This window comes from Rhizorhapis sp., from assembly GCF_035276005.1.
Taxonomy (GTDB): Bacteria; Pseudomonadota; Alphaproteobacteria; order Sphingomonadales; family Sphingomonadaceae; genus Rhizorhapis.
On the sequence record NZ_DATEMB010000007.1, the window covers coordinates 54461 to 111308 of the forward strand.

At 61.3% G+C, this 56848-nt stretch carries 54 protein-coding genes and 1 tRNA gene (2 of these 55 cut by a window edge); 27 read left to right on the forward strand and 28 right to left on the reverse strand.

The window, feature by feature from the left end; all coding sequences use genetic code 11:
• The 4 genes from lepB to pyrE form a co-directional block, all read right to left on the reverse strand.
• A protein-coding gene (gene lepB, locus VJS46_RS02085; RefSeq protein ID WP_324057687.1) for a signal peptidase I crosses the window boundary here: on the reverse strand, positions 1 to 376 show its 5' portion. 524 nt of this gene lie to the left of the window's left edge; only the first 376 of its 900 coding nucleotides appear in the window; it begins with the start codon at positions 374 to 376; the stop codon falls past the left edge of the window.
• Between the two features lie 18 nt (positions 377 to 394).
• On the reverse strand, positions 395 to 799 hold the full coding sequence (acpS, locus tag VJS46_RS02090; protein WP_324057688.1) for a holo-ACP synthase: 405 nt from the start codon (positions 797 to 799) through the stop codon (positions 395 to 397).
• Positions 800 to 896: 97 nt separating this feature from the next.
• Complete coding sequence (locus VJS46_RS02095) at positions 897 to 1631, reverse strand: pyridoxine 5'-phosphate synthase (RefSeq protein WP_324057689.1); 735 nt, start codon at positions 1629 to 1631, stop codon at positions 897 to 899.
• A gap of 2 nt (positions 1632 to 1633) precedes the next feature.
• Positions 1634 to 2218 (reverse strand): orotate phosphoribosyltransferase, encoded by a 585-nt coding sequence (gene pyrE, locus VJS46_RS02100; protein WP_324057690.1) that lies wholly within the window; start codon positions 2216 to 2218, stop codon positions 1634 to 1636.
• A gap of 194 nt (positions 2219 to 2412) precedes the next feature.
• Between pyrE and coxB the strand changes: the two genes are divergently transcribed.
• From coxB to VJS46_RS02150, 10 genes are all read left to right on the forward strand, one after another.
• Entirely contained in the window at positions 2413 to 3417 is a 1005-nt protein-coding gene (coxB, locus tag VJS46_RS02105) for a cytochrome c oxidase subunit II (RefSeq protein ID WP_324057757.1), read from the forward strand.
• A 12-nt stretch (positions 3418 to 3429) separates the two neighbouring features.
• Entirely contained in the window at positions 3430 to 5103 is a 1674-nt protein-coding gene (gene ctaD, locus VJS46_RS02110) for a cytochrome c oxidase subunit I (RefSeq protein ID WP_324057691.1), read from the forward strand.
• A 68-nt stretch (positions 5104 to 5171) separates the two neighbouring features.
• Positions 5172 to 6074 (forward strand): heme o synthase, encoded by a 903-nt coding sequence (locus VJS46_RS02115; RefSeq protein ID WP_324057692.1) that lies wholly within the window; start codon positions 5172 to 5174, stop codon positions 6072 to 6074.
• Positions 6071 to 6199: a hypothetical protein gene (locus VJS46_RS02120; RefSeq protein ID WP_324057693.1), complete on the forward strand. Its 129-nt coding sequence runs from the start codon at positions 6071 to 6073 to the stop codon at positions 6197 to 6199. Before VJS46_RS02115 ends, VJS46_RS02120 begins: the two co-directional genes overlap by 4 nt.
• Positions 6199 to 6756, forward strand: coding sequence for a cytochrome c oxidase assembly protein (locus VJS46_RS02125; RefSeq protein WP_324057694.1), 558 nt, complete (start codon positions 6199 to 6201; stop codon positions 6754 to 6756). The genes VJS46_RS02120 and VJS46_RS02125 overlap by 1 nt, the downstream gene beginning before the upstream one ends.
• A 34-nt stretch (positions 6757 to 6790) precedes the next feature.
• Complete coding sequence (locus VJS46_RS02130) at positions 6791 to 7612, forward strand: cytochrome c oxidase subunit 3 (protein ID WP_324057695.1); 822 nt, start codon at positions 6791 to 6793, stop codon at positions 7610 to 7612.
• A 2-nt stretch (positions 7613 to 7614) separates the two neighbouring features.
• Positions 7615 to 8016, forward strand: coding sequence for a DUF983 domain-containing protein (locus VJS46_RS02135; RefSeq protein WP_324057696.1), 402 nt, complete (start codon positions 7615 to 7617; stop codon positions 8014 to 8016).
• Complete coding sequence (locus VJS46_RS02140) at positions 8016 to 8582, forward strand: SURF1 family protein (protein WP_324057697.1); 567 nt, start codon at positions 8016 to 8018, stop codon at positions 8580 to 8582. Before VJS46_RS02135 ends, VJS46_RS02140 begins: the two co-directional genes overlap by 1 nt.
• Positions 8583 to 8636: 54 nt before the next feature.
• Positions 8637 to 10037 (forward strand): threonine synthase, encoded by a 1401-nt coding sequence (thrC, locus tag VJS46_RS02145; protein WP_324057698.1) that lies wholly within the window; start codon positions 8637 to 8639, stop codon positions 10035 to 10037.
• A gap of 33 nt (positions 10038 to 10070) precedes the next feature.
• Positions 10071 to 10940 (forward strand): class I SAM-dependent methyltransferase, encoded by an 870-nt coding sequence (locus VJS46_RS02150; protein WP_324057758.1) that lies wholly within the window; start codon positions 10071 to 10073, stop codon positions 10938 to 10940.
• 102 nt (positions 10941 to 11042) lie between these two features.
• On the opposite strand, the gene ahpF is transcribed toward VJS46_RS02150, so the two are convergent.
• Together ahpF and ahpC are read right to left on the reverse strand one after the other, a co-directional pair.
• Complete coding sequence (ahpF, locus tag VJS46_RS02155; protein WP_324057699.1) at positions 11043 to 12626, reverse strand: alkyl hydroperoxide reductase subunit F; 1584 nt, start codon at positions 12624 to 12626, stop codon at positions 11043 to 11045.
• Positions 12627 to 12773: 147 nt separating this feature from the next.
• Positions 12774 to 13337, reverse strand: a complete 564-nt coding sequence (gene ahpC / locus VJS46_RS02160) for an alkyl hydroperoxide reductase subunit C (RefSeq protein WP_324057700.1) — start codon at positions 13335 to 13337, stop codon at positions 12774 to 12776.
• A gap of 202 nt (positions 13338 to 13539) precedes the next feature.
• Here ahpC and VJS46_RS02165 point away from each other — a divergent pair, with 202 nt between their 5' ends.
• Together VJS46_RS02165 and VJS46_RS02170 are read left to right on the forward strand one after the other, a co-directional pair.
• On the forward strand, positions 13540 to 15141 hold the full coding sequence (locus VJS46_RS02165) for a carboxyl transferase domain-containing protein (RefSeq protein WP_324057701.1): 1602 nt from the start codon (positions 13540 to 13542) through the stop codon (positions 15139 to 15141).
• A gap of 13 nt (positions 15142 to 15154) precedes the next feature.
• Positions 15155 to 17032 carry an acetyl/propionyl/methylcrotonyl-CoA carboxylase subunit alpha gene (locus VJS46_RS02170; protein WP_324057702.1) on the forward strand — a complete coding sequence of 626 codons (1878 nt, stop codon included), beginning with the start codon at positions 15155 to 15157 and terminating at the stop codon, positions 17030 to 17032.
• 47 nt (positions 17033 to 17079) lie between these two features.
• Here the strand turns inward: VJS46_RS02170 and VJS46_RS02175 are convergent, their stop codons facing one another.
• From VJS46_RS02175 to VJS46_RS02185, 3 genes are read right to left on the reverse strand one after another with little or no spacing between them, the layout of a single operon-like run.
• Positions 17080 to 19458, reverse strand: a complete 2379-nt coding sequence (locus tag VJS46_RS02175) for a TonB-dependent receptor (protein WP_324057703.1) — start codon at positions 19456 to 19458, stop codon at positions 17080 to 17082.
• Between the two features lie 55 nt (positions 19459 to 19513).
• Positions 19514 to 21190: a GMC family oxidoreductase gene (locus VJS46_RS02180; protein WP_324057704.1), complete on the reverse strand. Its 1677-nt coding sequence runs from the start codon at positions 21188 to 21190 to the stop codon at positions 19514 to 19516.
• Positions 21187 to 21777 carry a gluconate 2-dehydrogenase subunit 3 family protein gene (locus tag VJS46_RS02185; protein ID WP_324057759.1) on the reverse strand — a complete coding sequence of 197 codons (591 nt, stop codon included), beginning with the start codon at positions 21775 to 21777 and terminating at the stop codon, positions 21187 to 21189. The genes VJS46_RS02180 and VJS46_RS02185 overlap by 4 nt, the downstream gene beginning before the upstream one ends.
• Before the next feature lie 332 nt (positions 21778 to 22109).
• On the opposite strand from VJS46_RS02185, the gene VJS46_RS02190 reads away from it, so the two are divergent.
• The 6 genes from VJS46_RS02190 to VJS46_RS02215 all read left to right on the forward strand — a co-directional run bounded on the left by VJS46_RS02190 (position 22110) and on the right by VJS46_RS02215 (position 30016).
• Positions 22110 to 23042 carry a sugar phosphate isomerase/epimerase gene (locus VJS46_RS02190; RefSeq protein ID WP_324057705.1) on the forward strand — a complete coding sequence of 311 codons (933 nt, stop codon included), beginning with the start codon at positions 22110 to 22112 and terminating at the stop codon, positions 23040 to 23042.
• A 147-nt stretch (positions 23043 to 23189) separates the two neighbouring features.
• A complete protein-coding gene (locus VJS46_RS02195; protein ID WP_324057706.1) occupies positions 23190 to 24230 on the forward strand; it encodes a LacI family DNA-binding transcriptional regulator in 1041 nt (346 codons plus the stop codon).
• 191 nt (positions 24231 to 24421) lie between these two features.
• A complete protein-coding gene (locus VJS46_RS02200; RefSeq protein ID WP_324057707.1) occupies positions 24422 to 25579 on the forward strand; it encodes a Gfo/Idh/MocA family oxidoreductase in 1158 nt (385 codons plus the stop codon).
• 15 nt (positions 25580 to 25594) lie between these two features.
• Positions 25595 to 26650, forward strand: coding sequence for a sugar phosphate isomerase/epimerase (locus tag VJS46_RS02205; RefSeq protein ID WP_324057708.1), 1056 nt, complete (start codon positions 25595 to 25597; stop codon positions 26648 to 26650).
• On the forward strand, positions 26613 to 27995 hold the full coding sequence (locus tag VJS46_RS02210) for an MFS transporter (protein WP_324057709.1): 1383 nt from the start codon (positions 26613 to 26615) through the stop codon (positions 27993 to 27995). Before VJS46_RS02205 ends, VJS46_RS02210 begins: the two co-directional genes overlap by 38 nt.
• 11 nt (positions 27996 to 28006) lie before the next feature.
• Positions 28007 to 30016: an alpha/beta hydrolase domain-containing protein gene (locus VJS46_RS02215; RefSeq protein WP_324057710.1), complete on the forward strand. Its 2010-nt coding sequence runs from the start codon at positions 28007 to 28009 to the stop codon at positions 30014 to 30016.
• Positions 30017 to 30160: 144 nt separating this feature from the next.
• Here VJS46_RS02215 and VJS46_RS02220 read toward each other — a convergent pair whose 3' ends face one another.
• The 5 genes from VJS46_RS02220 to dapB form a co-directional block, all read right to left on the reverse strand.
• Complete coding sequence (locus VJS46_RS02220) at positions 30161 to 31708, reverse strand: AAA family ATPase (protein WP_324057711.1); 1548 nt, start codon at positions 31706 to 31708, stop codon at positions 30161 to 30163.
• A gap of 196 nt (positions 31709 to 31904) precedes the next feature.
• Positions 31905 to 31981 (reverse strand) — tRNA-Arg (locus tag VJS46_RS02225).
• A gap of 96 nt (positions 31982 to 32077) precedes the next feature.
• Complete coding sequence (locus VJS46_RS02230; protein WP_324057712.1) at positions 32078 to 32464, reverse strand: hypothetical protein; 387 nt, start codon at positions 32462 to 32464, stop codon at positions 32078 to 32080.
• An 85-nt stretch (positions 32465 to 32549) separates the two neighbouring features.
• Positions 32550 to 33197 carry an endonuclease III gene (nth, locus tag VJS46_RS02235; RefSeq protein ID WP_324057713.1) on the reverse strand — a complete coding sequence of 216 codons (648 nt, stop codon included), beginning with the start codon at positions 33195 to 33197 and terminating at the stop codon, positions 32550 to 32552.
• Between the two features lie 93 nt (positions 33198 to 33290).
• Entirely contained in the window at positions 33291 to 34055 is a 765-nt protein-coding gene (dapB, locus tag VJS46_RS02240; protein WP_324057714.1) for a 4-hydroxy-tetrahydrodipicolinate reductase, read from the reverse strand.
• A gap of 39 nt (positions 34056 to 34094) precedes the next feature.
• Between dapB and VJS46_RS02245 the strand changes: the two genes are divergently transcribed.
• Complete coding sequence (locus tag VJS46_RS02245) at positions 34095 to 34793, forward strand: NAD-dependent deacylase (RefSeq protein ID WP_324057760.1); 699 nt, start codon at positions 34095 to 34097, stop codon at positions 34791 to 34793.
• Between the two features lie 28 nt (positions 34794 to 34821).
• On the opposite strand, the gene VJS46_RS02250 is transcribed toward VJS46_RS02245, so the two are convergent.
• From VJS46_RS02250 to VJS46_RS02275, 6 genes are all read right to left on the reverse strand, one after another.
• The gene (locus VJS46_RS02250) at positions 34822 to 35187 is read right to left on the reverse strand and encodes a DsrE/DsrF/DrsH-like family protein (RefSeq protein WP_324057715.1); all 366 of its coding nucleotides are present in this window, start codon (positions 35185 to 35187) and stop codon (positions 34822 to 34824) included.
• The gene (locus VJS46_RS02255) at positions 35175 to 35927 is read right to left on the reverse strand and encodes a HesA/MoeB/ThiF family protein (RefSeq protein WP_324057716.1); all 753 of its coding nucleotides are present in this window, start codon (positions 35925 to 35927) and stop codon (positions 35175 to 35177) included. The genes VJS46_RS02250 and VJS46_RS02255 overlap by 13 nt, the downstream gene beginning before the upstream one ends.
• 82 nt (positions 35928 to 36009) lie before the next feature.
• Positions 36010 to 36468: a dUTP diphosphatase gene (gene dut / locus VJS46_RS02260; RefSeq protein WP_324057717.1), complete on the reverse strand. Its 459-nt coding sequence runs from the start codon at positions 36466 to 36468 to the stop codon at positions 36010 to 36012.
• Positions 36446 to 37660: a bifunctional phosphopantothenoylcysteine decarboxylase/phosphopantothenate--cysteine ligase CoaBC gene (coaBC, locus tag VJS46_RS02265; RefSeq protein ID WP_324057718.1), complete on the reverse strand. Its 1215-nt coding sequence runs from the start codon at positions 37658 to 37660 to the stop codon at positions 36446 to 36448. The genes dut and coaBC overlap by 23 nt, the downstream gene beginning before the upstream one ends.
• A 150-nt stretch (positions 37661 to 37810) precedes the next feature.
• Positions 37811 to 39346 (reverse strand): 2-polyprenylphenol 6-hydroxylase, encoded by a 1536-nt coding sequence (ubiB, locus tag VJS46_RS02270; protein ID WP_324057719.1) that lies wholly within the window; start codon positions 39344 to 39346, stop codon positions 37811 to 37813.
• A 4-nt stretch (positions 39347 to 39350) separates the two neighbouring features.
• Positions 39351 to 40082, reverse strand: a complete 732-nt coding sequence (locus VJS46_RS02275; RefSeq protein WP_324057720.1) for a class I SAM-dependent methyltransferase — start codon at positions 40080 to 40082, stop codon at positions 39351 to 39353.
• 56 nt (positions 40083 to 40138) lie between these two features.
• Between VJS46_RS02275 and mutM the strand changes: the two genes are divergently transcribed.
• The 3 genes from mutM to dnaA all read left to right on the forward strand — a co-directional run bounded on the left by mutM (position 40139) and on the right by dnaA (position 43162).
• Positions 40139 to 40951, forward strand: coding sequence for a bifunctional DNA-formamidopyrimidine glycosylase/DNA-(apurinic or apyrimidinic site) lyase (gene mutM, locus VJS46_RS02280; protein ID WP_324057721.1), 813 nt, complete (start codon positions 40139 to 40141; stop codon positions 40949 to 40951).
• Positions 40952 to 41053: 102 nt separating this feature from the next.
• Positions 41054 to 41317, forward strand: a complete 264-nt coding sequence (gene rpsT / locus VJS46_RS02285; protein WP_324057722.1) for a 30S ribosomal protein S20 — start codon at positions 41054 to 41056, stop codon at positions 41315 to 41317.
• Positions 41318 to 41740: 423 nt separating this feature from the next.
• On the forward strand, positions 41741 to 43162 hold the full coding sequence (gene dnaA, locus VJS46_RS02290; protein WP_414707953.1) for a chromosomal replication initiator protein DnaA: 1422 nt from the start codon (positions 41741 to 41743) through the stop codon (positions 43160 to 43162).
• Positions 43163 to 43451: 289 nt separating this feature from the next.
• On the opposite strand, the gene VJS46_RS02295 is transcribed toward dnaA, so the two are convergent.
• From VJS46_RS02295 to secB, 4 genes are all read right to left on the reverse strand, one after another.
• Entirely contained in the window at positions 43452 to 44096 is a 645-nt protein-coding gene (locus tag VJS46_RS02295) for a DUF4136 domain-containing protein (RefSeq protein WP_324057724.1), read from the reverse strand.
• Between the two features lie 170 nt (positions 44097 to 44266).
• Positions 44267 to 45271 (reverse strand): tryptophan--tRNA ligase, encoded by a 1005-nt coding sequence (gene trpS / locus VJS46_RS02300; protein WP_324057725.1) that lies wholly within the window; start codon positions 45269 to 45271, stop codon positions 44267 to 44269.
• 2 nt (positions 45272 to 45273) lie between these two features.
• Positions 45274 to 46863, reverse strand: a complete 1590-nt coding sequence (gene murJ, locus VJS46_RS02305; RefSeq protein WP_324057726.1) for a murein biosynthesis integral membrane protein MurJ — start codon at positions 46861 to 46863, stop codon at positions 45274 to 45276.
• A gap of 132 nt (positions 46864 to 46995) precedes the next feature.
• Positions 46996 to 47505, reverse strand: a complete 510-nt coding sequence (secB, locus tag VJS46_RS02310; protein ID WP_324057727.1) for a protein-export chaperone SecB — start codon at positions 47503 to 47505, stop codon at positions 46996 to 46998.
• A 178-nt stretch (positions 47506 to 47683) separates the two neighbouring features.
• On the opposite strand from secB, the gene VJS46_RS02315 reads away from it, so the two are divergent.
• The 4 genes from VJS46_RS02315 to VJS46_RS02330 all read left to right on the forward strand — a co-directional run bounded on the left by VJS46_RS02315 (position 47684) and on the right by VJS46_RS02330 (position 51925).
• Positions 47684 to 48337, forward strand: coding sequence for a Tim44/TimA family putative adaptor protein (locus VJS46_RS02315; RefSeq protein ID WP_324057728.1), 654 nt, complete (start codon positions 47684 to 47686; stop codon positions 48335 to 48337).
• Positions 48338 to 48358: 21 nt separating this feature from the next.
• Positions 48359 to 49612, forward strand: coding sequence for a murein transglycosylase A (locus VJS46_RS02320; protein ID WP_324057729.1), 1254 nt, complete (start codon positions 48359 to 48361; stop codon positions 49610 to 49612).
• Positions 49587 to 50144 (forward strand): Smr/MutS family protein, encoded by a 558-nt coding sequence (locus VJS46_RS02325; RefSeq protein WP_324057730.1) that lies wholly within the window; start codon positions 49587 to 49589, stop codon positions 50142 to 50144. Before VJS46_RS02320 ends, VJS46_RS02325 begins: the two co-directional genes overlap by 26 nt.
• A 98-nt stretch (positions 50145 to 50242) precedes the next feature.
• Positions 50243 to 51925 carry a putative bifunctional diguanylate cyclase/phosphodiesterase gene (locus VJS46_RS02330; protein WP_324057731.1) on the forward strand — a complete coding sequence of 561 codons (1683 nt, stop codon included), beginning with the start codon at positions 50243 to 50245 and terminating at the stop codon, positions 51923 to 51925.
• Between the two features lie 86 nt (positions 51926 to 52011).
• Here the strand turns inward: VJS46_RS02330 and dapE are convergent, their stop codons facing one another.
• Positions 52012 to 53154 carry a succinyl-diaminopimelate desuccinylase gene (gene dapE / locus VJS46_RS02335; protein WP_324057732.1) on the reverse strand — a complete coding sequence of 381 codons (1143 nt, stop codon included), beginning with the start codon at positions 53152 to 53154 and terminating at the stop codon, positions 52012 to 52014.
• Between the two features lie 51 nt (positions 53155 to 53205).
• Here dapE and VJS46_RS02340 point away from each other — a divergent pair, with 51 nt between their 5' ends.
• Positions 53206 to 53652: a cupin domain-containing protein gene (locus tag VJS46_RS02340; RefSeq protein ID WP_324057733.1), complete on the forward strand. Its 447-nt coding sequence runs from the start codon at positions 53206 to 53208 to the stop codon at positions 53650 to 53652.
• A 156-nt stretch (positions 53653 to 53808) separates the two neighbouring features.
• On the opposite strand, the gene VJS46_RS02345 is transcribed toward VJS46_RS02340, so the two are convergent.
• The 3 genes from VJS46_RS02345 to yidC all read right to left on the reverse strand — a co-directional run.
• Positions 53809 to 54471 (reverse strand): glutathione S-transferase family protein, encoded by a 663-nt coding sequence (locus VJS46_RS02345; RefSeq protein WP_324057734.1) that lies wholly within the window; start codon positions 54469 to 54471, stop codon positions 53809 to 53811.
• Positions 54472 to 54655: 184 nt separating this feature from the next.
• On the reverse strand, positions 54656 to 55297 hold the full coding sequence (gene yihA / locus VJS46_RS02350; RefSeq protein WP_324057735.1) for a ribosome biogenesis GTP-binding protein YihA/YsxC: 642 nt from the start codon (positions 55295 to 55297) through the stop codon (positions 54656 to 54658).
• 127 nt (positions 55298 to 55424) lie between these two features.
• Positions 55425 to 56848, reverse strand: partial view of a membrane protein insertase YidC gene (gene yidC / locus VJS46_RS02355; RefSeq protein WP_324057736.1) — the 3' portion only. It continues 268 nt past the right edge of the window; the window shows 1424 of its 1692 coding nt (coding positions 269-1692); the start codon falls outside the window, past its right edge — the gene reads right to left on this strand; it ends in the stop codon at positions 55425 to 55427.

The following is a 56848-nucleotide window of genomic DNA, read 5'->3' on the forward strand; positions in this document are numbered from 1 at the left end:
CGATCACGCGCTTTATGTAATCACTCCTTTTGCCGCGCGGTGTAACGATGACGATGTCACCGCGCTCCGGCAGCTTGCCCATCAGCCTGCCATGGATGAAAGGCAGCAGATGGAAGGAGGGGGACACGTAGGACCAGCCGTAGGGATATTTGGTGACCACCAGCCGATCCCCCACCAGCAGGCGTGGCATCATCGATTCTGAAGGGATGTAGAAGGGCTTGGCGACGAGGCTATGAAAGCCAAGCACAGCGAGGATCAGAATGGAAATGCTCTTCAGTTCGGCTTTCCAGTCCGTGCCCTTGTTCCCGCTTTGCCCGGACTGCTGCTGTTCCTCGCCCCGCTCCAGGTCGGCCATGTCCGCTTCCATCGACTTCATTGCCTTTCCGGCCAGACCCTAGCCGAGCGGCAGGGCCTCTATGATCACAAATGCTTGCGCCCATGGATGATCGTCGGTGAGCGTAAGGTGAATGACGGGTCTATATCCAACCGGAACCAGCGATTCCAGCCGCGTCAGCGCCCCTCCCGTCAGGCGCAGCGTTGGCGCTCCCGAAGGAGCGTTCACAACGCCGATATCCTTCATGAACACGCCGGCCTTGAAACCGGTGCCGACCGCCTTGGAAAAAGCTTCCTTGGCCGCGAACCGCTTGGCAAAAGTGCCCGCCCGGCTATGCGGCCGGGACGCAGCCTTGGCGCGTTCCACGTCGGTGAAGACGCGCTGCTCGAAACGTTCGCCGAAACGGTCGAGCGACGCCTGTATCCGTTCAATGCTGCACAGGTCGGAGCCAAGGCCGATGATCATGTTGCCGCCCCGCCTGTGAGCGCGGCTAGGGGAGGGCAAGTTAAATCACGAGGACCCAACAGCGCCCCCACGCGGGAGGGAGGAACGCTTATCCCTGTCACCGCACCAGATCCATTTGCCGCCGCATTTCCCGGATGGCTTCCTTGAGGCCCGAAAAAATCGCTTCGCCAATCAGGAAATGCCCGATGTTGAGTTCCGCAAGCTGCGGAATGGCGGCGACCGGGCCCACATTATCGAACGTCAGTCCATGCCCCGCGTGCGGTTCAATTCCGTTCTTGGCGGCGAGCGCCGCCGCGTCGGATATGCGGCGCAATTCCGCGGCGCGTTCGCCACCCTCAAGATGCGCGTAGCGGCCGGTATGGAATTCGACCACCGGCGCCTGGAGGCGGATTGCCGCATCGATCTGTCTCGGATCGGGCTCTATGAACAGGCTGACCCTTATCCCCGCCGCTGTGAGAGCGGAAACGATGGGCATGAGCTGGCCGAACTGCCCGGCGGCGTCAAGCCCGCCCTCGGTTGTGCGCTCCTCCCGCTTTTCCGGCACGATGCAGGCGGCATGCGGCTTGTGCCGCAGCGCGATGTCCAGCATTTCCTGCGTAGCCGCCATTTCCAGATTGAGCGGAATCGAAAGGGCGGCCATCAACGCCGATATGTCATCATCCCGGATATGGCGCCGGTCTTCGCGCAAATGTGCCGTGATGCCATCGGCTCCGGCCGCCGCTGCAGCAAGCGCTGCCTTTACCGGATCGGGATGATCGCCGCCACGTGCGTTGCGGATGGTGGCGACATGATCGATATTGACGCCCAGGCGCAGATGGCGGACCGTGTTCATTCCTATGACATCTTCCGGCTGCCCGGCTTTACGGCCTCGATCGCCGCAAGCTCAGGCGGAATATCTTCTGGATCGTAGACCGGGAAGTTCAGCGACACCAGCGGGAAGAAGGGTACGCCCATGTCCACCTCGCCCGCTGAACGATCGACGAGAGCAGCCTCAGCGATCACCGTTCCGCCCGCCGCGCGCACAGCGTCCATGGCCTGGCGGGAGGAAAGGCCGGTCGTAACCACGTCCTCTACCATCAGCACCCTTTGGCCTTCCTTGAGTTCAAAGCCCCGGCGCAGCTCGAACACGCCCTCGGGCCGCTCGACGAACACCGCCTCGACGCCCAATGCGCGGCCCATCTCATGACCGATGATGAGGCCGCCCATTGCGGGGGATACCACTATATCTATGGCCGAACGGATCTCGCGCGGAAGCTTTTGTGCCAGCGCGCGGGCAAGCCTTCCTGCGCGTTCGGGATCCATCAGGACCCTGGCGCATTGCAGATAATTGGCGCTGCGCTTGCCCGAAGAGAGGATGAAATGGCCCTCCAGCAGCGCGTGCGCGGCCCGGAATTCCGCCAGAATCTCTTCATCAGTCATGTCTTTGTCATTCCCCTGTCAGAGCCGTGGCTGATAGTCGTGCCGCGACCCAAGTTCAACACAAACAAAATATGCCTTTTAGGTGCTTGAGGCAGGCGGAAACCATCCCTATAAGCCGCCGCAATCATGACAGGACTGTGACCGGGCCTCGCGCCCGAAAACAGCGGAATATGCGGGGTAAGATCGAGACGCTTATGAACATGGTGAAATCGCTATTTCTGGCCGGATTGCTGGCTTTTGCGCCCGCTTCGGTCAGTGCACAGGAGGCTGCGCCCGCGCCTCAGCCGGCCGTTGCAGCTCCGGCCGGAACAGGGACGGAATCGGCCCCTGCAGCGGACGCCAAGCCGGCCCGCCTGGCCATGAAGCCGACAGAGGGTATCGGCATGCCAAAGGCGGCCGAAGTCACTTTCCAGGAGCAGTTCACCGATACCGGTAAATATGCCCGCTGGATTCATGACGGCGTTCTGCTGCCGATCATCACCATCATCACGCTTTTCGTTCTGGGTCTGCTCATCTGGGTCATTGTGCGGTTTCGCCGCGCAGCCAACCCCGAGCCCTCCAAGACGTCGCACAACACGCTGATCGAGGTCATCTGGACGCTGGTACCGGTTCTGATCCTGGTGGGCATTGCCATTCCGTCCATCGATTTGCTTGCCCGGCAGTACACCCCGGCGCCGAAGGATGCCTTGACCGTGAAGGTCACCGGCTATCAATGGTATTGGGGCTACGAATATCCCGATAACGGCATTTCGGAGATAGTTTCCAACATGCTCCCGGCCGAAGAGGCCAAGAAGAGCGGAGAGCCGGAACTGCTCGGTGTGGACAATCGCCTGGTGCTTCCGGCGGGTCGCCCCATCAAGATTCTGATCACCGCCGCTGATGTTATCCATAGCTTCTCGGTTCCTGCGCTCTGGGTGAAGGAAGACGCCGTTCCCGGCCGGATCAACGAGAAGAGCTTCACCATTGAAAAGCCGGGCGTCTATTACGGCCAGTGCTCCGAGCTTTGCGGCGCCCGTCACGGTTTCATGCCCATCGCCATTGAAGCGCTGCCTCCGGCTGAGTTCGATGCCTGGGTCGCTTCCCAGGGCGGTCACGCCAAGGGCGCCGAAGCCGCTGCTGCCGCGGCTCCCGCCGCACCGGCTGAAGCAGCTGCCGCTCCCGCTGAAAATGCCGCTGAGCCGGCCGCAGCCACCAACTAAGGTTCGCAGGACATGACAGACACTGTAGCAACGCACGCCGATTTCCAGGCGCATACCCACGAACATCATGACGCGGATCACAAGCCGGGCTTTTTTGCCCGGTGGTTCATGTCGACCAACCACAAGGACATTGGCACGCTCTACCTGATCTTCGCCATTATGGCGGGGATCATCGGCGGCGCGATCTCCGGCATGATGCGCGCCGAGCTGGCAGAGCCCGGCATTCAGTATCTGCAGAGCTGGGCAATGATCTCCGACGGCGCTGATGCGTCGCTTGATCAGGCCTATCATCTCTGGAACGTGCTCATCACCGCACACGGCCTCATCATGGTGTTCTTCATGGTGATGCCCGCGATGATCGGTGGCTTTGGCAACTGGTTCGTGCCGATCATGATCGGTGCGCCGGACATGGCCTTCCCGCGGATGAACAATATCAGCTTCTGGCTGCTCATCCCGGCATTTGCCTTGCTTCTGGGTTCGACCTTCGTTCCGGGCGGTACGGGCAATGGCGCCGGCACCGGCTGGACCGTCTATGCTCCGCTTTCGACAAGCGGCAGCCAGGGGCCCGCGGTCGACCTTGCCATCTTGTCGCTCCACATTGCGGGCGCCAGCTCCATTCTGGGCGCGATCAACTTCATCACCACCATCCTCAACATGCGCGCGCCGGGCATGACCCTGCACAAGATGCCGCTGTTCGTCTGGTCGGTGCTGGTCACTGCCTTCCTGCTACTGCTCGCCCTGCCGGTTTTGGCTGCTGCGATCACCATGCTGCTGACCGATCGTAATTTCGGTACCACCTTCTATGATCCTGCAGGTGGCGGCGATCCGGTGCTCTACCAGCACCTCTTCTGGTTCTTCGGTCACCCCGAAGTGTACATCATGATCCTGCCGGGCTTCGGCATTATCAGCCAGATCATCTCGACTTTCAGCCGCAAGCCCGTCTTCGGCTATCTCGGCATGGCTTACGCCATGGTCGCGATCGGCGTCGTTGGCTTCGTCGTGTGGGCGCATCACATGTTCACCACCGGCATGTCCGTGAACGTGAAGATGTACTTCACGGCGGCCACCATGGTCATCGCGGTTCCCACGGGCGTCAAGATCTTCTCCTGGATCGCGACGATGTGGGGCGGTTCGATGAGCTTCAAGACCCCGATGGTCTGGGCGATCGGTTTCATCTTCATGTTCACCGTCGGCGGCGTCACCGGTGTGGTGCTGGCCAATGGCGGCGTAGACGATAACCTGCACGACACCTATTATGTGGTCGCGCACTTCCACTATGTGCTTTCGCTCGGTGCCGTCTTCGCCCTCTTCGCCGGCTTCTATTACTGGTTCCCGAAGATGAGTGGAAAGCACTACAGCGAGTTCCTCGGCCAACTTCATTTCTGGGTCTTCTTCATCGGCGTGAACATCCTGTTCTTCCCGATGCACTTCTTGGGGATGAGCGGAATGCCCCGGCGTATCCCCGACTACACCTCGGCATATGCTCACTGGAACCAGATCGCCTCGCTGGGCTATGTGGTCATGGTGGCTGGCGTGGGCATCTTCTTCATCAATCTTTTCTGGTCGCTGATGGCGGGCAAGAAGGCGGAAGGCAATCCGTGGGGTGAAGGCGCAACGACGCTGGAATGGACCTTGTCTAGCCCGCCGCCCTTCCACCAGTTCGAGACGCTTCCGAAGATCGACTAAGGAAAAGGAACCGGCCGCTCTGATAGGGCGGCCGGTTTACCGGGACGGCAACAGTGGCAAGCAGGCCAATGACAGGCGATATGACCGGAGTGACGGCGGACTGGCGCGATTTCCTCGCGCTTACCAAGCCGCGCGTCATGACTCTGGTCGTCTTTACGGGCCTCTGCGGCATGCTGGCCGCACCCGTGACTATCCACCCGGTGCTGGCATTTACGGCGATATTGTGCATCGCGCTTGGGGCTGGCGGCGCCGGTGCCCTCAATCAATGGTATGAGGCCGACCTCGACGCCAAGATGAAGCGGACTGCCAATCGACCGCTTCCCGCCGGGCGTATGGACCGCCAGTCGGCCCTCCACTTCGGTGTCGGCCTTTCATTCTTTTCGGTCATCCTCCTCGGGGTGGCGACCAATTGGCTGGCGGCAGCCATCCTGGCTGTTTCGATTCTCTTCTATGTGCTTGTCTATACCGTCTGGTTGAAACGCCGGACGCCGCAGAATATTGTCATTGGTGGTGCAGCGGGTGCATTTCCGCCGCTGATCGGCTGGGCAGCGGCAACCGGGGATGTGGCGCCACTGCCGCTGGCGTTGTTCGCCCTCATCTTTTTCTGGACGCCGCCGCATTTCTGGGCGCTCGCCCTTTTTGTGAAGACCGACTATGCCAATGCCGGGGTTCCCATGCTTCCGGTGGTCTCGGGCGAAGTTGCGACACGCCGCCAGATATTTGCTTATACGGCCATCATGGCCGTAGCGGCCATGGCTCCGGTGCTCCTGCAGCTTACGGGGCTCATCTATGGCGTTTCCGCGCTGGTCCTGACGGGCTTGTTTGCGGTGCTTGCCTGCCAGGTAGCCGTGCGCCGCGAAAGCGATCCCTCGCGCATGAAGCCGGAGCGGCGTCTCTTTGCTTATTCGATCCTTTATCTGTTTCTTATGTTCGGCTCGGTTGTGGCCGATCGCTGGATGGTGGCGGCATGAAGAAGGACGAGGAAGACGAGATCCGGGCGAAACAGCGGTCCCGGTCGCTTGTCACCGCGGCGTTGCTGGTCGCGCTGGTGCTGCTTTTCTACTTCATCACCATGGCAAAGATCGGCGGCAACTGATGGCGACGCTGGCCCAGAAAAAACGCAACAGCGCAATGATGGCCCTGCTGCTGGCATTGGCTATGCTGGCGCTCGGCTTTGCCGCTGTGCCGCTTTACCGGCTGTTCTGCCAGGTGACCGGGTTTAATGGCACAACGCAGCGCGCCCATGCCCAAGGCGCGCCGGCGGAAGTGGCATCCGGGCACACCATGTCCATTCGTTTCGATTCGAATGTTTCGCCTGCGCTGCCGTGGAAATTCTATCCCGAGCATCCGACCGACAGGGTGACCATTGGCGCGCGCGACATGGCGATCTTCATTGCGAAGAACCTTTCGGACAAGCCGGTGACGGGAACTGCGACCTTCAATGTGACGCCCAGCCAGGCGGGCGCATATTTCACCAAGATTCAGTGCTTCTGCTTTACCCAGCAGACGCTTCAGCCGGGTCAGGAGGTGCGGATGCCCGTGCTTTTCTATGTTGACCCGAAGATCCTGAAGGATCCCGATAACAAGGATACCCAGGAAATAACCTTGAGCTATACCTTCTACCCTGTGGACCAGGACGGAAGCGGAAGCTAAGAGCAACCCAAATCAAGGACAGGGAAATAGCGAAATGGCCGGAGCCAAGACCCACGACTACCATATTCTACCGCCCAGCATCTGGCCTTTCGCAGGCTCTATGTCGGCGCTTGCCATGGCGGCGGGCGGCGTGATGTGGATGCACGAATATGCTGGCGGCGGCTGGGTTTTCCTTGCCGGCCTGGCAGGCGTGCTCTTCACCATGTTCAGCTGGTGGGCGGACGTCGTGCGGGAAGCGCATTCGGGCGACCATACCCCGGTTGTGCAGCTTCACCTGCGCTACGGCATGATCCTGTTCATTGCTTCGGAAGTCATGTTCTTCGTAGGCTGGTTCTGGGCCTTCTTCGACTTCGCTCTCTTCCCCTCCATGGCCGATGTCATTGGCGGCCAGTTCCCGCCCAAGGACATGGAAGTAATGGACGCATTCCAGCTTCCGTTGCTCAACACCCTCATTCTGCTCTGCTCGGGTACGACGGTCACCTGGGCGCATCACGCACTGATCCATGGCGATCGCGAGGGCCTGAAGAAGGGCCTTTGGTGCACGATCCTGCTCGGCATTCTCTTCTCGTCGATCCAGGCCTATGAATATGCCCATGCCCCCTTTGAATTTGGCGGCAATACCTACAGCTCCGCCTTTTACATGGCGACGGGTTTCCATGGTTTCCACGTTCTGATCGGCACCATCTTCCTCATCGTGAACCTGATCCGGGCCTATCAGGGGCATTTCACGCCGCGCCAGCATTTCGGCTTTGAAGCTGCTGCCTGGTATTGGCACTTTGTTGACGTCGTGTGGCTGTTCCTCTTCCTCGTCGTTTATGTCTGGGGCGGCTGGGGCGCACCGGTCCACGGCGGATGAGCATGGCCGAGGGGCTGTTGCCGGTCGCCCGGCCGGCCTTTGAAGGGCGCTGCCCCCAATGCGGGGGGCAGACGCTCTTTGGCGAACATATGATCCACTTCGCTCCGCGCTGCACGGCATGCGGCCTGGATTTCGGGCAGTTCAATGTCGGCGATGGACCGGCAGCTTTCCTGATCCTGATCGTGGGCGCAGTAATTACGGGGCTGGCGCTGACGCTCGAAATAGCACTGCACCCTCCATTCTGGCTGCACATGCTGATCTGGATTCCGCTCACAACGGTTGCGGTAGTCGGATCGTTGCGAGTCGCGAAGGCGGCACTTCTTATTCTTGAATATCGGAATCAGGCCCGGGAAGGCCGGCTGCAGCCCCCACAGGCAGTTCAGCGGAGCGACGCTCAGGCCTGATGCGCCGGATTCCGGTCCTCCCGACAATCATCGTCGGACTTGCTATTGCGACGATGATCGGACTTGGCGTCTGGCAGCTCCAGCGCATGGCATGGAAAAATCACCTTCTGGAAAGCTATTCGGCCGCGCAGGGTCTCGCGGTCATTCCGTGGCCTCGCCACATCGACAGCAGCAATCCTCCGCTTTTCCGCCGGTCGACCGGCTATTGTGCAAAGGTTCTCGGGTGGCGCAGCGCAAGCGGCCGGAACTTGAAAGCGCAATCCGGTTGGGTCCATATCGCCGATTGCCGTACAGCGGACGGTACGGAGATGCAGACCGTAATGGGCTGGTCGGAACGGCCCGATTCTCCCAAATGGAAGGGCGGCGAGGTAAGCGGCATCATCGCGCCCGACAGCAGCCATGTCATCCGGCTGGTGGCGGAAAGGCCTGCGCCCGGCCTTCAGGCCGCACAGCCGCCGAGCCTTGAGGACATTCCGAACAATCACTTCGGCTACGCCGTCCAATGGTTCCTGTTCGCTGCCATTGCCGGGGTCATATACATGTTGGCGCTCGGGCGGCGGAAATAGGGGCCAGGGAAGTTGATGCTTGCTCCCCCCGCATTCGCCCGCTAACCCGCGCTCATGCAATATGTCAGCAGCAGAGGCAGCGCTCCGGCGCTCAATTTCGAAGGCGTAACGCTCACCGGCCTTGCGTCCGACGGCGGACTTTATCTTCCGGAAAGCTGGCCGCGTTTCTCGGCGGAAGAGATCGCCGCGCTCTCCGGCCTTTCCTATGTGGAGACGGCCGTCCGCGTCATGCTGCCCTTCGTCGCCGACTCGCTTAGCGAAGAGGAGCTGCGCGATCTTTGCACCCAAGCCTATGGCCGCTTCAGCCACCAGGGCGTGACGCCGCTGATCCAGCTCGACCATCGCCATTGGCTGCTGGAGCTGTTCCATGGCCCGACCCTTGCCTTCAAGGACGTGGCGTTGCAGCTTCTGGGATTGCTGTTCGAAAAATTCCTGAGCAAGACGGACCGTCATATCACCATTGTCGGCGCAACGTCCGGGGATACGGGCTCCGCTGCTATTGATGCGGTTGCTGGACGCGAAAAGATCGACATCTTCATGCTCCATCCCGATGGCCGCGTCTCGGAAGTGCAGCGGCGGCAGATGACGACGGTTCGGGCGCCCAATGTCTATAATATCGCCATTGACGGCAGTTTCGACGATGCGCAGGCATTGGTGAAGAGCATGTTCAACGATGCGGCTTTTTCCGCAAGGTTCAACCTTTCTGCCGTGAACAGCATCAATTGGGCGCGGCTGATGGCGCAGGTGGTCTATTATTTCTACGCTGCCGTCCGCCTGGGGGCGCCAAACCGCCAGGTGGCCTTCTCAGTACCCACGGGCAATTTCGGCGACGTCTTCGCGGGCTATGTCGCAGCCAGGATGGGGCTTCCCATTGCGCGGCTGATCGTGGCCACCAATGTCAACGACATACTGCACCGGGCCCTGTCCGCTGGCGATTACAGCCAGGGCCAGGTTACGCCGACTGCAACGCCCAGCATGGACATTCAGGTCAGCAGCAATTTCGAACGGCTGCTCTTTGACCTTGGCGGCCGGGACGGAAAGGCGATGGCGGCCCAGATGAAGGGCTTTGAAGCGACCCGGACGATGCGGCTCACCAATGCGCAGCTTCAAGGAGCAGCGGCGCTGTTTTCAAGCGCCCGCGTGGATGGCGACGACATGTCGATCGCAATGCGCTGGGCGAATGAAGCGGCTGGCCAGGTCATCGATCCCCATAGCGCGGTGGGCCTGGCTGCGGCCCGCAAGAGCGACATCGATCCGTCGGTGCCGATGGTGACGCTGGCAACCGCCCATCCCGCCAAGTTCCCCGATGCAGTCGAGCGTTCCACCGGCGTTCGTCCGCCATTGCCTGCCCGCCTCAGCAACCTCTTCAAGCGGGAGGAGCATTATGCGAAATTGCCGGCAACCTTTGAGGCGGTGAGCGAATATGTCGCGGAGCGGGCTACGCCGAGAGCATAGCAATCCGGCCGATGGGCCGGAGTGGGATTGATGATGAATCTCCATTCTCTCATCAGCGAGTCCTGGCCGGACTATGGGCTTCTCGACTGCGGCGGCGGCCGCAAGCTTGAGCGCTATGGCAAGTACCGGTTCATCCGGCCGGAGCCCCAGGCGATGTGGGCGCCGGCTTCTTCAGATTGGCAGGCGGACGGAGAGTTCATTCCCGGCTCGGATGAAGAGGGCGGAGGGCGCTGGTACTTCAACCGTCCCGTTCCTGCCGAAGGCTGGCCGCTCGCATGGGAAAATGTCCGCTTCACCGCGAGCTGCACCCCATTTCGCCATTTGGGCTTTTTCCCGGACATGGACGCAGTCTGGCGCTGGATGCGGGCGCAGGTGAAGGATTTGGAACAGCCGCAGATCATGAACCTCTTCGGCTATACCGGGGTCGGCACCCTCGCAATGGCGGCAGAGGGCGCTCAGATGGTTCATGTCGACGCGTCCAAGAAGTCGGTGCAGGCCGCCCGCGCCAATGCAGAGCTTTCAGGGCTCGCGGACCGGCCCATCCGCTGGATCGTCGACGACGCCGCCAAGTTCGTGGCACGCGAGGTGCGGCGGGGGCGGCACTATGATGGCATATTGCTGGATCCCCCCAAATATGGGCGTGGACCGGACGGCGAGATATGGAAGCTGGAGGAAGGGCTGGCGGGACTGATTTCCGATTGCCGCCGACTGCTGAATGAAAACAGCCGTTTCCTTTTCCTCACAGTCTATGCAGTGCGCATGTCGGCCTTGGCGATCGGTGAACTGCTGCGGCAGGAGTTTACGAGCCTTGGCGGCGAGATTGAGTGCGGCGAACTCGCGGTGAGGGAAGAGGCGAGGGGACTATTATTGCCAACGGCGATCTGGGCGAGGTGGTCGCGATAGCAGGGCAATGAACTCGTCCCATAGGGACGCTCCTTACTTGACTGCGCTTGCGACCACCCCCCCCTGAACAGACCGCTCGTCCCCTCAGTGGGAGGCTGACGCTCAGGCGGCTTTTGCTTCGCTTTCCTCCGGCGCCAGGCGGATCATGTAGTCGAAAGCCGAGAGGGCGGCCTTGGACCCTTCACCCATCGCGACGATGATCTGCTTGTAAGGGACCGTGGTGACGTCCCCGGCGGCGAACACGCCTTCGATCGAAGTATGGCCGCGCTGATCGATTTCGATTTCGCCACGAGGTGACAGTGCAATCGTGTCCTTCAGCCATTCCGTGTTGGGCACAAGCCCGATCTGGACGAAGATGCCCTCCAGTTCGACCAACTGGGATTGGTCGCTGTTCCGGTCCTTGTAGGTAAGGCCAGTGACCTTTTCCCCGTCCCCATGCACTTCCGTCGTCAATGCTGACGTCAGGACGCGAACGTTGGGGAGGCTGAACAGCTTGCGCTGAAGCACCGCATCGGCGCGCAGTTGCCCGTCAAATTCAATCAGCGTCACATGCGTCACGATACCGGCAAGGTCGATCGCCGCCTCGACACCGCTATTGCCGCCGCCGATGACCGCCACGCGCTTGCCCTTGAACAGGGGGCCGTCGCAGTGCGGGCAATAGGCAACGCCCTTGTTGCGATATTCGTCCTCGCCGGGCACGTTCATCTGCCGCCAGCGGGCGCCGGTGGAAAGAATGACGCTTCGAGCCTTGAGCGACGCCCCATTTTCGAGCCGCACTTCATGCAGACCACCGGGCGTCAGGGCCGGGATCAGCTTTTCGGCCCGTTGGAGGTTCATGATGTCGACGTCATAATCCTTCACATGGCTTTCAAGATGAGCCGCGAGCTTCGGTCCTTCGGTATGGGGAACGGAGATGAAATTCTCTATGGCCATGGTATCGAGCACCTGGCCCCCGAAACGCTCAGCCGCGATACCGGTGCGAATGCCCTTGCGAGCGGCATAGATGGCCGCCGCAGCGCCAGCGGGACCGCCACCGACGACGAGCACGTCGAAAGGCTCCTTCGCCTTGATCTTTTCGGCGGCACGCGCTGAGGCGGCGGTGTCGATCTTGGCCAGTATCTGTTCCAGCTCCATCCGGCCCTGACCGAAAGGCTCGCCGTTCAGGAAGATGGAGGGGACCGCCATGACCTTGCGTTCGTTCACCTCGCCCTGGAACAGCGCGCCATCGATGGCGACGTGGCGGATTCGTGGATTGAGAACGCTCATCAGATTGAGCGCCTGCACCACATCCGGGCAGTTCTGGCAGGTTAGGGAGAAATAGGTCTCGAAGAGGAAGTCGCCCTCCAACTCCCTGACCTGCTGGATGAGCTCGTCGGAAATCTTGGGCGGATGGCCGCCGACTTGCAGCAGCGCGAGAACCAGCGATGTGAACTCATGCCCGAGCGGAATGCCTGCGAAACGCACACCGATGTCCGTGCCGGCGCGGCGGATGAGGAAGCTGGGCGCCCGCTCATTCTTGTCGCCGCTGACCACAGTCACCTTGTCCGAAAGCGCTGCGATTTCGTTCAGCAGTTCCCTCAGCTCCGCCGACTTGGCGCTATCATCAAGTGACGGCACCAATTCAACAGGCAGGGTGATGCGGCTCATATAAGCCTGCAACTGCTGCGTAAGGTTGGCGTCCAGCATTGTTCAACTCCAGAAAATTCGGTGCGGGTGGACTCCGGGGTACGCTGCCGCCATGGCGCGCTCGTTCGTCATCCCCGCTTTTGCGGGAACGACGAAAGAGTGAGCCCTCTGACTTAGACGCCCGGAGTCCTTGCGACCCAGCAGGGATCAGATTTTGCCGACGAGGTCCAGCGAAGGAGCCAGCGTCTTTTCGCCCTCTTCCCACTTGGCCGGGCAAACTTCGCCGGGGTGGTTGCGGACATATTGTGCGGCCTTCACTTTACGGACCAGCTCGGCGGCGTTGCGGCCAATGCCTTCGGCGGTGATTTCCATGAACTGGATCACGCCATCGGGATCTACCAGGAAGGTGCCGCGGTCGGCCAGGCCAACGCCCGAACGCATCACTTCGAAATTGTTCGTGATGGTGCCGCTGGGGTCGCCAACCATATAATAGTTGATCTTGCCGATTGCGGGAGAGCTATCGTGCCATGCCTTGTGGCTGAAATGCGTGTCTGTGGATACGGCGAACACCTCGACACCCAGCTTCTGCAGCTCGGCATAATTGTCCGCGAGATCTTCCAGCTCGGTCGGGCAGACGAAGGTGAAGTCGGCGGGATAGAAGAAGAAGATTGCCCACTTGTCCTTCAGGGTGCCGTTGCTGACCGCAACGAATTTGCCTTCCTTGAAAGCCTGCGCCTCGAAGGGTTTGATCGGGGTATTGAGAACAGACATGTTTACTCCTTTGTTGCTTGGAGGCTCATGTAAGGACCTTCGCTGCAATGAGGAAACCGGAAATTTCGAAGAGATTGATCGAGATGTGCGATCAGCCGCTTTTGAAGGAGTGAGCTCATGCTCCAATTATAGATGCGATCTATGATTTGGTCCCAACGCTTTCAATTTTTCTTTCCTTGCGGCTTGCGATACGGGAGGAGCCATGAGCGGGCCCATTCTTGATACGAAGCTGTCGCCGGACAGCGAAACCTTTCGCGCTAATGTGACGCATAACCGCGCCTTGCGGGATGAGCTGTATGCCGAGGTCGCGGCAGCAGCCCAGGGCGGACCGAAAAATGCACGGGACAAGCATGTCGCGCGCGGCAAGCTGCTTCCGCGTGAGCGGGTCGAGCACCTGCTCGACCCCGGCTCTCCCTTTCTGGAAATCGGGCAGCTCGCGGCCCATGGCCTTTACGGCGACCATGTGCCCGGCGCTGGTCTGATCGCGGGCATTGGCCGGGTTTCGGGCCGTCAGGTAATGGTCGTTTGCAATGACGCCACGGTCAAGGGCGGCACATATTATCCGATGACGGTCAAGAAGCATCTCCGCGCGCAGGAAATCGCGCTGGAGAACCGGCTGCCCTGCGTGTACCTGGTCGACAGCGGCGGAGCCAATCTGCCCAATCAGGCGGAGGTGTTCCCCGACAGGGAGCATTTCGGCCGCATTTTCTACAATCAGGCCAATCTTTCCGCGCGCGGCATCCCGCAGGTCGCTTGCGTCATGGGAAGCTGCACGGCGGGCGGGGCCTATGTACCCGCCATGTCCGACGAAACCGTGATCGTGCGCAACCAGGGAACGATCTTCCTTGCCGGTCCGCCGCTGGTGCAGGCGGCGACGGGTGAGATCATCAGCGCCGAGGATCTGGGCGGCGGCGACCTGCATGGCCGCAAGTCCGGCGTTGTCGATCATGTCGCCGAAAATGATGCGCATGCACTGACCATCGTGCGCGACATCGTTTCGACGCTGCAGCCCGACCTTCGGCCCGAGGTCAATCTAAGCGAGCCGCGTCCGCCCAAATTCGACGCCGAAGAGCTATACGGCATCATCCCCAATGACGTTCGCGCGCCCTATGATGTGCACGAGGTCATCGCGCGCATCGTCGACGGCAGCGAGTTTCATGAGTTCAAGGCACTTTATGGTGGCACGCTCGTCTGCGGCTTCGCGCATATCTGGGGAATGCCGGTCGCGATCCTGGCCAATAACGGTGTGCTGTTCAGCGAGAGCGCGGTCAAGGGCGCGCATTTCATCGAGCTCGCCTGCCAGCGCCGCATCCCGCTTCTGTTCCTCCAGAATATCTCCGGTTTCATGGTCGGCGGCAAATATGAGGCGGAGGGGATCGCGAAGAATGGTGCCAAGCTCGTCACGGCCGTCGCCACCGCCCAGGTGCCCAAGGTTACCGTGCTGATCGGCGGCAGTTTCGGTGCGGGCAATTACGGCATGTGCGGCCGCGCTTATGGTCCGCGCTTCCTCTTTACCTGGCCCAATGCGCGGATCAGCGTGATGGGCGGCGAGCAGGCGGCGAGCGTGCTGGCGACGGTTCACCGGGACGCCGCCAAATGGACAGCCGAGGAGGCTGAGGCATTCAAAACCCCCATCCGCCAGAAATATGAGCATGAGGGCAATCCCTATTATGCCTCGGCACGGATGTGGGATGATGGGATCATCGACCCGGCGCAGACCCGCGACGTGCTCGGTCTCGCCTTTGCCGCCACGTTGAACGCGCCGATTCCAGACCGGCCGCAGTTCGGCGTCTTCCGGATGTGATGGAGCAAGCGTGGTGATCAACAATCTTCTCATTGCCAATCGCGGCGAAATCGCTTGCCGCATCATCCGCACTGCCCGCCGGCTGGGCATCCGCACCATCGCCGTCCACAGCGAGGCCGACGCACATATGCCCTTCGTCAGGGACGCCGATCAGGCGGTGTGCATCGGTCCTGCTCCAGCGCGGGAATCCTATCTCGTTCAGGAACGGATTCTCGAGGCCGCCAAGGCTAGCGGAGCGGACGCCATCCATCCCGGCTATGGCTTCCTTTCGGAAAATGCGGAATTTGCGGAGACGGTGCAGGCAGCGGGCCTCATCTGGGTGGGCGCGCCGCCGGCCTCCATCCGGGCCATGGGGCTCAAAGACGCGGCCAAGGCATTGATGATCGAGGCGGGTGTGCCCGTCACCCCCGGTTATATGGGCAATGATCAGAGGCCGGAGCATCTGAAGGCAGAGGCCGACAGGATCGGTTATCCGGTGCTGATTAAGGCGGTGGCTGGCGGCGGCGGCAAGGGCATGCGCCGCGTCGACGAGGCCCCTGATTTCCTTGACGCTCTTGCCTCCTGCCAACGCGAGGCAGCCTCTTCCTTCGGCGATGACAGGGTGCTGATCGAGAAATATATTCTTGGGCCTCGCCATATAGAGGTGCAGATATTCGGCGACACCCACGGCAATGCCGTGCATCTGTTCGAGCGCGACTGCTCGCTTCAGCGCCGCCATCAGAAGGTCATCGAAGAGGCGCCCGCCCCGGGCATGGACGCGGAGACGCGCGCTGCAGTATGCGAAGCGGCGGTAAAGGCCGCGCGGGCAGTCGATTACGTGGGCGCAGGAACGATCGAGTTCATCGCGGACGCATCCGAAGGGCTGCGCGCCGACCGCATCTGGTTCATGGAAATGAACACGCGGCTCCAGGTGGAACATCCTGTCACAGAAGCGATCACCGGACAGGATCTGGTCGAATGGCAGCTTCGCGTCGCGTCGGGAGAAGCGCTGCCAAAGCGCCAGGACGAGCTTGCCATCAATGGCTGGGCCATGGAGGCGCGCCTTTATGCAGAAAATCCGGCTACCGGTTTCCTGCCCTCGACCGGCCCGTTGACGCACCTGCGATTCCCTGATGGCATCCGCGTTGACAGCGGCGTTGAGCAAGGCTGCGAGATCACGCCGCATTATGATCCGATGATCGCAAAGCTGATCGTCCATGCGCCCTCGCGCGGGATGGCTGCGGCGAAGCTGGCCGAGGCCGCCGCGAATGTTCAAGTCTGGCCAGTAAAGACCAATGCTGCTTTCCTCGCCCGCGCCGCCGCCGATCCAGACTTCGTTGCGGGCACGATCGACACCGGGCTGATCGAACGCCATGCCGGACGCCTCATTCCTTCGGGAGAACCATCCGGCGGCGCGATCGCCGCAGCGGCGCACGCGGTTGTCAATGCTCATCAGAGGGGGCTGTGGGGTGCTCTCAGCGGCTTTCGCGCCAACGCACCGGCCGACCGGCGCGTGCGCGTGGCGATCGGGGGGGCGGAACATGCCGCAATGCTCGATGGCCGTGGGACCGGTATCGTGGTCGACGTGGCGGGCGAAACCGTCCTGTTCGACAGCGGCCAGGGCTGGTCCATCCATGCTCCCCGCACTGGCGATGCAGGGGGTTCCGGCGGCGCATCCGACGGCGCGTTGCTGGCGCCGATGCCCGGCCGGATCATCACCGTTGACGTGGCAGAGGGCGATCATGTCACGAAGGGGCAGAAGCTCCTCGTCATGGAAGCGATGAAGATGGAGCAGGCGATGATCGCACCCTTCGACGGCATTGTCGCCGAATTGAAGGTAAGCGTTGGCGGTCAGGTTTCAGAAGGCGCCACGCTGGCGCGGGTCGTCAAAGAGGAATCGCCGGCGGACTGATAGGGGGCCGGGTGGATATGTCCACGCCGGCCGGTTTCAGCATCAAATCAAAATTTATACGTTCCCGTCACTCCGATGGTCCGCGGGACGAAGGTTGTGCTGAAGAAAATCAGAGCGCCGCTGGCGCGGTTGTTTCGCGTCAGCCTGGGATGGGCGTTGAGCAGATTATTGGCAAACAGCGAAAGATCGAATCCGGACATCTGCACGCCTGTGCGCAGGTTGACCAGATGCGTGGCCTGCCCGTCAAAGGCGTCAGGGCTGTACGACAGAGTAGCCCGGTCCTGTTGCGGTAGGAGCCGGTCATTGCGGGATCGGTAGGTGTAGGTCAAATGCGCATAGCCACGCCAGTCGGTGGCGAACTCATGTTCGAAGTCAGCGTTGAGTGTCACCATCCACGGCGCCGTGGGAAGTGCATTCCCATCATTTACGATGATTCCGCGAGTGCCACTCGGCCCGCTCGGGGCGCCGAGCACCGTTTCTGTATAATAAGCGCTATTATAGGCAACCGATCCGCCGAGCTGTAATCCGTCCACTATTTTGGCCTGGAACTGGACGTCGACGCCCTTGCTCACCGCGGAACCGAGATTACCGACAAAGTTGAACCCGCAATTCGGAAGCGGTACCGATTGCTGGATCTTCGACCATTTGATGTAGTAGGCGCTGGTATAGAGTTGAAGGCGCCCACCCAGCAGATTGCTGTTCTTGGCGCCGACCTCGTAACTCCAGACGCTGTCCGAATTATAAGGGGCGACTTCTTGTGTCAGACCGAAGGTGTCCAGCGTTCTGCGGCAAGCATCGTTGACGACGGGAATCGGTTTGTTGACGCCACCCACCCGGAAGCCCTTGGCGGCGGTGGCATAGACCATGTTGCTGTTGTCGAATTCGTAGGTGACACCGAATTTGGGCGTGAACGGCTTTTCCTTCTGCTTCCCGGCGGTGGAAAGGCTTGCGACGCGCGCCCAGGGACCGGCTTGAGAGGTCGAATAGTCGAGCGAGGTGCTTGAATAGCGGGCGCCGGCGGTCAGCTTCAAACGATCAGTGACGGAATAGGTTAGCTCACCGAACAGGGCTTCCTGATCGTCCCTGGCTGTGTCTGTCGCCACATAAGAGGTGGTGGCGTCGATCATCGGTACGCCAAAGATTTGTTCGACTGTTGCACCGGGGAAGTAACTGGAAACCAGTTCAGGTAGTAAGGGATCGATAAAGGTCTGCCGGGTTGTCTGCCTGGCACGCTGTATGAAAACGCCGATGATGCCTGTCAGACCGGCTTCCGGCCGGGACAGTTGCAACCGCACTTCCTGGGTAAAGTTGTCCTGCTTGGCCTGGTATAGCGAGCCGACCGTGTAATCAGGCACGCGCGGAATGAAGAGGTTGTCCCGGAAAATATTGAAACCGAGCAAGAAGGCCGGGAATGTCAGGGTATAGTCCTGGAGCGGCCGCGCCCTGCGGATGAATTTCGATGTGACGGAGGTCAGCGTGAACGCACCTAGATCGGCCTCGATGTTCAAGCTTGGCAGAATGAACCTGTCGGTAAAACGGCTGAGAATCGGTTCGGCATTGCGAAATATTCCGCGGCCGGGATCGGAAATGCGATCCATATATTGAGAAGAACCATGGGCAGTGGAGCGCTGATAATAGACGCTGGGCGTGATCGTCAGCCAATCCGCCGGTTTCATGCCGAGTGCGAAGCGCGCGGCGAGGGCATTGCGCGAGTTGGCATCCTTTTCGAGCACACTGCCATCGAACTGCGACACCTTATCGACAAAGCCGCCCTCGTGGCGGCGCCAGATGCTGGCCCGGAAGCCGAGCTGGTCTTCGACAAGCGGACCGCCGACGGCTGCGCCCAGCTCCCAATTGGGGCTGCCATTCTCGGTGAAGGAGAGTTCGGCGCGGGCATAGCCGCTATAGTCCTCAAGGCCGGGCTGCGGGCTGATGAAGCGGACCGTGCCGCCCTGCGAACCGGCGCCGAAGAGCGTCCCCTGGGGTCCCCGAAGGATTTCGACACGCGCGAGATCGAACACCTCGGGATAGGCGGTAGCCGAGGCAAAGCCCAGCGAGCGGACCTGGATCGGCGTGTCATCAATATAGACGCCGGTGGTGGATGCACCGACGGTCGAGGAAATGCCGCGGATGGCGATCTGATTGTTCCCGGCAAAACCCGTTCGCGTGAACACGACGCCCGGCGTCAGCCGCGCAACATCATCAACGCTGCGCACCCCCTCCTCATCCAGCTTCGCCTGGTCAAAGGCGGTGACGCTGACCGGAACCCGGCTCAAGCGCTCACTCGAACGGGTCGCCGTCACCACAATGTCTGTGATCCCGTCTGCGGCATTTGGGCTTGCGGCTGTCGCGTCCTGTGCGTGTGCTTCGCTCATCAGAGCCAGCGTGGCGAGGCCAATTCCTACCCCAAAAGTCACTTCTTTCATATCCTCTCCTGTAACCGATTACATTATAATATGCGCTTTGGATTGGGCGGACAAATCACAATATTCCTGCTTGCATCTTCGATACGGCCGCGTTGCAGGCTCTCGCGGTAAGCGCCATGTAGGTGAGCGAGGGGTTCTGACAGGCCGTGGAAGCCATCGCCGCGCCGTCCGTTACGAACAAATTCTGGACGTCATGCGCTTGATTGCCGGCATTGAGCACTGAACGGGCGGGATCATGGCCCATCGCGGCGCCCCCCATCTCGTGGATCGCCGTACCGCCTGGACCAGGATCGGCCGACCGCACGATCACCTTGCCGCCGATGAGGCTGGCCATGCGAACCGCCTCTTCCTCTGCATGGCGCAGAAGTGCCCGATCATTGGGGGCATAGCTATGTTCGATACGCGTCTGCGGCAGGCCGTAGGCATCGGTAGCCACCGGATCGAGCGTCACGCGATTGTCCGCCATCGGCAGGCCCTCCGCAAAGGCCGCCAGGAGCATGTGCCAACTGCCCGAAGCGCGGAAGCGGGCCTTGAATTCGGCGCCAATGCCGGGCGTGCGATAGGCGCGTGTCCATTGCGCCCGATAGGCGAAGCCCTGAAAGGAATAACCGCGCAAAAGCGCCGGTTCCGGCTCCGTGACGTTGATGTAGCGCGGAATGAAGATGCCGTTCGGGCGATTGCCGAAATAATTATGGTCTTCGAAACCAGGCACCTCAACGATGGTCGACATCGCAAGGCCGTGATCCATGAAATAGCGCCCAAGCCGGCCGCTGCTATTCGCAAGCCCATTGGGCATGCTTTCGCTCCTTGAGCGGAGAAGGATGCTCAAGCTGTTGATCGAACCGGCGCACAAGAAAATGATCCGGGCGGTGACCGTGCGTTTCTGCCTTGTCGCCGTGTCGATAATCTGTGCGCCGGTTACTTTCCTGGCTACCGGATCATAATTGAGGCTTGCCACCAGACTGTCAGGAAGGATCGTGAGGCGGCCAGTGGCTTGTGCTGCTGGCAGCGTCGAGCTCTGCGTGCTGAAATACGCGCCGAAGGAACAGCCGCGGCCGCAAATACCCCTGTATTGGCATTTGGAACGGCCGGGCAAGTCCTCGGTCAGGTTCGCGGTCCTGCCAATGATGACGCGCCGTCCGGCATATCGAGCGGCGACGGCGCGGGCCAGTTGCTGCTCAACGGCATTCATCTGCATCGGGGGCTGAAACCGGCCGTCGGGCAGTTGCGGAAGATTCTCGATCGAGCCCGAGACGCCGATGAACCGCTCGACATGATCATACCAGGGGGCAAGGTCGGCATAGCGGATCGGCCAGTCCTCTCCATGCCCGTCAGCCTTGTTGGCGCCGAAGTCCAGATCGCTCCAACGGTAACATTGGCGGCCCCAGATCAGCGACCTGCCGCCCACCTGGTAACCACGGATCCAGTTGAACGGGGTAGAGGACTGGTAGGGGTTCTCCCGGTCGTTCACAAAATGGCTTCTGGTGAATTCGTCGAATGCCACCGACCGGCTCTGGACCGGATAGTCCTGCTTGACCAATTCCGGATTTCCGAGCCCCCGGAACGGCATCTCCCATGGGGCCAGCGTCTCTGTAGTATATCCGCTGCCATGTTCGATCATCGGGCCGCGCTCGATCATGAGCACTTTGAGCCCTCGCTCCGTCAGCTCCTTGGCCGCCCAGCCCCCGGTAATGCCGGAGCCCACGACGATGGCATCGAAATCCATGCTCATGATGCTGAAAGCCCATTTCCGAACCAGTCATTTGCCATGGCCCGCCCGCCGGCAGGGGCCACCTTGTCGGCGTCGAAACGTCCGGGCACAGGTTCATAAACCAGTTCCTGGGAGGCGCCGGCTTCCGATGTGTAATAGCCAAGGACGATCAGCCGCTTGATGTGAAGCCAGCATATTTCCGGACGATCGGGGGGCAAAGCGGGGGACATGGCGTCGGCATCGATAGCGGCCAGGACATCGTGCCGGAGGGGCGGCGGGGCAGACAAAAAGGCTTGCCCGGCACGTTCATCCAGGACCGCCGCAAGCCGGACGATGCTGTCAGAGGGCGATCCCAGCATTCCGTGCTTCACGGCAAGGGCTACAAACTGGGCGATTTCCATTGATCCTGCGCCCGGCGTATCCGTCTCCGGCAAGGTAAGGTTGCCAAGTTCCCGCAGCAGCGGCGCGAACCCGGCGTCTTTCGCGGAAGTTTGAACCGCAGCCCATACAGGATCAGCGATGGCCAGTGCGGCCGCCAGGCTCAGTCCGTGCTGAAGAAGCTCTCTCCTCCCTAATCCATGCGGGAGTTCCGCCATCTCGTGTCGCATCAAGCCTCCACTCCCCAAGTGAATCGATCAGTGCGCCGTCAGTCTTATTTCAGGCACTATACTGCATAGAAAACGATTACATTCAATAGAAAGTTGAACCTTGAGTCATTTGCGGCCGTGGGTGCTCTGGCCCGACGCGCTGGCGGGGAGGGTTATGCGGACATGATTGACGTGCACTGAGGTCATCCTCAATGCACTTTCCAGATTGAAACAAGGGCCGTGCGCAATGCTTGACCGCGCCCGCTCGCCGCATTAACGATGTAACCGTTTTCATAAGGTCTGCGAAAGGGTGTGAAGCACCTTGGGGGCCGATATATTCGAGGAGAGATGCGGTGCTCACCCGACGACTTCTTCTTCAGGGGTTGATTGCCACCGGCGGCCTGGTTTCGGCTGTTGGTTCCGGCGCAGCCATCCTGCCGGACAGGCAAGCGCCGCCGATGGGTATCCAGCTCTATACCGTGCTCTCCTTGCTCGAGGAGAATTTTTCCCAAACGCTCGCCCGGCTCGCGGCCATTGGTTATCGGGAGGTCGAGACAATGGGGTCTTTCGGCCGTGATCCCCGGGAAGTGCGGGATCTGCTGGACAAAAATGATCTGCGCTCGGCGTCGCAGCATGTGGCTCCGCTGGATTTCTACGGTCATTTCCGTGACCTGGTGCTCGGCCGGACCAAATATGAAGATTTTCTGCGGGTCGCCGTCGCGCAAACGGCCACGGACCAAGTGGAACGCGTGATCGAGAAAAGCATCCCCTCCGCCAAGGCTCTTGGACAGCAATATATTGTCTGGCCTATGGTCTGGCCGCACCAGACCGCATCGCGAACCGAGATGGATTTGCTTTGCCGCGCCTTCAACAAAGCCGGGGCAATGTGCAAGCGGGAGGGATTGACCTTCGCTTTCCACAATCATGACGATGAGTTTCGCCCCCGGCAGGGCTTTGTTCCCTATGACGTCATCGTCGAAAATACCGATCCTGACACGGTCAAGTTGGAACTGGACCTCTTCTGGATCACCAAGGCCGGTGGCGATCCCAAGCAATATCTCGCCGAATATAAGGACCGGTTTCGGCTCGCCCACCTCAAGGATCGTTCCAAGGATGGCGGCAGCACCAGCCTGGGCAGCGGCGTCCTGGATATCAAGTCGTTCATCCAGGACGGACGCTCGGCCGGTATCGATCATTTCTATTTCGAAGGGGACAACTTGCCCAATTCAATGGCTGCGGCGCTTGCATCCTATGGCTATCTGAACGATATCATGTTCCGGCGGTGATGTGAGGCGATCTGGCGAAGCGGGGGCAGGTCGCGGACGAAGAGCAGGGTTCGCCCTTTGCCGTCATGCTCTCATATTAAACCAAACCCGGCAGCGTCGCCCGGACCTCCGTCCCACTATCTCTCCGTTGAAGGTCGAGAAGGAAAATTGACGAACATCAGGGACATCGCACGACTGGCAGGGGTCTCCGTGGCCACCGTTTCGCGTGCGCTTGCCAAGCCGGGAGTGGTGCGCCCTGCCACGATCGAGAAAGTGAAGCAGGCAATCGCCGCGCTTGATTACAGCCCGAATCTGGTCGCAAGCAGCCTCAGGCGGCAGCGGAGCGATACCATCATTGTCGTGGTTCCAAACATCCACAATCCATTTTATTCCGGCGTCGTTCAGGGCATCGAAAACATCGCCCATGACAATGGCTACAAGATTCTGCTCGGCGAGACCCAGAACAATCAGGAGCGTCTGGACCGCTACACGGCAATGCTGACCAGCAAAGGCGCGGATGGCCTCATTCTTCTTGGGTCGCGCCTGCCCACCATCGTTCAGGAAAGCCTTGCGGAAGATCGCGAGCCGCCGATCCCGCTCGTGCTCGCCTGCGAACGCTTCGACGGCCTGTCGAGCCCGAGCGTGGAAATCGACAATATAGCGGCATCGCGGCTTGCGACCGAGCACCTGATCGATTTGGGCCACAAGCGCATTGCAACGATCAGCGGCCCCAAGGACAATCCGCTGAGCGGGGACCGCCTTCAGGGTTATCGCGATGCGCTGAAGACCGCGCATATCCGCTTTGAGCGAAATCTCGTCGTCGAGGGCGATTTCTCCATACGGTCCGGCTACATCGCGATGACCCGGTTGCTGGCGAGGGACGTACGGCCGACGGCCATCTTCTGCGCCAATGATGAAATGGCCATCGGTGCGCAAAAGGCAGCGCGGGAGGCCGGGCTGAAAATGCCGGGCGATCTGGCGATCATTGGTTTCGACGACATAAGATTTGCCGAATATGCCGAACCGCCGCTGACGACCATCGCGCAGCCGACAGTGGAGATCGGCGAAGCTGCAATGCGGCTGATGATCAGCGTTCTCGACGGGACCGCCGCGCAAGGCGAGCGGATCGTTCTGCCGCACGAGCTGGTGAAGCGCGCTTCCGCGGGCCCGCTTACCGCTTCCGTCCCGCTGAGCACCGACAACGGTTAGGGCACGTTTCAGGAACCACAAGAGCTTGACAGGACCGTTTAATTCACTCACAAAAATGGAAACGATTACAAGAATCGAGCGTAGCTACAATCCACCATATCCTGTTGCCAAGCACCGTGCGTGGCGTCCCATATTGTGATGTAATCGTTACCATAGGGGCAGGTTGAAAAGTGTCAGGAGAGATTCCAAGCATGAGCACGGGATATCCGACCGGCGCCAATCGCGTGCGTATGGCGATGATCGGGGGTGGGCCGGGCTCCTTCATCGGACCCGTGCACCGCAAGGCTGCCGCTCTCGATGGCCTTGTAAGTCTTTGCGCGGGCGCCTTCAGCCCGGACCCAGAGCGCAATCGCGAGACGAGCCTTCAACTGGGGCTCCCGCCCGATCGGATCCATGAGGATTATGAGGCCCTGCTTGCGCGAGAAGCGGATCGTCCGGCCCCGGAGCGGCCGGAGTTCGTAGCAATCGTCACCCCCAATCATCTTCACGCTCCCATTGCGGCGGCCGCGCTGGCCCGCGGTTTCGCGGTGCTCTGCGAAAAGCCGCTGGCCCGCAATCTTGCCGAAGCGCGTGACCTTCAGCGTGCGGTCGAGAGTTCGGGCGCGGCGTTCGCGGTCACTTACACTTATCTCGGATATCCGCTGGTCCACGAAGCGCGCTCGATCATCGCCTCGGGCGGAATCGGTGCCATACGCCGCGTTGTGGTGAACTACACGCAGGGCTGGCTCGCGCAGCCGGTCGAGCGTCACGGCAACCGTCAGGCGGCCTGGCGCACCTCGCCGGAGACTGCGGGAGTTGGCGGTGCACTGGGCGACATCGGCGTCCATGCGCAAAGTCTCGCAGAGTTTGTCACGGGGTCCGATATTGCGGAAGTGAGCGCCGATATCCGCGCGACATTTCCCGAGCGCCGCCTGGACGATGACGGCGCCATGCTGCTGCGCTTTGCCGATGGCGCGCGGGGCACGCTCATCGCCAGCCAGATCTGCGCCGGGGATGAGAACCGCCTTGACCTGCGGGTTTATGGGGAGAGAGGGGCACTCCATTGGACGCAGGAATCGCCCAACCATCTTTGGCATCGCGCGATCGACGGGCCTGCTCGGCTGATTACCGCCAATCCTGATTTGCTGAGCGACGGCGGCGCACGCGCGATGACGCGGCTGCCGGGCGGCCATCCAGAGGGCTATATCGAGGCATTCGCCAATCTCTATCGCGCCTTTGTCCTGTCGCTTCGGGGCGAAGAAGCACCCTTCATGCCCGGCGTCCGCGAAGGAGTGCGCAGCATGGCGTTCATCGAAGCCGCCATCGCCAGCAGCCGCGCGAACGGCGCGTGGCAGCCTGTCACCGGCTGAATCCAGAGGATATATATGCGCACCATCAAGGGTCCGGCACTCTTCCTGGCACAGTTTATGAGGGATCAGCCCCCTTTTGACTCGCTGGCCGCAATCGCACCCTGGGTGGCCGAAATGGGCTATTCGGGGGTGCAGATCCCCGCAAATGATCAACGCTGTTTCGACCTCCAGCTCGCGGCCACCAGCGACGCTTATTGCGATGAGCTGAAGGGGATGCTGGCGGACCATGGCCTGGTGGTCACAGAACTTTCCACGCACATTCAGGGCCAGCTCGTCGCCGTCCATCCTGCCATGAATGCGATGTATGACAGCTTTGCCCCCGCAGCGGTGCGGGGGCGTCCGGCGGCGCGGACCGAGTGGGCGAAGGATCAGCTCAGGCTGGCGGCTTTGGCAAGCCGCAGGCTGGGGCTTTCAGCGCATGCGACCTTTTCGGGCGCGCTGCTCTGGCCGCTATTCTATCCATGGCCGCCACGGCCCTCCGGCCTTGTCGAGGAAGGATTTGCCGAGCTGGCGCGCCGCTGGCGGCCGATCCTCGATGCCTTTGATGAGGCAGGCGTTGACCTGTGCTTTGAGATTCATCCGGGTGAGGATCTGCATGACGGCGCGACATTCGAGCGCTTTCTCGAAGCTGTCGGCGGGCACCCCCGCGCCAACATGCTCTATGATCCCAGTCATCTGCTTCTGCAGCAAATGGACTATCTGGCATTTCTCGACATTTATCACGAGCGCATCGCGATGATGCACGTGAAGGATGCCGAGTTCCGGCCGAACGGACGCAGCGGCGTCTATGGCGGCTATCAAAGCTGGATCGAGCGGGCAGGACGCTTCCGTTCGCTTGGCGACGGGCAAATCGATTTCCGGGCGATATTCTCCAAGCTCGCTCAATATGACTTTCCCGGCTGGGCGGTTGTCGAGTGGGAATGTGCCTTGAAGGACAGCGAAGCGGGCGCGCGGGAAGGCGCGGCCTTCGTCAAGAACCACATCATAAAGGTGGCCGGCCGCAATTTCGAAGATTTCGCATCGGGAGAGGGAAATGATGTCGAAAGAAGCAGGTGTTTCCTGGGAATCTGAGTCCGGTCTGCGCCGGGGGCGCATCTTCCTCATCATGCTGCTCGCGCTGTTCACGGCGGCGAGTACGGTGGCCTTGCGGGCAGCGACGGCAACGCACCTAGAGGCCGATTTTCTCAATCCGCTTGACCCGATCCGGTCGAGCGAGTTGCTAGGAAGCGTACTCGGCATCGCCTTTGCGGGTTTTTCCGTCACCCTGTTGATCGCCAGCCCGCTCCTCCATGTGATAACCGCGCGGCGTGCGCTGATTTGCGCTGCGCTGCTGCTCATGGGCGGGATGGTGCTGGTGATCGGTGCAGGCGCGCTCGCCGGAGGGCGGGCCATTTTCTACCTGCTGAGTGTCGCGACCCTGCTTCAGGGAATTGGCTGGGGGCTGGTGGAGACAGTGATCAATCCGCTGACCAGCGCGCTATATGCGGACGACAAGACGCATCGGTTGAACGTCCTCCACGCCTGGTATCCTGCCGGGATCGTCGTTGGATCGCTGCTGGGGCTGGGCGTCGACGCCCTGGGCATCGACTGGCGCTGGTCGGCGCTGCCGCCCCTTGCGAGCGCGGCTTTCGTACTGCTGCTGGCGCTGCGCGAACCATTCCCGGAGGCTGGCGAGGTGACGCAGGGCGCCTCCATAGGCGATATGTTCGGCGCGGTCGTCCGGCAGCCCACAATCTTTCTGTGGTTTCTGATCATGACAATGACGGCAACCACCGAATTCGCGCCGGGACAATGGGTCGACTTCGCGCTCAGCTCCATTGTCGGCATGCGCGGGATTTTGCTGCTGCTCTATGTCAGCGCGCTGATGTTTGTGATGCGGCACTTCGCGGGGCCGCTGGTAAAGCGCCTGTCCAATGTCGGCTTGCTGCTCATTTGCGCTGTCTTCGGCGCGGTGGGCCTTTTGGGGCTGAGCGTTGCGGACAGTCCGGTCACCGCGCTCGTGGCCGCCACCGCCTGGGGCATCGGCGTGTGCTTTTTCTGGCCAACCATGCTCGCGACGGTGACCGAGCGCTACCCGCGTGGGGGAACGCTTGTCTACGGGCTGATGGGTTCGGCAGGGGCTGCTGCGACCTATCTTGTCCTGCCGCAGATCGGGCGAATCTACGACCATGCAAAGCTCAGTGCGGCGGGCGGTGCCGAAGCGCTCTCCAAGCTGAGCGGGGAAGCGCTGAATGGGCCGCTCGCGGCTGCGGCCTCCGCCTCCTTTCAGGCGGTGGCGCTGATCCCGGCGGCGCTGGTCCTGATCTTCGCGGCCATCGCGATCAGCGACCGCCGCTTCAGCCTCCGCGAAAGCCGGCACCCGAAAGGCGATGACGGGCATCATCTTGAGAATGCGCAGATATTGAACCAGGGATGAGAAGGATGAGGATGTCGATGAAGCTTGTTCGCACCCTGCTGCTGCTGCTGGGCTCGGCGCTGGTGACCGGTGCAATGCCCGCTTCGGCCAAATTGACGCGCATCACGATTGAGAGGACTGAGCCCGGTCCTCAGGCCGATGGCGCCGCGGAATATGAGACCATAAGCGGCAGGTTCTTCGGCGAGATCGACCCTGGCGATCCACACAACCGCATCATCACCGACCTTGCCTTCGCGCCGCGAAATGCCCGGGGGAAGGTCGAATATAATGCCACTTACCGCCTGGCCCGTCCCAAGGACCCGGCAAAGCGCAGCGGCGTCCTGTACTATGACGTGCCCAATCGCGGACGGGTGATCAGCGGGTTCCTTCGGGGCGGCGGTGTCAATGCTGATGGCCATGTGTGGGTCGTCAGCGGATGGCAAGGTGATCTCGATCCAGGGACCGCCGTCCAGAGCGCAACGGTCCCCATCGCGCGCGGCAATGGCGGCAAGCCGATAAGGGGCCAGGTCGCCACCCGGCTGACCCGCTTCCAGTCCGGCGCGAAGAGCGCGGCGATCAACTACAGGATCAAGCGGCCCGCGCCAGCCTCGCTCGACACCGGCAAGGCGCAATTGTGGCGGGAAGACCGGACGGGAGCCCGCACTGCCGTCCCGGCGGACGCCTGGGCCTTTGCCGATTGCACATCCCGCCCTTTCCCCGGCACGCCCGACCCAGGCCAATTGTGCCTCAAGGACGGCTTTGACGGCAATTCCGCATATACGATCGTCTATGAGAGCATAGACCCGCTCGTGCTGGGCATCGGCTTTGCGGCCACGAGGGACCTGGTTTCGTACCTCCGCAGCGGCCAACCGGATGACTCCGGTACAGCCAATCCCGCCGGGACCGGCATCCGCTGGACGATCGGGTCAGGGACATCGCAGTCGGGCAATTTCCTGCGCAGCTTTCTGCACCTGGACTTCAACGCCGACGAACGGGGCGCGCGAGTGTTCGACGGCATCCACTCCAACATCGCCGCGCGGCAGGTGCCGCTGAACATCCGCTTCGGCGTGCCGGGCGGGGCAGCCGGGGCCTATGAGGCGGGAAGCGAAGGAGCGCTCTGGTGGGGGAGGTACAATGACAGCGTGCGCGGCCAGGGCGCGTCGAGCCTGCTCGATCGCTGCACAGCGAGCCGCACCTGCCCCAAGATCGTAGAGACGGTAGGCTCCGCCGAATTCTGGGGCCTGCGCCTCTCTCCCAACCTTGTCGGCACGGACGCCAAGGCCGATATCCCATTGCCGGCGAATGTCCGGCGCTATTATTTCCCGAGCACCGCGCATGGCGGCAGCCTGGGCAATGGTTTCATGCCTGGGGGCGATGCCAAGCCCATGACCTGCCTTCTGCCCGGCAATCCCAACCCTTCCGAACCGAGCCTCAGGGCGGTGCAGAAGGCTCTGGTCGCCTGGGTGGCCGAGGGCAGGGACCCGCCGCCCAGCCGCTATCCCACTCTGGCGGGCGGCGACCTGGTGCAGCCAACGGAGCGTGCAATGGGCTGGCCCCATATTCCGGACGCGCCGAGCCCGGAAGGCAAGCTCAACCCCTTTGCCGACCATGATTTCGGCGATGGCCTACACCTCAAGGACCTGAGCGGGGTCATCGCCCGCCAACCTCCCCTTGTGCGCCGGACGCTGCCGTCGCTGGTCCCACGGGTGAACGCCGATGGCAATGAAACCGCGGGTATTCCGTCGGTCCATCTCCAAGTGCCGATCGGCACCTATCTCGGCTGGAATGTCGAAACCCAGGGTGCCGATGAAGGCAAGGGATGCGGTTTCGAAGCCGGTTTCATTCCATTCGCGCGAACGAAGGCCGAGCGGCTCGCAAATGGCGACCCCCGCCTCTCGCTGGAGGAGCGTTACCGCGACCATGCCGGTTTCGTCGCCCGCATCCGCGAAGCCGCAACGCGGCAGATGGCGGAAGGCTGGCTATTGCCTGACGATGCAGCCGGGATAGTGAAAAATGCGGAGGAAAGCGCTGTGCTCCGCTGAAATTGGCTCGGATTGAGTTCGGGGTTTTGATTAGGATGGAAGTCGGGGGGTGAGGAAATTTCAGAAGATCGGCAGGTATGCGCAACGTTTCGGTCATACAAAGCGTGCAGAAAGCGTCTCCGAAGCGGACGCTTTTGTTGTCATCTATGGGAATATCGAACTTTCAAGTTCTTGATAGGCGGCAAAGCCAAGCTCGATGCTTGATACCAATGCTCGCTTGAAGTCGGGTACTCTGCCATTGAAGTGGCAAGATGCCTGGATCTCCTGCTGCAAAGGTTTAAGATCCTGCGATCGGATATCAGTCACCGCTGAATCATATCGCGCTTCGTCGAACGCAATTCCACGACTCAAGCAGAATGCTTGCAAAACTTGCTTGTCGAACAAGTAGTTCTCGATCTCTCGCCGAACAAGCATCCGGTGTGAGCGACTTTCCGCAAGAAACTGATTTCGCTCGTCATCGGTGAGTTCATCCCGATCTTTCAGAAGATCAAGCTGTACCTCTTTAATCGCTTTACCGAGAATTCGCAGAGCGATCAGCGCATTTTTCGACACCTCTCCGCCACCCCCGCTGGATACGAACAGGGTGTCCGCGTGCCTTTCTTGAAAGACGGCGTTGTAGATATCGGCGTCGAGACCTTGCTCTTGACCGTTCGCATTTGGCTCAGGCCGACCTTCGCAATACACAATGCGTTTGGGAGCTAGGAGTCCTGTGAGATCCTCAAGTGCTGTCGCAAAGATGCGCGTCCAGTCGGCGCGAGAACCTAAAATGGGGGTGACCGTCTGTGGCGCATCAAAATCGATTTCACCGAAATCAAGAATGGTGGTTTGGTCGCTAAGATCCTCCTGAAGTGCACGAAGGAACCCAATACTGTGTGTCGCAACCCATAGCTGGGAGTTGTCAGGCACAAGCTTTTCGAGTTCTGTAAGCAGCCGTCGCTGTATGGCTGTGTTCAGGTGGAGCTCTGGCTCGTCAATACAAATTATGCTGTTTGTGTAGATCGTTTTTTTGACATAGAGATCAAGCACTAGGTCAACAATCTCCTTCTCCCCCGCAGACAGGTTGGCATAGGGGAATTTTCGAGAGGTGCCCTTCGCGAAGTATAGGCTACCTTGACCTTCGACAGGATTGCCCAGCGAAGATATCTTAATATCCAGCACCTCCCGGAGAACAGCATTTATTCCTTCAATGTTTTGTTCCACCCATGTCGCACCATTGACATCTTTGCCGTAAACCTCGCCAAAAAAACGGCCAATCAGCCGCTCGTAGTTCTCGGTAAGTCGGGTGTCTGTGTCGATCAGATATTGTGGTCTATTCTCATCCTTCTCTGCGTCCGGAAGTTTCCGGATAGTACCCACCTCTAGTCGCGGAGTGAAACGGTATGCGCTTCTTATATAGACGCTCGTACGCGTTAGTTTCCCCTGGTCCGTTTTTAGCAGGATGGACTGGTTGTAATCGTACTGCGCCTGAGGAGGCTCATCTCCTTCATGCGCCGATTTCTGATAATAGGTCGCAAGTTTTCCGGGACGCCCTTTCTGTACGCTGGCCACCTCTTCGAAAGCGTCGAATACACTGCTCTTGCCCGTGCCATTCGGGCCGACGATCGCGACAATCTTCGTCGAGCGAGCAGTCAAATCTATGGTCAGATCGTGGAAGCGCTTGAAGTCCAAAAGGCGGAGGGTGTGAACTCGCATGAATCCATTCTAATCTGACTAAGCGGAAAAAGGGAAGTGTTCACGCCATAAATGGGGCGAACTCCGAAGGTCCGTTTAACCGGCCATTGTGTTTGTAAGTTGACAGTCCGTACCCGGCAACCAAGCCGCCGAGTTCTCTTCTTTGGTCCCGAAGGATGGGACCCATCGACAGCGGATTTCTGCGCTTTTGACAGAATGGCGCACCCGACAGGATTCGAACCTGTGACCTCTGCCTTCGGAGGGCAGCGCTCTATCCAGCTGAGCTACGGGTGCTGACGCGGCTGGCGTGAGCGCTGCGCTTAGCAAAGGGAAGGGCGGGATGCCAGCGCGAATTTGCTCCGCGCCATCATTCCCGCCCTGAATTTGGGATCAGCCTCTGGACGGCGTTTTTGCCATCGGCTGGAACTTGCCAAGGCCGCAGCTTGCGCCGCGGTCCAGGCCGCTGCCGCGCGAATAGAGCACGGTGATGATATCGACGTTACAGAGCTGCGACAGGCTGGTCTTGTACATGAATCTTTCTTCAAAGCCGAGACCGGGGCAGCTATGGGGCAGCGTATTGCGGTAGATCTTGCCGCCCAGCATGTGGAAGTCGATGGTCCGGTCGTTCCGAACCTCCGTATTTCGAATCTGGCGAAGTTGGACGCAAGTGACGGCCTTGCCCGACGGAACCAGATTGTCCGGCTTCTTGCTCCCGGCGACGGCGGTCGCGCTGGTCGCCAGCAGCGCAAGGCTCATGAGGCATAATAGCGGGCGCATGCTAACCTCCTTGGAAAAGCAAGCTACTCTATGAGCCCTGACATGAATTCATCCTGAATAGAGGACGTTCCGCCGCGAATGCCGGTTAGCGTTCGGCAGGTGGCGGTGTCTTCGGCTTGTAGCGGCACAGGTCCGCGACCGGGCAGCGCCAGCATTCGGGGCGCCGCGCCTTGCAGATATAGCGGCCATGCAGGATCAGCCAATGATGCGCGTGCCGGCGGAAAGGCTGGGGCGTTTCCTTTTCGAGCTTCAGTTCGACGGCGAGCGGCGTCTTTCCGGGGGCGAGGCCGGTGCGGTTGCCGATGCGGAAGATGTGGGTGTCGACCGCGAAGGTTTCCGCTCCGAAGGCGCAGTTCATGACGACATTGGCGGTCTTGCGGCCAACGCCGGGGAGGGTCTGGAGAATGTCGCGGTCGGCCGGAACCTCGCCGCGATATCGGTCGGCGAGGATCTGGCTGAGGGCGATGACGTTCTTTGCCTTGCCGTTGAAGAGGCCGATGGTCTTGATATGCTCCTTGAGGCCATCCTCGCCCAGATCGAGCATCTGCTGCGGGGTTTTCACTTTCTGGAAAAGGGCGCGGGTCGCCTTGTTGACGCCGACGTCGGTGGCTTGCGCCGACAGGACCACGGCGACGAGGAGCTGGTACACATTGCCATATTCCAGCTCCGTCTCCGGCGCTGGATTGGTTTCGGCGAGTCGGCGGTAGAATTCGAAGATGTCGGCTTTTTTCATTGCCCCAGGTCCCGTTCGCCCTGAGCTTGTCGAAGGGCTTTCTTCTTTTCAAAAGAATATGGGCTTCGACAGGCTCGGCCCGGAACGGGTGCGTTACAGCCCCAGAACGCCCTTCATGTCATAGCGGCCGGGGGGCTGGGTGCGCAGCCATTGCGCCGCCTTTATTGCTCCGCGCGCGAAGATGGTGCGGTTTTCGGCGCGGTGGCCGAGCTCGATGCGCTCGCCTTCGGTGGCAAGGATCACCTGATGATCGCCCGCGACCGAGCCGCCGCGTAGCGCCGCAAAGCCGACGTCGCCCGCCTTGCGCGCGCCGGTGATGCCGTCACGGCCGCTCGCCTTATGCTCGGCGAGCGTGATGCCGCGCCCGCGCGCCGCCGCCTCGCCGAGCAGTAGCGCCGTGCCGGAGGGGGCGTCGACCTTGTGCCGGTGGTGCATCTCGACGATTTCGATGTCCCAATCCTCGCCCAGGCGGCGGGCGGCTTCCTCCACCAGTGCGGCGAGCAGGTTGACGCCCAGCGAGGTGTTGCCGGTCTGGAGGACGGGAATGGACTGTGCCGCCTTGTCGATCAGCGCGTGATGCTGCGCTTCAAGGCCGGTCGTGCCGATGACGATGGGCTTGCCCGCCACTGCACAGGCGGCAAGATGCGCGTCCAGCGCGGCGGGAACCGAAAAGTCGATGAGGACGCCGCTTGCGAGCGCCAGCGCCTCGGGATCCGCGCCGATGGCCTGACCGGCAATCAAGGCGGTGGTGCCCGGCCGGTCGACTCCGCCCGCGACGGAAAGACCCGCCTCGGCTGCTGCCTGCGCTATTGCCTGCCCCATGCGGCCTGCGGCGCCGTAAATGCCTATTTTCGTCATGTCTTGAAACTTTCCCTTTGCCCGTGCTTCATGGCGGTCATGGAAGATATTCGCAACATCCTTGTCCTGACGGGCGCCGGAATTTCCGCCGAGAGCGGGCTTGCCACCTTTCGCGGGCCCGACAGCCTGTGGGAGGGGCATCATGTGGAGGATGTATGCACGCCCGAAGCGCTGCGCCGCGACCCGGAGCTGGTGCACCGCTTCTATGACGAGCGGCGGGCGAAGCTGCATAGGGTGAAGCCCAATGCGGCGCATGAGGCGCTTGCCTGCCTGGACGCGGAGTGGCCGGGCGAGCTGCTGATCGTCACGCAGAATGTCGATGACCTGCATGAACGGGCGGGAGCGAAGCGGGTGCTGCACATGCATGGCGAGCTGCTCTCCGCCCTTTGCGCCGGGTGCGGGAAGGCGGTGGGCTGGACGGGAGCAATGCCGCCTGGGTCGGAATGTGGCGGGTGCGGCGCGTTGAAGCTGCGGCCCGACATCGTGTTCTTTGGCGAGATGCCCTACGAGATGGAGCGGATCGACCGGGCGCTGGGCAAATGCGACCTGTTCGTGTCGGTGGGAACTTCGGGCGCGGTCTATCCGGCCGCAGGGTTCGTGCAGACGGCCCGCTACCATGGCGCACGGACGCTGGAACTGAACCTCGATCCCTCGGTGGGGAGCATCTATTTCGATGAGACGCGGCTGGGGAAGGCTGGGGAGCTAGTGCCGGCTTGGGTGGCCGAGATGCTGGGCTGATCCTTACGAGATATGATAATTCGCGTCTTCAGATCACCAGAAGCCGCTCTCCATCCCCGACCGCCTGCAGAAAACTTACCGGTCCGCCCACAATAGCACCCGGCGGCAAGTCCTTCGCATCCATCCCGCACAACTCCATGCCGCTCTGGCACGCAACAAGGCGGACGCCAAGTTCGGCTGCGTCGTCCATCAGCTCGGCGAGCGGGGGGAGGCCCTTGTCCTCATGTTCCGCATCCTTGGGCGCGGTAAAGGGCTCGCGCAGGAGGGCGGCGGCTTCGAGTTGGCAGAAGATCGCGACTTCTCCCCCAAGCGCGGCATGGGCGGCTGCGAGGGTGAGGGCGCCCCGGAAGCGTTCGGGATCAGGGGTGAGGATGACGATCTTCAGCGGCTGCATGTGGGGCATCCGGGGTCTTTGGGAAGGCTGAGCGTGCGGAAACGAAGCGAGAGGAGGTCGGCGATGAGGAGCTTGCCCGCTGCGTCCTCCCCGAAGGGGACAAGGGCGCGGATGGTTTCCAGGGCGGCGAGGCTTCCAAGAACGCCGGTCAATGCGCCGATGACGCCCTGGTCGGCGCAGCTTGCCTCTGCCTGCGCCGGATCGGAACCGACAAGGCAGCGGTAGCAGGGCTTGTGCGCTTCCCAGCCGCGATAGACGCCGAGCTGTCCTTCGAACTGACCCACCGCAGCGGAAATGAGCGGGATTTTGAGGCGCGTTGCAGCGTCGGCGACGGCGAGACGGGTTTCGAAATTGTCGCAGCCGTCGAGGATTGCGTCGGCCCCGGCGAGCAGGGTTTCAGCATTTTCACCGGTGATGCGCTGGCTGAGGGGGATGATGGCGGCGTCGGGCGTCAGGCGGGCAACAGCTTCCTTTGCAGCGTCAGCCTTGGGACGGTCAATATCGGCGGTGGTGAAAAGGACCTGCCGCTGGAGGTTGGAGAGGGCCACCGCATCATCATCGATGACGGTGAGCTGGCCGATGCCTGCCGCAGCGAGATAGAGGATCGCGGGGCTGCCAATGCCGCCCGCGCCGACGACTGCGACATGGCTTTCGAGCAGCCGTGCCTGGCCGGTGCCGCCGATTTCGCGGAGGATGATATGGCGGGCGTAGCGCTCGAGTTGGGCGTCGGTCAGGGTCATGGGCATAGGCAATGTATATCCGTTCATGCCGAGCAAAATCTAGGCATGCTGCCTCAAGCCAATGTCCCTCGACTTCGCTGTCTCACACCCCCGTCGACCCAAATCCGCCCGCGCCCCGTGTGGTGTCGTCCAACTCCGCCACCTCGGCAAAGCGGGCGCGCTGGACGGGGGCGGGGACGATCTGGGCCACGCGGTCGCCGCGCCTGATGGGGAAGGGCTCGCTGCCATGATTGATCATGATGATCTTCAGCTCGCCGCGATAGTCGCTGTCGATGGTGCCGGGGGTGTTGGGCACGCTGATGCCATGTTTGAGGGCGAGACCCGAGCGGGGGCGGACCTGGATTTCATAGCCATGGGGAATGGCCACCGCGAAACCCGTGGCGACTGCATGGCGCTGGCCCGGCGCGAGCGTCAGTTCTTCCGCCGCCACGACGTCCATGCCCGCAGCGCCATCAGTAGTGTAGCTCGGCACCGGCAGCCCCTCCCCATGAGGCAGGCGCTTCAGGCGGATTTCGATATCAGGCAGGGGGTGTGAGTGCATCGGCGATCTTCTCCGTCAGTTTGCGGGCAACGGCGTCCTTGGAGAGCTTTTCCCAACTCTCGACGCCGCTTTTGGTAACGATATGGACGGTGTTGTTCTCGCCTCCCATTACGTCCCCGGACACGTCATTGGCCACGATCCAGTCGCAGCCCTTCTTCGCAAGCTTGGCCTGGGCGTGCTCCAGCACATGCTCGGTCTCTGCGGCAAAGCCGATGAGGAGCGCCGGGCGCTGCGCGTGACGAGCGAGGCCTAAAAGAATGTCGGGATTTTCCGTCAATTTGATCGGCGGGGGCGTATCGCCCTTCTTCTTGATCTTCTGCCCGTTCGCCTCTGCGCGCCAGTCGGCGACGGCGGCGACCATGATGGCGGCGTCGGCGGGGAGGGCGGCGTCGACGGCGGCCTGCATCTCGCGCGCGGTCTCGACATCGATGCGTGTAACCCCTGCGGGGGTGGCGAGATGGACAGGGCCGGAGATGAGGGTCACCTGCGCGCCTTGCTCCGCCAGTGCTGCGGCTATGGCATAGCCCTGCCGGCCCGAACTGCGGTTGGCGATGTAGCGGACGGGGTCGATCGGCTCGTGCGTGGGCCCGGCAGTGACAAGGATATGCTTGCCGGAAAGCTTTCCCTTGGGAGAAAGCTTTTCCTTATCGGCTATCACGTATAGGCTTTTGCTTATCTCTTCGAAGATGCGCTCGGGTTCTGGCAGGCGGCCAGCCCCGAATTCGCCGCATGCCATCGGCCCTTCATCCGGCTGCAATATGCGGATGCCGTCGCCGCGCAGCTTCTCGACATTGCGGGCAGTGGCGGCATGCTCCCACATGCGGACGTTCATGGCGGGGGCGATAAGTACTGGCTTATCGGTAGCGAGAAGCAGCGTGGTGGCCAAGCTGTCGGCAATGCCGACCGCCATTTTCGCGATAAGGTCCGCAGTAGCTGGGCAGACGACGACCAGGTCGGCCTCTCGCGAGAGCTGGATATGGCCCATCTCCGCCTCATCCTTCAAATCCCACAGACTGGTATGGACGGGCTGTTCCGAAAGCGCCGCAAGGGTCATTGGGGTGATGAACTGCGCCCCGCCTTCGGTCAGGACGCAGCGAACGCTCATCCCCGCCTTGCGGATCAGGCGGATGAGTTCGCAAGCCTTATAGGCCGCGATGCCGCCGCCGACGATGAGGAGGATGCGCTTGCTCATTATTGCTGCTTATTAGCGAGTCTGCGGGGGAAGGCTAGGGGCTGCAGCTCTCCCTTCACGCGTGCGGGGGGGCGAGGGAGAGCCCGTAAGGGAAGCGTAGTGACACGCCCTCCCCCTAACCCCTCCCGCAGGCGGGAGGGGAACTGGCGATCACAGCATCGCCAGCCACATGCCCGCAGCGCCAGCCATCAGCGCCATGCCTGCGGTCAGCGCATATCGCCAGCCCGAACCCACGCGGATGATCTGTATGTCCGGCAGGGGAAGCGGGGGCGGGGCGCCGCCTGCTTCGGGATAGCGCGCCTCGATGCGGCGGATAAGGGCAGGCAGGCGCCGGAAAGTGCGCCAATTCTCGATCAGGCTGTCGGCGAGCGCGGCTTCGGGGCCAAGCTCGCTCCTGATCCATTCCCGCACGAAGGGACCGGCGGTTTCCCACATATTAATGTCGGGATCGAGGCTGTTGGCGACGCCCTCCACCATGACCATCGTTTTTTGCAGCAGCAGCAGGTGCGGCTGGGTCTGCATGTCGAAATCGCGCGTGATGGCGAAAAGGCCGTCGAGCATCTGGCCGACGGACAGGTCCTTCACCGGCTTTCCGCGCATCGGTTCGCCCACGGCGCGGAGGGCCGTGGCGAATTCCTCCACATCATGATGGGCGGGCACATATTGCGCCTCGAAATGGATTTCGGCCACGCGGCGGTAATTGCCGGTGAGCAGGCCGTAGAGGATTTCGGCAAGCCACACGCGGGCGCGGCGGTCGATGCGGCCCATGATGCCGAAATCGATGGCGGCGATATGTCCTTCAGGGGTAACGAAAAGGTTCCCCTGATGCATGTCGGCGTGGAAGAAGCCCTCTGAAATCGCTTGCCGCAGGAAGGCATTGACCAGCCGGGAGGAGATGGCCTTCACATCATGTCCGGCGGCGACCAGCGCTTCGCGGTCCGAAATCTTGATCCCGTCCACCCATTGCAGTGTGAGGACGCGGCCCGCCGTCCTGTCCCAATCGATGGCGGGTACGATATAACCGGGCTCGGCCACCATGGCCTCAGCGAGTTCTGAGGCGGAGGCGGCCTCGCGGCGCAGGTCCAGCTCGCGCATGGTCCAGCGCTTCAGATTGGCGATCACCTGCCGGGGGCGCAGGCGGGAGACTTCGCCGCCCAGCAGCTCCAGATGCGCAGCGGCCCATTCATAGGTTTCGATGTCGCGGCTGAACTGCTGCGCGATGCCGGGCCGCAGCACCTTTACGGCGACCTTACGGCCATCTGGCGTGGTGGCGCGATGGACTTGCGCAATCGACGCAGCGCCGACCGGCAGTTCCTCGAATGAAGCATAGAGCCGTTCCACCGGCTGGCCAAAGCTCTGTTCGATCTGCTCCCGGATCAGCGGGAAAGGGACAGGCGGCAGAGCGTCCTGCAATGAAAGCAGGTTTTCGGCTGCCTCCAGGCCAACCAGGTCAGGGCGCGTGGCGAGGGTCTGCCCGAGCTTGATGGCGGCAGGGCCAATGGCCTGGAATGCCTCGGCATATTGCGGCTGCTTCGGTATGCGGGCGCCAAAGCGTGCCAGCCGCGCCAGACGGCGCACGGGGGCAGGCGTGAGCGGATCCTTCTCGATCCCGCGCAGTGCGCCGTGCCGGGCGAGCGTGCGGCCCCATTTCAGCAGGCGCCACAGATGAGTGACATTGGTGGTCACGCGGTCAGATCTTCCAACCGCTATGTATCGCTACCAGCCCGCCGAGCATCGGCTCCACGCGCGTGCGTACAAAGCCCGCCTGGCGGATCATGCCCTCAAAGCTGGGCATGTCAGGAAAGCGGCGGATCGATTCGATCAGATAACGATAGCTGTCCTCATCCTTGGCGAGCAGCTTGCCGAGCTTGGGCACCAGGCGGTGGGAATAGGCATCGTAGATGTCTGCAAAACCGGGCCAAAGGGTTGTCGAAAATTCCAGGCAGAAGAAGCGGCCGCCATATCTCAATACCCTGTGCGCCTCTTCCAGTGCCCGCTGGATCTGCGTCACGTTGCGGATGCCGAAGGCAATGGTGTAGGCGTCGAATTGCCGGTCGGGGAAGCTCAGCGTCTCGGCATTCTCCTCGGCCCAGACGAGGCCCGTCAGCCCGCGTTTCCTGGCTCTTTCCATGCCGACGGCAAGCATTTCCGGATTGATGTCGGCAACCGTGACCGCGGCGCCCGCGCGATGGAGGCGGAAGGCGATGTCGCCAGTGCCCCCGGCCATGTCGAGGATCTTCTCGCCCTGGCGCGGCTTTACGCGGCGGACGAACATATCCTTCCACACGCGATGCAGGCCGCCCGACATGGCATCGTTCATCAGGTCATATTTTGCCGCCACATTGCTGAAGACGCCGCGGACCATGCCGGTCTTTTCCGACGCATCCACGTCTGTATAACCGAAGGATACTGTTTCGCTCATGGCGTTTCCCTCTAGCCAGTCTTGTCGTGCGCGCAAAGCCTGATAAGCGCAAAGTCATGCCTGAGTTGCCTGAAGTGGAAACGACCGTCGCCGGTCTCCGCCCCGTGCTGGAGGGGCAGGTGCTTATATTGGTGGAGCCGCGCCGGGCGGACCTGCGCTGGCCCATTCCTCCTGATCTGCGGCAACGGCTGACGGGGGCGCGAGTCACCGGGCTCTCGCGGCGCGCCAAATATGGCATGATCTCCGTCGATCGCGGAGATACGCTGATCTTTCATCTGGGCATGTCGGGCCGCTGGCGGATCGACCCTGCCAGCATCGGGGCGCATGACCATCTGATTCTGGAGACCGGGGCCGGCCATATTCTGGCGCTCAATGATCCGCGGCGCTTTGGATCGCTGGACCTTGTGCGGACGGAGGAATGGGAAAGCTTCGAGCCCTTTACACGGCTGGGGCCCGAGCCGCTCAGCGCCGGATTCGACGGCGGCTATTTTGCCGGGGTGCTGGCGGGGAAGGCCGCTCCCATCAAGGCGGCCTTGCTGGACCAGCGCATCGTGGCGGGGCTCGGCAATATATATGTGTGCGAAGCGCTCAACATGGCTGGGATCGCGCCCACGCGGGCGAGCGGCAAGATTGGGGCGGCGCGTCTCGACCGGCTGGCGGCGGCGGTGAAGGAGGTCCTCTCTGCTGCCATTCTGGCGGGCGGGTCGACCTTGCGCGACTATGCGCGGCCGGACGGCGAGCTGGGCTATTTCTCTAAGCAATGGCGCGTTTATGGCCGGGAGGGGGAGTTATGCCATTGCGGCTCGATCATCCGCCGGAGAGTGGACAGCGGCAGATCGACCTTTTTCTGCCCGAAATGCCAGCGTTGATCGGTTGACGTTGGCATGGCTTCGCGGTAATGGGCGGCCCTTCTAAAGTCGCGGGAGCGATTCCTGCGCCTTTTTTCTTGAATTCTTGTTTCGAGGACAGGCATGGCAAATACGCCGCAGGCAAAAAAACGTATCCGCCGCAATGCGCGCCGGGCAGCGATCAATGGCAACCGCATCAGCCGCATCCGCACCTATGTGAAGAAGGCTGAGGCCGCCATCGCCGCTGGCGACAAGGAAGCTGCGACCGTCGCCATGGCGCAGGTGCAGCCGGAACTCGCCCGCGGTGTCGCCAAGGGTGTCGTGCATAAGAATACCGCCTCGCGCAAGTTCAGCCGCCTGACCAAGGCCGTCGCCGCCCTCGGCTGATCCTGAACAGAAGTCACATTGCAAGCCCGGTGGAGGGACCTCCGCCGGGCTCTTGTCATGCGATCGTAACGCCGTTGTAACATAAGGAATTCCGGCGATTCGATGCGGTGCAGCATGTTTCTTGACGAAGATTTTTCTGTATTTTCAGTCAGTTAAATGGTTTGGCGCTGCTATGTCCCGGCTTTCCTGAGTCAATCAGAATATTTCAATTTTTTGAATGCTCCCTCCCTTGATCGACTCTTTTGAGGCGTCCTAAACCCGACTCCCAGGCCGGAACGAATCGATCCGGGGTATTTTGCAAGGCACTTGTGGTGGTCACTCGAACGCGTTTGTGCGCTCGGGTTGGATAGAGTGTAACCTGGGTTTTCGCTGGACTGGAAACAGGCCGTGTGGGGGGCATTGGACTTGGGGTTTGGCACGAACATGTCGGAAAAGCTGGCTAATATTGCGGGCCTTTCAGCCGGCAACGGCTGTACGCCGCACGGGGAGGAGTCCTCTGCGCTGGGTCTCGCTTGGGAACGGATTCGCGCCGGACTTCGGCGTGACCTGGGCAGCAAGCTCTTTGATCAATGGCTGCGCTCGGCTCGCTTGGGGGAATATTGCGACCTGAGCCGGACATTGGAGATTTGGCTTCCTTCGGATTTTTCCGCCAATTTTGTCGCGGCGAATTTCCAGGACCGGCTGCGGCTGGCCTGGCGCAGCGCCAATCTGGGCGTTGATGGCGTGCGGGTCATGCGCGGCCCCGATAGCGTTGCCTTGCAGGCTTATTCGGCTCCTTTGGGCGCTCCCGTTCCGGTGGTGGTGCTGACACCCGAGCCTGCAGCGAACAGCTTTCAGCCGCGCTACTGCTTTGACAGCTTCGTTACCGGAGAATCGAACCGCCTGGCCTTTCACGCGGCGCAGGCAATGGCGTCGCCGGAACGTCCCCGGTTCAATCCGCTGTTCCTGCATGGCGGAACCGGGCAGGGCAAGACTCACCTGCTCCATGCCTTGGGCGGTGCCTATCAAGAGGCTCATCCCGGCGCGACGATCATCTACATGTCCGCCGAAAAGTTCATGTATGAGTTCGTCACGGCCATGCGGGCCAATGAAACGATGGCCTTCAAGGCAAGGCTGCGCAGCGCCGAACTGCTGCTGATCGATGACATCCAGTTCATCGCCGGCAAGGGATCGACGCAGGAAGAGTTTCTGCACACCATCAATGAGATCGTTGAAGGCGGCGCCCGGCTGGTGATCACCGCCGACCGTGCGCCGCATATGCTGGATGCGGTCGATCCGCGTATCCTCTCCAGGCTGGCTGGCGGGCTTGTCGCGGACATTCATGCGGCTGATCTGGACCTGCGGCTCGCCATCGTCGAGCGCAAAAGGTCGGAGGCCCGGGATACCGATGTGCCGGTCGCGGTGGTCGATTTCCTGGCCCGCAACGTCCGCACCAATATTCGCGAGCTGGAAGGCGCATTCAACAAGCTGGTCGCTTATGCCTCACTGACCGGGCGGCAGATCGACCTGGAATTTGCGCAGACCATGCTGGCCGATTTCGTCCGTGCCAATGCCCGGCGCATCACGGTCGACGAAATCCAGAAAGCTACGGCGCGGCATTTTCATATCGATCCGTCGGAAATGCGCTCGAAGCGCCGCGCGCGCGCCGTCGCCCGGCCGCGCCAGATCGCCATGTATCTCGCTAAGAAGATGACCCCCCGTTCCCTGCCCGAAATCGGCCGGGTTTTCGGAGGGCGCGACCATAGCACAGTCATTCATGCGGTGCGTACGATAGAGGCCCTTCGGGCGCATGATGCCGATATCGACGCAGACATCAGGGCACTTCAGAAGCAACTGGAGGCTTGAGGATAGGGTAACAGCCTGTTTTGGGCGAGGTTCCGCCAATGATCCCTTCCCCTGCGGGGAAGGGATGTTTTTTTGTCCGGATGCTCGGCGCTGCGGGCGGGCCATAGGTTTTTTTGACATTTCCCCGTCATCCCTGCCTGCGCAGGGACGACGTGAAGCATGATGCTCGGTTGGAGGCCCATCCGGTCATCCCGGAATTATATGCCGCATGGCTCACTTCCCCCAAACAAAAGGAACCCGGCGGTCTTGGCAACCGCCGGGTCCAATTTGGCAAAGCTGGGAGCCTGCCTTATTTCTTTTCCGGAGCCACCGTGATGCGAACCGTTTCGCCTGACTGGCCCGGGAAATTAGTGAACATCGCTTCTACAAGATTGGGAACGAGATAAGTGAGCTTATTGCTTGTCGACTGCGCCTTTGCCGTTCCTTCGAACAGCCGTTTGCCGTCCGCCGCCCGGTCGATCTTCATGGTGAGATCACTGGTATAGACGGTGTAGCTGTCGATATCGGCATAGCCCGGACCGAACATGAACGGGTCATAGAAGCCGTACATATAGTGCCGCCCATAAAAGCCCCAGGGATGGAAGCCGTAAGGCCGGTAGAAAAACGGATCGTAGAAGCCGGTGCTCCGGACCTTTTCCCGTCCATTGTCAATGCCATAGTCAAGGCGCACGATCAGATCGGCCGAAGCCGGATCCCTGGTCGGCACATAGCCGAAACGGGCAAGCTCGCTCGCCACCAGATCGGCATAGCTGGAAAATTCCAGCCCGCCGCTCAACGCCGGGTCGTCCGCGACCACCGCGAATCTCTGACCCTGCGGCGCGGGCATCTGCTGAAAGCGCGCGACATCAGCCTTGAACGGCGTGGCGCAGCCCGAAAGCGCAAGCAACGCCGCCGCTGGCGCAGCTATCAAGGTGATTTTTTTGAACAAGTTCATGGCGCTCAATCCTGCAAGGCCGAAGCCCTGACTCCAATGTGGGCGTCAGAATAGGAAAAGGCAACTGAACAAATATTGAACAGACCGCGATGGTGCGTGGCGGAGTGTCGGCGGGTTGGGAAAGCGGGTCCCTGGCTTCACAGAGACGACGGTTTATCCTTTGGCCGAACCTAAGCCATCAGCCCCAAGGCTTCATAAGCACCTGCGAGGGTCGGGGCGGCCGCCGCGCGGGCCTTTTCGGCCCCGCGCTCCAAAATGCCATCCAGTTCCGCGCTGTCGGCTTTCAACCCTTCAAACCGTTCCCGGATGGGTCGGAGCGCGGCAATCAGAAGATCGGCCAAGGCTGGTTTGAAGGCTCCGAAGCCCTTGCCAGCGAACTCAAGGCATACAGCGTCGGCGCTCATGCCGGCAAGCGCGGCGTAGATGCCGACCAGATTGGCGGCCTCGGGACGGTCCTCCAGCGCCTGCATATTGTCAGGCAGCGGTTCCGGATCGGTTTTCGCCTTGCGGATCTTCTGCATGATCATGTCGTCATCGTCGATCAGGTTGATTCGGCTCATATCCGAGGGGTCCGATTTGGACATCTTCGCTTTGCCGTCGCGCAGGGACATGATCCGCGCGGTTTCCTTGGGGATGATCGGATTGGGCAGGGTGAAGAGATCCACGCCGAAATCCGTGTTGAACTTGATCGCGATGTCACGTGCGAGTTCCAGATGCTGTTTCTGGTCCTCGCCCACTGGCACATGCGTTGCTTGATAGAGCAGCACGTCGGCCGCCTGGAGCACCGGATAGACGAACAGGCCGACGCTGGCGCCCTCACGGTGCTTGCCAGCCTTGTCCTTGAACTGCGTCATGCGGTTCAGCCAGCCCATGCGGGCGGTGCCGTTGAGCAGCCAGGTGAGCTCCGAATGCGCGGGGACACGCGCCTGATTGAAAAGGACCGAACGTTCGGGATCAATCCCCGAAGCGATCAGTGCCGCCGCCATTTCGCGGACGTTGCGGATGCGCTGCTCCCGCGTTTCATGCACGGTGATGCTGTGAAGGTCGGCCAGGAAGAAGAAGCATTGGCTGCCCGCGTCCATTTCATCCTGCATCCGCACCCAGTTGCGGATTGCCCCCAGATAATTGCCGAGATGAAGATTGCCGGTCGGCTGGATGCCGGAAAGGACACGCATTGTTATTGGCTCGCTGTGCTGGGACGGGAGATCTGGGACTTGAGTTCGGCGATGCTGTAAGCGCCAAGGGCGAGCGCCGCAAGCCCATAGGTCAGGGCGCCGAGGCCGCAAAGCAGGCCAAGCGCCACCACTCGCTCAAGGAGGCTCTTGGCCATATAGGGATCGAGCCAGGGATTAAGCAGCCAGAGCAATGCCGACATGACGAGACTGGCGAAGATGATGCGCACAGCCTTTCCCTTGAAGCGTTCGTCCATCTGCAACTGCTCCCGCCGGTGCAAAGTCCAGTACAGCATGGCGACATTGATCCATGCGGCAATCGCGGTCGAGATCGCGACGCCAACATGGCCGAAGGGCCAGATGAGGATGAGATTGCCGCCAAGGTTGAAGAGCATGGAAAACACCGCGATCCGCACAGGCGTCTTCGTGTCCTGCCGGGCGTAAAAGCCGGGCGTCAGCACCTTGATCAGTACATAGGCGGGGACGCCGATAGCGAAGGCTGCAAGAGCACTAGCGCTGCCGATAGTATCGGCGGCGGTGAAGGCGCCATGCTGCAACACGCCGCGGATGATCGGCACGGCGGACACGAACAGCGCGACCGCCGCCGGGAGCGAGAGGAAGAGGGCCAGTTCCATCGCCCGGTTCTGCGTATTGCCTGCCGCCGCTTCATTGCCCGACCCGATCTGGCGGGAGAGGGCAGGCAGCATGGCGGTGCCCACGCCAATGCCGATAAGGCCCAGGGGCAATTGGTTCAGCCGGTCGGCATAATAAAGATAGGACACCGCACCCTGAGGCAGGAAACGCGCGGCCAGGGATGTGGAAACCAGCAGGTTGAACTGGATGGCGCCTGCGCCCAGCGCGGCGGGGCCGATGAGCTTCAACAGCTTCTTGACGTCGGGGGACAGGCGCGGCAGCCCGAGCCGAAGGACAACCCCGGCCTGGCGGCAGGACCAGATCAGCCAGAGCAGTTGCAGGAGGCCCGATACGGTGACCGCGATGGCTTGGGTCTCGGCCGTGTCGACCTGGCTCTCTCCCCTGAAGAAAAGAATCGCCACGATCATGCAGATGTTAAGCAGGATCGGCGCTGCCGCATTCACCCAGAAGCGGTTCAACGAGTTCAATATGCCGCCGAGCAGCGAAACCAGCGAGATCAGCGCGAGATAGGGAAAGGTGATCTGCGTCAGATGCTTGGCGAGCGCGAACTTGGCTGGGCCTCCATCTGGGAACCCGCCGGTCATGGCCCAGACCACCGGGCCGGTCGCCGCCATCATGATGAGCGTGAAGATGAGCAAAATGGGTAAAAGGACCGAAAGGACCTGCCCCGCAAAAGCCACGGCCGCGTCCTTGCCTGATCCAGGGGCGTCCTTGTCCGCTTGCGCCATCGTCCGATTGAACATCGGAACGAACACGGCGGCAAACGCGCCCTCGGCAAAAAGAGCGCGGAAAAGGTTCGGCAATCTCCAGGCGATCAGGAAAGCGTCCGATGCAAAACCCGCGCCCACGAATCGAGCCATCAGCATGTCCCGGACCATGCCAAGGATGCGGCTGATCAGCGTCAGGCCGCCGATGGTCCCTGTGGCCCTGAGCAGGCTCACAGCATCGCCCCCTTGATCCGTTCGTCCCGAGCCCGTCGAAGGCCTCTCGTTCCTTCGCGAAAGGAAGGGGATTCGACAGGCTCAGCGCGAACGAAAGGGAGGGAATGCATAGACCAATAAGCCTCGCGAAGATCAGGCGTGGCCGACGGTGCCGTCCTGCTGTGCCTGGGCTGCGGCCTGGGCCTGCTGCATATAGAGCGCGCCGAAATCGATCGGCTCCAGCAGCAGCGGCGGGAAGCCGCCATCGCGGATGGCATCGGCGAGCACCCGGCGCGCGAAGGGAAAGAGCAGGCGGGGCGCTTCGGCATAAAGGAACGGCTGGACCTGTTCGGCCGCGACATTGCGGAGGCCGAATAGTCCCGCATAGGAAAGCTCGACCTGGAAGGCGACGCCTTCGCTTGCCGTTGCCTTTACGTCGAGCTTCAGAAGCACTTCATGCACTTCCTCACCCACCTGATTGGCGCCGATGTTGAACTGCACGTCGATCTGCGGCTGGGCCTGCCATTGATAGACGGCGGGCGCATTGGGATTTTCAAAGGAAAGGTCCTTCACATATTGGGAAATGAGGCCAATTTGCGGCAGATTGTCTGCGCCGTTGGCCAGCGTTTCCGAATTGTCCATCCCGCCTTCTTGTTCTGCCATTACCCGTCCTTCAGAAACTGAATGATATCGAGGGACCCCTGGGCCCGCCTTGATCCGGGCGATTAGCAGGCAGCAGAGGGAAGGGCAATGCGGCAATAAACAGCTAATCTGCGCTAACGGGATTTGAAACCGCAGCGAATCATCCCTATGTTGATCGCTGGAATATTCGGAGTTTGTAGTGACAGTCATCGTCATTCTGGCCATGGTGGCGGCTTTTCTTGGCTTGCGCCTCTATTCGGTGCTCGGCAAGCGAACCGGGCATGAGCAGCAGCCCGCCCCTCAGGCCGAAGATCGCGCACCCATGCCGGTGCTGACGCCCAAGCGCGTGGAAGAGATGCGGCCTGAGCCCGTGCGCTCGCCCGAGGGTCTTATTGCGCCCTCCGCCGAAAACGGCATTCGCGCGATCATCAATGCGGACCGCCGCTTTGACGTGAACCAGTTCGCGGAAGGGGCCAAATCCGCCTACCGAATGATCCTTGAAGCCTTTTGGAAGGGCGACAGGGAAGAACTCGCCTATCTGTGCGACAATGAGGTTTACGGTTCTTTCGTGCAGGCCATCGAGGCACGGGAAGCGGAAGGCCATAGTCTGGAAAACCGTTTGATCCGCATTGACCGGGTACAGATTTCCGACGCCACCATCAGCGGCTCTGTCGCTAGCATCACCCTGCGCTTCGATGCTGACATTGCGGCGGTGACGCGCGACAGGGACGGAAATGTCGTCGCTGGCTCCATGACGGATGCGGTCCCCACGCATGACGTCTGGACCTTCAGCCGCGATGTGAAGAGCAGCGATCCTAACTGGAAGTTGACCGAGACCGACGAAGCGGCTTGATCTGCCAGGGAGGCTTGCAGCGTGAATTCGATCCGTTTTGCCGCTGGCTTTTCCCTTGCCTTGCTGCTCGCGGCCTGCGCGGGCGTTGTTCCCCGCGGCGGCCCGCCCCGGACCGCTGAGCCTCCCGCCGCCAAGCCCGTTCCTGCCAAACCGGGGGAGAGGTTGCCGCCAGCGGCTCCCTCCGCGGAAACCGCGACCGCCAGAGGTTTGGGCGTGGTCCAGGGTCCGCCGGTCAGTTCATTGACGCTGGAGCCCGAAAAGACGCGGCTGGCACTGCAGGCGTTCAGGACATCCTGTCCATCCCTTGTCCGCCGCACGGACCAGAGCGGCCTTACCAGTGGCGCTGACTGGCAGGTCGCTTGTTCGGCGGCGGCCGGATGGAATGACAATGACGCCGCCGCTTTCTTCAGCAGCCATTTCGAAACCGTGCAGGTCGGGGACGGGGCAGCACATGCCACGGGATATTTCGAGCCGGAGATTTTGGGCTCGCGGCAAAGGCGTGCCGGCTACCAAACCCCAATCTACCGCCGTCCGCCCGACCTGGTGGACGTCGACCTGGGGCTCTTCAGCGAAAGTCTGAAGGGCAAGAAAATCCGGGGAAAGGTTCAAGGCAGCAATTTCGTTCCCTTTGAGGACCGGGCCGCGATTGAGGCTGGCGCCCTTGCCGGACGCGGCTTGGAACTGGCCTGGGCGGCCGATCCGGTCGAATTCTTCTTCCTTCAGGTTCAGGGCAGCGGCCGCCTTCGCCTGCCCGACGGATCGGTCATGCGGATCGGCTATGACAGCCAGAATGGCCGCGATTATGTGGGTATCGGCAAGCTGATGCGGGACCGGGGATTATTGGGTCCTGGCCAGAGCAGCATGCAGGGGATCATGGATTATTTGCGCGCCCATCCCGAAGAAGGAAGGGCGATCATGCAGGAAAACAAGAGTTTCGTCTTCTTCCGCGAGATCAATGGGGCGGGCCCGCTGGGCGCAATGGCGCTGCCGGTGGTTGGCGGCGTGAGCGCCGCTGCCGATCCCAAATTCGTGCCCTTGGGAGCGCCGGTCTATCTGGCGCTTGACCGGGCGGAGCCCAATGGCCTTTGGGTCGCCCAGGATACTGGCGGAGCGATCAAGGGTGCCAATCGGATCGACACATTCTGGGGCGCTGGCCCTGAAGCGCGGGCCATTGCGGGCGGCATGTCGGCACGGGGGAGCGCCCTCCTGCTGCTTCCCAAGGGAAGCTATGCGCGATTGATGCAGAACAATGCCGCGACGCAGTCTCAGCCCTGAGGAGCGGGCTGCCTGGAACCAGCTTGCCCGGTCCGTTCGTCCGCTCAAGCGGCTTCCGGTCAAGCAACTGGAGCAGGCGCAGGATGGTGGCAAGACGCCGGCAGCGCCCTTCGTGCCGCCTCCGGCATCCTTAACAACCCCGCCGGCCGCAGTGCAGCGGGCTCAGCAGCGGCGGACGCCCTCCGACGTTCTCGACAGCGGTTGGGAAAGGCGCATTACTCGCGGGCAGCTCGCCCCGGAACTGTCAATCGACCTGCATGGCAACAGCCTTGCGGCTGCCCATCAAAGACTCGAGCGTTTTTTGGCTGAAGCAGTGGCACGCGGTGCACGCGTGCTGCTTGTTATTACAGGAAAATCCCGCGAGGACCATCCGCAGCAAGATCGTCCGGGCCGGGGGGCCATACGTGCGGAAATCGGTCATTGGCTGGATCGTAGCGCTTACGCCGCCAATATTGCCAGTATTCGCAACGCTCATCCACGCCATGGCGGGGCAGGCGCGCTTTATATTATATTACGTCGCAAAAATAGGTAAGAATACTTACTCACGCAGAGACTTTCTTAACCACTGCCATTCATAACTGGTCCGCGACGACGTGTTGCTTTGAACACGACCTGTGCATGTGGGGGCCAATGGAAGGCGTATCTTTGAAAAGCCGAGCCGTCGCCTTTGCCGCAGGTGCGGGCGCCGTGGCTTTCATCCTCGCCCTCCTGGCGGGCACGGGCGGCCATGACGATGTTCAGGGCATCAGCCGCGCCCTCATCCTCGCCATTTTGTGCGGTGTCATGTGCTGGGCTTCGGCAATGCGCACGGTTTCGGGCATTGCCGCGTCGGTGGACCTGGCAACAGAACGGCTGACGGCCGCCGCCCATGGGGACTTGGGGGCCAAGGTGCCCCAATCGGTCAAGCAGGACCTGCCGGAGCTTTCAGTCGCCATGGAAAGCCTGTTCAGCCAGGTTCGCACCAACCTTGATAATGTCCAGATGCTCGCGATGTTCGACCCGGTCACATCGCTGCCCAACAGGACAAGCTTTTGCCGCCAGGTGGAACGTCTGCTTGCCGAGTTGACGCCGGATAGGCGGGCCGCCCTGTTCTTCATCGATCTGGACGGGTTCAAGTCGGTCAACGACACGCTGGGCCATGCGGCGGGGGACCAACTGCTTTCGCGCGTAGCGGGGCGCTTGCGGGAAGTGGTGATGATAGAGGTCGGCGCAGGCAGTGGCGATGCAGTCGTGGGACGGCTGGCGGGCGACGAATTCACCCTGTTCTTCCCGCAGCTTCCAGCAACCGAAACGGCCCCGCGCATCGCCCGTGCCGTACAATATGCCCTGGGCGAGCGGTTCGATATAGGAGGGCAGCAAGTCGATCTGGGCGCGTCTATCGGCGTTGCCTTCTATCCGCAGCATGGCGACAACCTCCATGCGCTCCTCCGCTCGGCGGACATGGCCATGTATCATGCGAAGGACAATGGGCGCGGGCGCGTTCAGTTCTTCAATGACGAACTGGCGAACATGATGGCTGGCCGTGCCGAACTGGAGCGTGACCTGCGCATCGGTCTCGAACGCGACGAATTCCTGCTCCAGTTCCAACCGCAGTTGGATATCACCACTGGCCGGATCATCGCGGCCGAAGCGCTGGTGCGGTGGAAGCACCCGGACCGGGACATCATGCTTCCCGGAGCGTTTGTTCCATTGGCGGAGGAAACCGGCGTCATCGTGGAACTTGGCGATTGGGTCATGGACAAGGTATGCGCCACTGCCGCAAGCTGGGTGCGCCGGGGCATAGAACAGCGTCTTGCCATCAATGTCAGCACCCGTGAGCTGGCCCAGCCCGACTTTTTCGCGCGTCTGCGCAATGCCATGGAGCGGCATGGCGTAGCGCCAGGCCAACTGGAACTGGAGATCACAGAAACGCTTGCCATGGACATGGACGCGCGCGTCCTGATGCAGGTGCGCATGTTGCGCCGCGAGGGCATCAAGATCGTCATTGATGATTTTGGAACGGGCTTTTCGAACCTTTCCCGCCTCAAGGACCTACCGGTCGATCGGGTGAAGATCGACCGCAGCCTGGTGCGCGACATTGTCATCTCCCCCGAGGCGCGGACGATATGCAGCGCCGTGATCGGCCTTATCCAGGGCCTTGGCCTGGAGGTTGTGGTGGAAGGGATCGAGAGGAAGGAACAGATGGACATGCTCCGCATCATCGGCTGTTCCATCTTTCAGGGCTATTTATTCTCAATGCCTGAAGCGGAGTCGGATTATCTCCATCGTTTCAGCGGCGCCTGGGGCGCGGCCGAAATGGTGGGGGTAGGATAATACGATCCCGCGAAGGCGGATTTGTACAGGTCGGTCGTCGTTCCTGCGCAGGGACGACGGGCCTCTGGGTGAATGTGAAATCAGTGTCAGCCGCTCAAAACCCGTTGCAACACATTCGCGTAAATCAGAGTCAGCGTTTCCAGGTCCTGCACGGCGACCGCCTCATCGAGCTTGTGCATCGTCGCATTGCAGAGGCCGAATTCTACCACGGGGCAAAGCCTTGAAAGGAAACGCGCATCGGAGGTGCCGCCGCTGGTGGACAGTTCCGCTTCGGTCCCGGTGGCGTCGCGGATCGCTGTAGCGATCATGGCGGAAAAGTCGCCGGGCGGGGTCAGAAAGGGTTCGCCGCTGATCTTTGCGAGCAATTCGCCGCCCTCGGCTTTAACGATCGCGCGAATGCGGTCGACCAATTGAGCCCCTGTATGCTGGTCGTTGAACCGGATGCTGATCCGCGCCTTTGCCTCCGCCGGGATGACGTTGGTGGCGGGATTGCCGACTTCCAGATCAGTAATCTCGATATTGCTGGGTTGAAACCATTCGGTTCCCTGGTCGAGTTCAATGGCTTCGATGGCGGCAAGAATACGGACCAGCGGACTGATGGGATTGCTGGCGAGATGGGGGTAGGCGACATGCCCCTGCATACCCTTCACGCTGATCCACATGTTGACCGAACCGCGGCGGCCGATCTTCATCATGTCGCCAAGTCGATTGACCGAGGTTGGCTCGCCCACGAGGCACAGGTCTGGCGCAATGCCCCTTTCGGCCATGCGATCCATGAGCGCGAGCGTGCCATGAACGGCCGCCCCTTCCTCATCGCCAGTGATGATGAGGCTGATCGTGCCGGGTAGGGCACTCGTCTGGGCGACTGCCGCAACGAAGCTCGCGATGCTTCCCTTCATGTCGACCGCGCCACGGCCGTAAAGCAGGTCGCCTTTCTGCACCGGTTCAAAGGGATCGGTGGACCAGCCATTGCCTGGCGGCACTACATCAAGGTGCCCGGCAAAGGCGAAATGCGGTCCTTCGCCATGGCTGCGGATAGCAAGAAGATTCTCGACCGGCCCGTCCGGAGCCTCGCCGCTTAGGAAACGCTCGACATCGAAGCCGAGCGCCACCAGCATTTCCTCCAGCACCTCGAACACCGTCCCGGTGGCGGGTGTGACGGAGGGGCAGGCGATCAGCCGGCTTGCAAGCGCGACCGGATCGGTCAAGAAGGAACGGATATTGTCCATCCGCGCCGGTTAGCGCAGCGGCGCGCTTTTGGCCAGCAGGAGATGTTTTCGATGCCGAAGCTCGACCTCGACTCCATTCCGCAGACCAACGCCACCGGCTATCCGCCGCAATATGCCGCAGAGGTGCAGGGGCGCTGGTATCGTCGGCTTTCCCCTGCCGCTGGCTTTGCCGATTTCGGGGCGAGCCATGTGGTGTTGAAACCCGGCGCATGGTCGGCGCAGCGGCACTGGCATGAGGATGAGGATGAAATGGTCATCATGCTGTCAGGAGAGGTGGTGCTGGTGGAAAACGAAGGCCGCACCATCCTGCGCGCGGGCGACATTGCCGTTTTTCCAAAGGCTGTGGCCAACGGTCATTGCCTTGTCAACGAAAGCGCTGCCGATTGTGTTTTCATTGCTGTCGGGCAGTCGGTCAATGGGCCTTGCCATTATCCCGACATTGACATGCACGAATATGGCGGCGGGGATAAACGGCGGAAGGATGGCGCCGGTTTTTGAGGTGGCTCGAGAGGAAGGGGGGATAACCCAAAGCGGAACACGTCATCCCAGCGAAGGCTGGGATCTCCATCAGTAGCGTAAAACCAGGATTTGGGAGATCCCAGCCTTCGCTGGGATGACGAATAATGAATATCGCAAAGACCCACTACCCGTTCATCACCCCACCGGCTGCTCGAACCGCTCGATCACCCAGTCTTCCGCCTGCGCGCCGCCGATCCATTCCTGCATGAAGGGATGGCTGATGACCGCCTGCATATAGGGTTGGGCAAAGCGGGCGACGGGCAGGGAATAAGTGATGAAGCGCGTCACCACCGGTGCGAACATGATGTCCGCCGCGCTGAATTCGCCGAACAGGAAATCGCCAGCGCCGCCGAATCGCGCCCGCGCCTCTGCCCAGAGCTGCATGATGCGCTCGATGTCCTGCATCACCTCTGGCGAGGGCTGATGCGGCGGATAGATCTGGCGGATGTTCATGCTGTGCTCGCGGCGGAGCGCGGTGAAGCTCGAATGCATTTCCGCCGCCATCGACCGCGCCATGCCCCGCGGCGCTTCCCCTTCCGGCCAGAAGCGGGTGTTGCCGGTCTTGTCGTTCAAATATTCGACAATGGCCAGGCTGTCCCACACCACCGTTTCGCCGTCCCAGAGGATCGGCACCTTGCCGGACGAGGGCGCGAATTCGTCCCCCTGCCGCCGCATTTCCCATTCCTGGTCGTAAAGCGGAACGACCACCTCCTCGAACGGCAGGCCGGATTGCTTGCATGCCAGCCAGCCGCGTAGTGACCAGCTTGAATAGGCCTTGTTTCCGATGAAGAGTTTCATTCCCGTTGCTTCCCTAGTGGTCGTTATCCCCCGCCCTTCGACTGCCTGCAAGGCAGGCGCTCAGGATAAACTTCAGCCTGCGGCTGAAGGCGGGGATCCATCTCCAGAACTTTCGCTGGATGCAATTCCGGGAGATGGATTCCCGCCTACGCGGGAATGACGATGGAGGGCAAGAGGGTGTGCGCTAATCCAGCGCGTCAATGACGGCAGCGCGAAGCTCGGGAATCCCCATGCCCTTCTCGCTGGAGGTCACCACGATGTCGGGATGCGCGGCGGGGCGCTTGCGGATTTCCGCTGTCACCCCTTCGCAGGTGGCGGCAAGGTCGCTCGCCTTCACCTTGTCCGCCTTGGTCATGACGATGCGGTAGCTGACCGCCGCATCGTCCAGCATCTTCATGATGTCCCGGTCGACGTCCTTGACGCCGTGGCGGCTGTCGATCAGGAGCAGCGTCCGCTTCAGCACCTGCCGTCCCCGCAGATAGTCGTTCACCAGGTAGCGCCATTTGCGGACAATGTCCTTGGGCGCACGGGCAAAGCCGTAGCCGGGCATGTCCACCAGCCGGAACAGCAGCGGCTCGCCCACGTCGAAGAAGTTGAGCTCCTGCGTCCGTCCCGGCGTGTTCGACGTGCGCGCGAGGCCATTGCGGCCGGTAAGCGCGTTCAGGAGGGAGCTTTTGCCGACGTTGGAGCGGCCGGCAAAAGCCACCTCTTTCACGACGGGGTCAGGCAGGAATTTAAGGTCCGGCGCGGATTTCAGAAACGCGATCGGCCCGGCGAAGATCTTTCGCGCGGTTTCGATGGGGTCTTGGTCCAGTTGTTCGGTCATATCAATTCCTTATCGTCATTCCCGCGAAAGCGGGAACCCATCTATGCTCTCGCCCCGACGTTGGGGGTAGAGGTGAGGTGGGTCTCCGCTTTCGCGGGGATGACGACAAAATAGCGTGCAGCCGTAATCACTCCGCCTTCACCGGCTCACGCAGGGCAGGGTGGCGGCTGTAAAGCCATTTCTGCTGCGCGATGGTGAGGAGGTTGGAGGTGATCCAGTAGACCAGCAGGCCTGCGGCAAAGGGCGCCATGATGAACATCATCATCCAGGGCATGATCATGAAGATCTGCTGCTGCGTCGGGTCCATCTGCGCGGGATTGAGCTTGAACTGCAGCCACATGGTGATGCCCAGCAGCAGCGCGAGCACGCCGATGCCGAGGAAGGCGGGCGGATTGAAATCCAGCAGACCAAAAAGATTGAGGATGTGCAGCGGATCGGGCGCGGAAAGGTCCTTGATCCACAGCACGAACGGCTGGTGCCGCATCTCGATGGCCAGCATCAGCACCTTGTAGAGCGCAAAGAAGATCGGGATCTGCAGGAACATCGGAAGACATCCGGCCAGCGGATTGACCTTTTCACGCCGGTACAGCTCCATCATTTCCTGCTGAAGCTTTGGCTTGTCGTCCTTGTACTTCTCCTGCAGCGCTTTCATCTTCGGCTGGACTGCCCGCATTGCCGCCATGGAGGCAAATTGCTTCTGGGCAATGGGGAACATCAGCAAGCGCACAATGAAGGTCAGGCAGATGATCGCCACACCAAAATTGCCAATCGCCTGGAACAGCCAGTGGAGCAGGAAAAAGATCGGTTTTTCGAACCAGTAGAACCAGCCCCAGTCGATCGCACGATCGAACAGGGTGACGCCCTGGTCCTGATAGCGCTCCAGTACAGGCGTTTCCTTGGCGCCAACGAACAGGCGGGAGGTTTGGCTCGCCGCCTGGCCGGGAGCCACCAGGCTTGGGTTCAGACTGAAATCCGCCTGGTAGACATTGTCGCCGCCCTTGCGGAACTTGGCATGGACGGCGGCTTTCTGGTCGGGCACCAGCGCGGAGAGCCAATATTTGTCGGTGAAGCCGATCCAGCCGCCGGTGCTGGTGAAGGCAGAGTCGCCTTCTTCGTCGAGATCGGTGAAGTCGACATCATAATTGGCCTTGCCGTCGAATACCCCGATGGGTCCGGTGTGGATGGTCCAGCTTGTCGGATCCTCCGACACGCCCTTGTGGCTGATATAGCCATAGGGGCGGATACCGACCGTTCCCTTGCCGCTGTTGCTCACCTTCTGGGTGGCGGTGAACATATAGTCATTGTCGACGGACAGCTTGATTTCAAAAAGCTGTCCCTGCCCATTGTTCCAGCTAAGTGTCACCGGCGAGGTGGGGGTGAGCTTTTCGCCGCTGGCAGTCCAGACCGTATTGGTGTCAGGGAGTTTGACGCCATCCCCGCTCCAGCCAAAGCCGCCGAAATAGGCATCCTTGGTGCCGCTGGGGGCGAACAGGCGAACGTCGGGCGAGTCCTTCTCTATCGTTTGCTTGTAGGTGTGGAGGACGATGTCAT

Coding starts and splice junctions, on each gene's coding strand:
- acpS (WP_324057688.1), bottom strand. CDS start 799: ATGATCATCGGCCTTGGCTCCGACCTGTGCAGCATTGAACGGATACAG.
- VJS46_RS02095 (WP_324057689.1), bottom strand. CDS start 1,631: ATGAACACGGTCCGCCATCTGCGCCTGGGCGTCAATATCGATCATGTC.
- pyrE (WP_324057690.1), bottom strand. CDS start 2,218: ATGACTGATGAAGAGATTCTGGCGGAATTCCGGGCCGCGCACGCGCTG.
- coxB (WP_324057757.1), top strand. CDS start 2,413: ATGAACATGGTGAAATCGCTATTTCTGGCCGGATTGCTGGCTTTTGCG.
- ctaD (WP_324057691.1), top strand. CDS start 3,430: ATGACAGACACTGTAGCAACGCACGCCGATTTCCAGGCGCATACCCAC.
- VJS46_RS02115 (WP_324057692.1), top strand. CDS start 5,172: ATGACAGGCGATATGACCGGAGTGACGGCGGACTGGCGCGATTTCCTC.
- VJS46_RS02120 (WP_324057693.1), top strand. CDS start 6,071: ATGAAGAAGGACGAGGAAGACGAGATCCGGGCGAAACAGCGGTCCCGG.
- VJS46_RS02125 (WP_324057694.1), top strand. CDS start 6,199: ATGGCGACGCTGGCCCAGAAAAAACGCAACAGCGCAATGATGGCCCTG.
- VJS46_RS02130 (WP_324057695.1), top strand. CDS start 6,791: ATGGCCGGAGCCAAGACCCACGACTACCATATTCTACCGCCCAGCATC.
- VJS46_RS02135 (WP_324057696.1), top strand. CDS start 7,615: ATGGCCGAGGGGCTGTTGCCGGTCGCCCGGCCGGCCTTTGAAGGGCGC.
- VJS46_RS02140 (WP_324057697.1), top strand. CDS start 8,016: ATGCGCCGGATTCCGGTCCTCCCGACAATCATCGTCGGACTTGCTATT.
- thrC (WP_324057698.1), top strand. CDS start 8,637: ATGCAATATGTCAGCAGCAGAGGCAGCGCTCCGGCGCTCAATTTCGAA.
- VJS46_RS02150 (WP_324057758.1), top strand. CDS start 10,071: ATGAATCTCCATTCTCTCATCAGCGAGTCCTGGCCGGACTATGGGCTT.
- ahpF (WP_324057699.1), bottom strand. CDS start 12,626: ATGCTGGACGCCAACCTTACGCAGCAGTTGCAGGCTTATATGAGCCGC.
- ahpC (WP_324057700.1), bottom strand. CDS start 13,337: ATGTCTGTTCTCAATACCCCGATCAAACCCTTCGAGGCGCAGGCTTTC.
- VJS46_RS02165 (WP_324057701.1), top strand. CDS start 13,540: ATGAGCGGGCCCATTCTTGATACGAAGCTGTCGCCGGACAGCGAAACC.
- VJS46_RS02175 (WP_324057703.1), bottom strand. CDS start 19,458: ATGAAAGAAGTGACTTTTGGGGTAGGAATTGGCCTCGCCACGCTGGCT.
- VJS46_RS02180 (WP_324057704.1), bottom strand. CDS start 21,190: ATGAGCATGGATTTCGATGCCATCGTCGTGGGCTCCGGCATTACCGGG.
- VJS46_RS02185 (WP_324057759.1), bottom strand. CDS start 21,777: ATGCGACACGAGATGGCGGAACTCCCGCATGGATTAGGGAGGAGAGAG.
- VJS46_RS02200 (WP_324057707.1), top strand. CDS start 24,422: ATGAGCACGGGATATCCGACCGGCGCCAATCGCGTGCGTATGGCGATG.
- VJS46_RS02205 (WP_324057708.1), top strand. CDS start 25,595: ATGCGCACCATCAAGGGTCCGGCACTCTTCCTGGCACAGTTTATGAGG.
- VJS46_RS02210 (WP_324057709.1), top strand. CDS start 26,613: ATGATGTCGAAAGAAGCAGGTGTTTCCTGGGAATCTGAGTCCGGTCTG.
- VJS46_RS02215 (WP_324057710.1), top strand. CDS start 28,007: ATGTCGATGAAGCTTGTTCGCACCCTGCTGCTGCTGCTGGGCTCGGCG.
- VJS46_RS02220 (WP_324057711.1), bottom strand. CDS start 31,708: ATGCGAGTTCACACCCTCCGCCTTTTGGACTTCAAGCGCTTCCACGAT.
- VJS46_RS02230 (WP_324057712.1), bottom strand. CDS start 32,464: ATGCGCCCGCTATTATGCCTCATGAGCCTTGCGCTGCTGGCGACCAGC.
- nth (WP_324057713.1), bottom strand. CDS start 33,197: ATGAAAAAAGCCGACATCTTCGAATTCTACCGCCGACTCGCCGAAACC.
- dapB (WP_324057714.1), bottom strand. CDS start 34,055: ATGACGAAAATAGGCATTTACGGCGCCGCAGGCCGCATGGGGCAGGCA.
- VJS46_RS02245 (WP_324057760.1), top strand. CDS start 34,095: ATGGAAGATATTCGCAACATCCTTGTCCTGACGGGCGCCGGAATTTCC.
- VJS46_RS02250 (WP_324057715.1), bottom strand. CDS start 35,187: ATGCAGCCGCTGAAGATCGTCATCCTCACCCCTGATCCCGAACGCTTC.
- VJS46_RS02255 (WP_324057716.1), bottom strand. CDS start 35,927: ATGACCCTGACCGACGCCCAACTCGAGCGCTACGCCCGCCATATCATC.
- dut (WP_324057717.1), bottom strand. CDS start 36,468: ATGCACTCACACCCCCTGCCTGATATCGAAATCCGCCTGAAGCGCCTG.
- coaBC (WP_324057718.1), bottom strand. CDS start 37,660: ATGAGCAAGCGCATCCTCCTCATCGTCGGCGGCGGCATCGCGGCCTAT.
- VJS46_RS02275 (WP_324057720.1), bottom strand. CDS start 40,082: ATGAGCGAAACAGTATCCTTCGGTTATACAGACGTGGATGCGTCGGAA.
- mutM (WP_324057721.1), top strand. CDS start 40,139: ATGCCTGAGTTGCCTGAAGTGGAAACGACCGTCGCCGGTCTCCGCCCC.
- rpsT (WP_324057722.1), top strand. CDS start 41,054: ATGGCAAATACGCCGCAGGCAAAAAAACGTATCCGCCGCAATGCGCGC.
- dnaA (WP_414707953.1), top strand. CDS start 41,741: ATGTCGGAAAAGCTGGCTAATATTGCGGGCCTTTCAGCCGGCAACGGC.
- VJS46_RS02295 (WP_324057724.1), bottom strand. CDS start 44,096: ATGAACTTGTTCAAAAAAATCACCTTGATAGCTGCGCCAGCGGCGGCG.
- trpS (WP_324057725.1), bottom strand. CDS start 45,271: ATGCGTGTCCTTTCCGGCATCCAGCCGACCGGCAATCTTCATCTCGGC.
- secB (WP_324057727.1), bottom strand. CDS start 47,505: ATGGCAGAACAAGAAGGCGGGATGGACAATTCGGAAACGCTGGCCAAC.
- VJS46_RS02325 (WP_324057730.1), top strand. CDS start 49,587: ATGCCGCGACGCAGTCTCAGCCCTGAGGAGCGGGCTGCCTGGAACCAG.
- VJS46_RS02330 (WP_324057731.1), top strand. CDS start 50,243: ATGGAAGGCGTATCTTTGAAAAGCCGAGCCGTCGCCTTTGCCGCAGGT.
- dapE (WP_324057732.1), bottom strand. CDS start 53,154: ATGGACAATATCCGTTCCTTCTTGACCGATCCGGTCGCGCTTGCAAGC.
- VJS46_RS02340 (WP_324057733.1), top strand. CDS start 53,206: ATGCCGAAGCTCGACCTCGACTCCATTCCGCAGACCAACGCCACCGGC.
- VJS46_RS02345 (WP_324057734.1), bottom strand. CDS start 54,471: ATGAAACTCTTCATCGGAAACAAGGCCTATTCAAGCTGGTCACTACGC.
- yihA (WP_324057735.1), bottom strand. CDS start 55,297: ATGACCGAACAACTGGACCAAGACCCCATCGAAACCGCGCGAAAGATC.